The organism is Chryseobacterium sp. CS2K3 (assembly GCF_059515185.1).
The window spans coordinates 173014-230684 of sequence record NZ_JCAKRW010000004.1; the positions used below are offsets into that span (position 1 = coordinate 173014).

The 57671-nt window shown below is 35.4% G+C and carries 53 protein-coding genes and 1 pseudogene (2 of these 54 only partly in view); 25 read left to right on the forward strand and 29 right to left on the reverse strand.

Annotated features, from left to right (window positions below; all coding sequences use genetic code 11):
- Positions 1-565, forward strand: the 3' portion of a protein-coding gene (locus tag AC5YGG_RS08195; protein WP_496144039.1) for a PH domain-containing protein. Its footprint begins 281 nt before the window's first position; 565 of the gene's 846 nt are visible here — the last part of the coding sequence; its start codon lies beyond the left edge, outside the window; its stop codon occupies positions 563-565.
- A gap of 175 nt (positions 566-740) precedes the next feature.
- Here the strand turns inward: AC5YGG_RS08195 and AC5YGG_RS08200 are convergent, their stop codons facing one another.
- The 3 genes from AC5YGG_RS08200 to AC5YGG_RS08210 all read right to left on the reverse strand — a co-directional run bounded on the left by AC5YGG_RS08200 (position 741) and on the right by AC5YGG_RS08210 (position 3082).
- Entirely contained in the window at positions 741-977 is a 237-nt protein-coding gene (locus AC5YGG_RS08200; protein ID WP_496144040.1) for a YtxH domain-containing protein, read from the reverse strand.
- A gap of 97 nt (positions 978-1074) precedes the next feature.
- Entirely contained in the window at positions 1075-1917 is an 843-nt protein-coding gene (locus AC5YGG_RS08205; protein WP_496144041.1) for an isoaspartyl peptidase/L-asparaginase, read from the reverse strand.
- A 274-nt stretch (positions 1918-2191) separates the two neighbouring features.
- Positions 2192-3082, reverse strand: coding sequence for a cyanophycinase (locus tag AC5YGG_RS08210; RefSeq protein ID WP_065394191.1), 891 nt, complete (start codon positions 3080-3082; stop codon positions 2192-2194).
- 197 nt (positions 3083-3279) lie between these two features.
- Here AC5YGG_RS08210 and cphA point away from each other — a divergent pair, with 197 nt between their 5' ends.
- Positions 3280-5910 (forward strand): cyanophycin synthetase, encoded by a 2631-nt coding sequence (gene cphA, locus AC5YGG_RS08215; RefSeq protein WP_496144042.1) that lies wholly within the window; start codon positions 3280-3282, stop codon positions 5908-5910.
- Between the two features lie 68 nt (positions 5911-5978).
- Here cphA and AC5YGG_RS08220 read toward each other — a convergent pair whose 3' ends face one another.
- The 9 genes from AC5YGG_RS08220 to AC5YGG_RS08260 all read right to left on the reverse strand — a co-directional run bounded on the left by AC5YGG_RS08220 (position 5979) and on the right by AC5YGG_RS08260 (position 15861).
- A complete protein-coding gene (locus tag AC5YGG_RS08220; RefSeq protein ID WP_496144043.1) occupies positions 5979-6470 on the reverse strand; it encodes a MepB family protein in 492 nt (163 codons plus the stop codon).
- 110 nt (positions 6471-6580) lie between these two features.
- A complete protein-coding gene (locus AC5YGG_RS08225; RefSeq protein WP_496144044.1) occupies positions 6581-7765 on the reverse strand; it encodes a hypothetical protein in 1185 nt (394 codons plus the stop codon).
- Positions 7766-7970: 205 nt separating this feature from the next.
- On the reverse strand, positions 7971-8804 hold the full coding sequence (locus AC5YGG_RS08230; RefSeq protein WP_496144045.1) for a type 1 glutamine amidotransferase: 834 nt from the start codon (positions 8802-8804) through the stop codon (positions 7971-7973).
- A 31-nt stretch (positions 8805-8835) separates the two neighbouring features.
- Positions 8836-9954 (reverse strand): carboxylate-amine ligase, encoded by a 1119-nt coding sequence (locus AC5YGG_RS08235; RefSeq protein WP_496144046.1) that lies wholly within the window; start codon positions 9952-9954, stop codon positions 8836-8838.
- Positions 9955-9983: 29 nt separating this feature from the next.
- Complete coding sequence (locus AC5YGG_RS08240) at positions 9984-10937, reverse strand: ATP-grasp domain-containing protein (protein WP_496144047.1); 954 nt, start codon at positions 10935-10937, stop codon at positions 9984-9986.
- 288 nt (positions 10938-11225) lie between these two features.
- The gene (locus AC5YGG_RS08245; protein WP_496144048.1) at positions 11226-11939 is read right to left on the reverse strand and encodes an alpha/beta hydrolase-fold protein; all 714 of its coding nucleotides are present in this window, start codon (positions 11937-11939) and stop codon (positions 11226-11228) included.
- Positions 11940-11962: 23 nt separating this feature from the next.
- Positions 11963-13177, reverse strand: coding sequence for an ATP-grasp domain-containing protein (locus tag AC5YGG_RS08250; RefSeq protein WP_496144049.1), 1215 nt, complete (start codon positions 13175-13177; stop codon positions 11963-11965).
- A 141-nt stretch (positions 13178-13318) separates the two neighbouring features.
- Entirely contained in the window at positions 13319-14734 is a 1416-nt protein-coding gene (locus AC5YGG_RS08255) for a leucyl aminopeptidase family protein (protein ID WP_496144050.1), read from the reverse strand.
- Between the two features lie 5 nt (positions 14735-14739).
- On the reverse strand, positions 14740-15861 hold the full coding sequence (locus AC5YGG_RS08260) for an alpha/beta hydrolase-fold protein (protein ID WP_496144270.1): 1122 nt from the start codon (positions 15859-15861) through the stop codon (positions 14740-14742).
- Between the two features lie 201 nt (positions 15862-16062).
- Here AC5YGG_RS08260 and glgB point away from each other — a divergent pair, with 201 nt between their 5' ends.
- The 7 genes from glgB to apaG all read left to right on the forward strand — a co-directional run bounded on the left by glgB (position 16063) and on the right by apaG (position 26949).
- Complete coding sequence (glgB, locus tag AC5YGG_RS08265) at positions 16063-18003, forward strand: 1,4-alpha-glucan branching protein GlgB (protein WP_496144051.1); 1941 nt, start codon at positions 16063-16065, stop codon at positions 18001-18003.
- Between the two features lie 3 nt (positions 18004-18006).
- Complete coding sequence (locus tag AC5YGG_RS08270) at positions 18007-19413, forward strand: glycogen synthase (RefSeq protein ID WP_496144052.1); 1407 nt, start codon at positions 18007-18009, stop codon at positions 19411-19413.
- A gap of 123 nt (positions 19414-19536) precedes the next feature.
- Positions 19537-20805, forward strand: coding sequence for a glucose-1-phosphate adenylyltransferase (locus AC5YGG_RS08275; RefSeq protein WP_496144053.1), 1269 nt, complete (start codon positions 19537-19539; stop codon positions 20803-20805).
- A gap of 427 nt (positions 20806-21232) precedes the next feature.
- Entirely contained in the window at positions 21233-22273 is a 1041-nt protein-coding gene (locus AC5YGG_RS08280) for an SRPBCC domain-containing protein (protein ID WP_496144054.1), read from the forward strand.
- Positions 22274-22372: 99 nt separating this feature from the next.
- Positions 22373-25186 (forward strand): 2-oxoglutarate dehydrogenase E1 component, encoded by a 2814-nt coding sequence (locus AC5YGG_RS08285; protein ID WP_496144055.1) that lies wholly within the window; start codon positions 22373-22375, stop codon positions 25184-25186.
- 39 nt (positions 25187-25225) lie between these two features.
- Complete coding sequence (gene odhB / locus AC5YGG_RS08290; protein ID WP_496144056.1) at positions 25226-26479, forward strand: 2-oxoglutarate dehydrogenase complex dihydrolipoyllysine-residue succinyltransferase; 1254 nt, start codon at positions 25226-25228, stop codon at positions 26477-26479.
- An 80-nt stretch (positions 26480-26559) separates the two neighbouring features.
- The gene (apaG, locus tag AC5YGG_RS08295; RefSeq protein WP_496144057.1) at positions 26560-26949 is read left to right on the forward strand and encodes a Co2+/Mg2+ efflux facilitator ApaG/CorD; all 390 of its coding nucleotides are present in this window, start codon (positions 26560-26562) and stop codon (positions 26947-26949) included.
- A gap of 2 nt (positions 26950-26951) precedes the next feature.
- Here apaG and AC5YGG_RS08300 read toward each other — a convergent pair whose 3' ends face one another.
- The 4 genes from AC5YGG_RS08300 to AC5YGG_RS08315 all read right to left on the reverse strand — a co-directional run bounded on the left by AC5YGG_RS08300 (position 26952) and on the right by AC5YGG_RS08315 (position 30269).
- Entirely contained in the window at positions 26952-27686 is a 735-nt protein-coding gene (locus tag AC5YGG_RS08300; RefSeq protein ID WP_496144058.1) for a T9SS type A sorting domain-containing protein, read from the reverse strand.
- Between the two features lie 17 nt (positions 27687-27703).
- On the reverse strand, positions 27704-28261 hold the full coding sequence (locus AC5YGG_RS08305; protein ID WP_496144059.1) for a 3'-5' exonuclease: 558 nt from the start codon (positions 28259-28261) through the stop codon (positions 27704-27706).
- A 133-nt stretch (positions 28262-28394) separates the two neighbouring features.
- The gene (locus AC5YGG_RS08310) at positions 28395-29378 is read right to left on the reverse strand and encodes a glycosyltransferase family 2 protein (RefSeq protein WP_496144060.1); all 984 of its coding nucleotides are present in this window, start codon (positions 29376-29378) and stop codon (positions 28395-28397) included.
- 6 nt (positions 29379-29384) lie between these two features.
- Positions 29385-30269 (reverse strand): lysophospholipid acyltransferase family protein, encoded by an 885-nt coding sequence (locus AC5YGG_RS08315; protein WP_496144061.1) that lies wholly within the window; start codon positions 30267-30269, stop codon positions 29385-29387.
- Positions 30270-30349: 80 nt separating this feature from the next.
- Between AC5YGG_RS08315 and AC5YGG_RS08320 the strand changes: the two genes are divergently transcribed.
- Entirely contained in the window at positions 30350-30880 is a 531-nt protein-coding gene (locus tag AC5YGG_RS08320) for a thioredoxin family protein (protein WP_496144062.1), read from the forward strand.
- A 123-nt stretch (positions 30881-31003) separates the two neighbouring features.
- Here the strand turns inward: AC5YGG_RS08320 and AC5YGG_RS08325 are convergent, their stop codons facing one another.
- From AC5YGG_RS08325 to AC5YGG_RS08340, 4 genes are all read right to left on the reverse strand, one after another.
- Entirely contained in the window at positions 31004-32365 is a 1362-nt protein-coding gene (locus AC5YGG_RS08325; protein WP_496144063.1) for an aldehyde dehydrogenase, read from the reverse strand.
- Between the two features lie 208 nt (positions 32366-32573).
- A complete protein-coding gene (locus AC5YGG_RS08330) occupies positions 32574-34136 on the reverse strand; it encodes an MFS transporter (protein WP_496144064.1) in 1563 nt (520 codons plus the stop codon).
- Between the two features lie 261 nt (positions 34137-34397).
- Positions 34398-35444 (reverse strand): HlyD family secretion protein, encoded by a 1047-nt coding sequence (locus AC5YGG_RS08335; RefSeq protein WP_496144065.1) that lies wholly within the window; start codon positions 35442-35444, stop codon positions 34398-34400.
- Between the two features lie 5 nt (positions 35445-35449).
- Positions 35450-36706, reverse strand: a complete 1257-nt coding sequence (locus AC5YGG_RS08340; protein WP_496144066.1) for a TolC family protein — start codon at positions 36704-36706, stop codon at positions 35450-35452.
- 214 nt (positions 36707-36920) lie between these two features.
- On the opposite strand from AC5YGG_RS08340, the gene AC5YGG_RS08345 reads away from it, so the two are divergent.
- Complete coding sequence (locus tag AC5YGG_RS08345) at positions 36921-37724, forward strand: helix-turn-helix domain-containing protein (protein ID WP_496144067.1); 804 nt, start codon at positions 36921-36923, stop codon at positions 37722-37724.
- Between the two features lie 255 nt (positions 37725-37979).
- Here AC5YGG_RS08345 and rplI read toward each other — a convergent pair whose 3' ends face one another.
- The 3 genes from rplI to rpsF form a co-directional block, all read right to left on the reverse strand.
- Positions 37980-38483, reverse strand: coding sequence for a 50S ribosomal protein L9 (gene rplI, locus AC5YGG_RS08350; RefSeq protein ID WP_047095724.1), 504 nt, complete (start codon positions 38481-38483; stop codon positions 37980-37982).
- Between the two features lie 111 nt (positions 38484-38594).
- Positions 38595-38897, reverse strand: coding sequence for a 30S ribosomal protein S18 (gene rpsR, locus AC5YGG_RS08355; protein ID WP_034706728.1), 303 nt, complete (start codon positions 38895-38897; stop codon positions 38595-38597).
- A gap of 33 nt (positions 38898-38930) precedes the next feature.
- Complete coding sequence (rpsF, locus tag AC5YGG_RS08360; protein WP_045497373.1) at positions 38931-39272, reverse strand: 30S ribosomal protein S6; 342 nt, start codon at positions 39270-39272, stop codon at positions 38931-38933.
- A 154-nt stretch (positions 39273-39426) separates the two neighbouring features.
- Here rpsF and AC5YGG_RS08365 point away from each other — a divergent pair, with 154 nt between their 5' ends.
- On the forward strand, positions 39427-40029 hold the full coding sequence (locus AC5YGG_RS08365) for a hypothetical protein (protein ID WP_496144068.1): 603 nt from the start codon (positions 39427-39429) through the stop codon (positions 40027-40029).
- 29 nt (positions 40030-40058) lie between these two features.
- Here the strand turns inward: AC5YGG_RS08365 and AC5YGG_RS08370 are convergent, their stop codons facing one another.
- The 4 genes from AC5YGG_RS08370 to AC5YGG_RS08385 form a co-directional block, all read right to left on the reverse strand.
- Positions 40059-41408, reverse strand: coding sequence for a chloride channel protein (locus AC5YGG_RS08370; RefSeq protein ID WP_496144069.1), 1350 nt, complete (start codon positions 41406-41408; stop codon positions 40059-40061).
- Between the two features lie 44 nt (positions 41409-41452).
- On the reverse strand, positions 41453-42079 hold the full coding sequence (locus AC5YGG_RS08375) for a hypothetical protein (protein WP_496144070.1): 627 nt from the start codon (positions 42077-42079) through the stop codon (positions 41453-41455).
- A gap of 131 nt (positions 42080-42210) precedes the next feature.
- Positions 42211-43518, reverse strand: a complete 1308-nt coding sequence (locus AC5YGG_RS08380; protein WP_496144071.1) for a dihydrolipoamide acetyltransferase family protein — start codon at positions 43516-43518, stop codon at positions 42211-42213.
- A gap of 63 nt (positions 43519-43581) precedes the next feature.
- Positions 43582-44409 carry an SAM hydrolase/SAM-dependent halogenase family protein gene (locus AC5YGG_RS08385; RefSeq protein WP_496144072.1) on the reverse strand — a complete coding sequence of 276 codons (828 nt, stop codon included), beginning with the start codon at positions 44407-44409 and terminating at the stop codon, positions 43582-43584.
- 133 nt (positions 44410-44542) lie between these two features.
- Here AC5YGG_RS08385 and AC5YGG_RS08390 point away from each other — a divergent pair, with 133 nt between their 5' ends.
- The 6 genes from AC5YGG_RS08390 (at position 44543) to AC5YGG_RS08415 (ending at position 49397) form a co-directional block, all read left to right on the forward strand.
- The gene (locus AC5YGG_RS08390) at positions 44543-45502 is read left to right on the forward strand and encodes a PhoH family protein (RefSeq protein ID WP_065394227.1); all 960 of its coding nucleotides are present in this window, start codon (positions 44543-44545) and stop codon (positions 45500-45502) included.
- A gap of 85 nt (positions 45503-45587) precedes the next feature.
- Positions 45588-46265: a porin family protein gene (locus AC5YGG_RS08395; protein WP_496144073.1), complete on the forward strand. Its 678-nt coding sequence runs from the start codon at positions 45588-45590 to the stop codon at positions 46263-46265.
- 143 nt (positions 46266-46408) lie between these two features.
- The gene (locus AC5YGG_RS08400; RefSeq protein WP_496144074.1) at positions 46409-46906 is read left to right on the forward strand and encodes a hypothetical protein; all 498 of its coding nucleotides are present in this window, start codon (positions 46409-46411) and stop codon (positions 46904-46906) included.
- Positions 46907-47338: 432 nt separating this feature from the next.
- Positions 47339-47995 carry an outer membrane beta-barrel protein gene (locus tag AC5YGG_RS08405; protein ID WP_496144075.1) on the forward strand — a complete coding sequence of 219 codons (657 nt, stop codon included), beginning with the start codon at positions 47339-47341 and terminating at the stop codon, positions 47993-47995.
- A 78-nt stretch (positions 47996-48073) separates the two neighbouring features.
- Positions 48074-48724 carry a porin family protein gene (locus tag AC5YGG_RS08410; RefSeq protein ID WP_496144076.1) on the forward strand — a complete coding sequence of 217 codons (651 nt, stop codon included), beginning with the start codon at positions 48074-48076 and terminating at the stop codon, positions 48722-48724.
- 16 nt (positions 48725-48740) lie between these two features.
- On the forward strand, positions 48741-49397 hold the full coding sequence (locus tag AC5YGG_RS08415) for an OmpW family outer membrane protein (RefSeq protein WP_496144077.1): 657 nt from the start codon (positions 48741-48743) through the stop codon (positions 49395-49397).
- An 80-nt stretch (positions 49398-49477) separates the two neighbouring features.
- Here the strand turns inward: AC5YGG_RS08415 and ffh are convergent, their stop codons facing one another.
- Both ffh and AC5YGG_RS08425 read right to left on the reverse strand, forming a co-directional pair.
- A complete protein-coding gene (gene ffh / locus AC5YGG_RS08420; protein ID WP_123856077.1) occupies positions 49478-50839 on the reverse strand; it encodes a signal recognition particle protein in 1362 nt (453 codons plus the stop codon).
- Positions 50840-51236: 397 nt separating this feature from the next.
- Positions 51237-51827 (reverse strand): DUF6624 domain-containing protein, encoded by a 591-nt coding sequence (locus AC5YGG_RS08425; RefSeq protein WP_496144078.1) that lies wholly within the window; start codon positions 51825-51827, stop codon positions 51237-51239.
- Positions 51828-51910: 83 nt separating this feature from the next.
- On the opposite strand from AC5YGG_RS08425, the pseudogene AC5YGG_RS08430 reads away from it, so the two are divergent.
- From AC5YGG_RS08430 to atpG, 7 genes and pseudogenes are all read left to right on the forward strand, one after another.
- A pseudogene (locus tag AC5YGG_RS08430) lies at positions 51911-52198 on the forward strand (transposase family protein); the annotation flags it as partial.
- Between the two features lie 628 nt (positions 52199-52826).
- Positions 52827-53954 carry a F0F1 ATP synthase subunit A gene (gene atpB, locus AC5YGG_RS08435; RefSeq protein WP_496144079.1) on the forward strand — a complete coding sequence of 376 codons (1128 nt, stop codon included), beginning with the start codon at positions 52827-52829 and terminating at the stop codon, positions 53952-53954.
- A gap of 51 nt (positions 53955-54005) precedes the next feature.
- Positions 54006-54224 (forward strand): ATP synthase F0 subunit C, encoded by a 219-nt coding sequence (locus AC5YGG_RS08440; RefSeq protein ID WP_034681712.1) that lies wholly within the window; start codon positions 54006-54008, stop codon positions 54222-54224.
- 101 nt (positions 54225-54325) lie between these two features.
- Entirely contained in the window at positions 54326-54820 is a 495-nt protein-coding gene (locus AC5YGG_RS08445) for a F0F1 ATP synthase subunit B (RefSeq protein WP_045497327.1), read from the forward strand.
- Between the two features lie 2 nt (positions 54821-54822).
- Positions 54823-55362 (forward strand): ATP synthase F1 subunit delta, encoded by a 540-nt coding sequence (gene atpH, locus AC5YGG_RS08450; protein ID WP_065394237.1) that lies wholly within the window; start codon positions 54823-54825, stop codon positions 55360-55362.
- 16 nt (positions 55363-55378) lie between these two features.
- Positions 55379-56956, forward strand: a complete 1578-nt coding sequence (gene atpA, locus AC5YGG_RS08455; RefSeq protein WP_496144080.1) for a F0F1 ATP synthase subunit alpha — start codon at positions 55379-55381, stop codon at positions 56954-56956.
- A 76-nt stretch (positions 56957-57032) separates the two neighbouring features.
- A protein-coding gene (gene atpG / locus AC5YGG_RS08460; RefSeq protein WP_496144081.1) for an ATP synthase F1 subunit gamma crosses the window boundary here: on the forward strand, positions 57033-57671 show its 5' portion. Its footprint extends 225 nt past the window's final position; the window shows 639 of its 864 coding nt (coding positions 1-639); it begins with the start codon at positions 57033-57035; the stop codon falls past the right edge of the window.

Below are 57671 nucleotides of genomic sequence, written 5' to 3' on the forward strand. Positions count from 1 at the left end.
TTATAAACGAAGAAAAAGAAAGATAAAAAACGAGCTGGAAAAGCTGAATGCCAATCTTTCTGTATTTACCAGAGGCGAAATCAAAGAACTTCCCAATCTTATTCCGGAAGATGAAAATATAATCGCCATTACAGACGCTCAGTTTAAAAATACGTTAGATGCCGGCGTTTTAATAGCAACTGATAAAAGAATGCTTTCCGTATCAAAATCAATGTTCGGATCTGCAAAAATTAATGATTTTGCTAATGGTACCATTAAGTCAGTAAGCTTCGTAGCAGATCCACGATCTCCTATCATTAAGCTTCATCTGGAAGAAAGAGTAGTAGAGTTTGAATGCTATATGGACAAAGAAGATGCAGAAAAATTCTATGATATTATTAGGCAGATTTATAATGCTCCTCAGGTACAAAAACCTCAGTCCCAGAAAACAAATCCGGTCAATACAATACCTTCCGGCGAAGTCTTTGCTCAGCTTGAGAAACTAGGAAAACTAAGGGAAAACGGAATCCTCACAGATGCAGAATTTGCAGAACAAAAAAGAAAGCTTCTTGAGCAGCTTGATTAAAAACCCGTAACCCTGAAAGTATCTTTAGATTTATTGGAAAACTTTCAGCTTTCGCTCGCTATTGTAGAACCTTGATCTTTTTAAAAAAATCAAATAAGAAAATACAAAAAACAAAAAGTCATCGTAATAAAACGATGACTTTTCTATATATGAATGTTAAAAAAACTAATCTTATTTAGCTTAAAGAATCTTCAGCTTTTGTTTTTGCTTCATCAACTTTATTCTGAACTTGGGAAGCAACATCATTAGCTTTACTTTTAATATCATTTCCCCATTTGTTAAGATTGTCTTTTGCTGTGTTAATTTTATCCTTCACAGCCTGTTGGTCCTCAGGAGATGAGTTTTTATATTTCCAATATGCTAAAGCACCTAAACCTAGTAACGCTAATACGCCTTTTGTTTTGTTTCCCATGATTTCTATTTTTATGAATTAATATTAAAATTTGTTATTAGTAATCATGTAAAATACGTGCCAAAAAATTGTGTAGAATTATAAAAAAATGTTAAAATTAAGAAAAGACTTCAAAAATTTCTCCATCAAAACTAGCGAAGACCATAGTAGGATAAGAGTCCTGGTGATATACATTTCCATCCTTATCAATAGCAATAGCGCCTGCGAATCCATCAATGGTTTTAAGCTCGTCAAAAGTCTTATTGAAAGCAACTTCCAGACTCATGCCGTCTGTAACTCTGGTAACTATTTTTGCCGCAGTAGCATTGCTTACAATATCTTCGCCTACACCCGTACAGCTTACTGCACAGAATTCATTCGCATAGTTTCCGGCAACTGTGGCAGAATCCGAAATTCTTCCCGGAATTTCAAAACCTTTACCTCCTGTAGAGGTAGCAACAGCTAATTTTCCATCCTTATCAATGGCAACACAGCCTACCGTTCCTTTTCCGCCATTATTCAGTTTCGCTTCGTATTCCTTTCTTCTTTGAGGAATTTCTGTCGAAAAATTCTCAAATCCGTGTTCTGTAGCATACCTTTTTGCTCCGTTTCCACCTAAAACTCTATCATCTTCACTCATTAAATCCTTAGCTACAAAAATGGGATTCTTCACCTCCTGAATATTAATGACTCCACTCAGCTTTTGAGTTTCTCCATTCATAATTGCAGCACTCATACGGATTACACCATCACTTTGAATCTGTGAGCCGATCCCTGCATTATATAAAGGATCGTCTTCCAACAAAGAAACAGCATAAGCAACTGTATCGAAGGCAGAATGAGTTTGAAGGTAAAGAAATGCTCTTTCAGCAATTTGCTTTAAAGAATCTTGTTTTGCTGTTTTTACTTCGTGGCTTTGATCGCTTTCTGAGAAAAAGCCTCCATGGATGATGATTTTCATAGAATAAGAGTTGATGAATAATTTTTACGAAGGTAATTTATAAATAAAAGATAAAAGATAAAAGATAAAAGATAAAAGATAAAAGATAAAAGATATTGTTGCTAAACAACTATAGACATAATCATTTCTATTCGTATATCAATATCAATAGGAGCGGACTTTAGTCCGCTTAATAAATGAAATATTCAAATTCCACCGGCTTTAGCCAAAACTTATCTTATCAAAACACAAAAAACGGAACCGAAGCCCCGTTTGTATACTTGTATATGTTATTCTATTTATCCTGTGGAATAGGGTTAAATTGAGAATTTTCAATAGTTAACGTTTTTGTGGTAAGATCATAATGATCATTCATAGACATTACATGTACCGTTAAGTTATCTATAGAAATTGGCTCTCCAAGATTGATATTCGTAAGATTGGTATCCTTAATGAATCTTCCGTCTACAAGAATGACAAGCCCTGAACCTACCGCAGTCATCACATCATTATGGATGAAAAGACCGGTATCTTCCCCAAGCCCGATTCCTAATGTTCTCGGATTATTGACTACAGCCTGGAAAAGACGTCCAATTCTACCTCTTTGTACGAAATGTGTATCAATGATAACGTTATCTATTAATCCTAATCCTTGAGTCGTTTTAATTTCTCCTTTTAATAAGGCTTCAGAGCTGCTTCCCTGATAAATCATATTTTCAGATGCCGCTGCTGCACCCGCTGATGTTCCGGAATAGATGAAATCCTGTTCCTGATATTTTAATAAAATAGTATCATGAAATCGTGTCCCCCCAAGAATAGAAGTCAATCTCAGCTGATCTCCACCAGTGAACATCATTACATCTGCAGCATTGGCTCTTGCTACCATAGCATCAGAATTGGCTTCCTCACGATTATGGATATCAAGAATATTGACGTTTCTAGCTCCCAGAAATTCAAAAGCTTTTTTATATTCAGTACCTACTATCTGAGGAATCTGAGAAGCGGTAGTTACGATTTCAATCACAGAATTTTCCTTGTGTTTTGATTCATTGATGATCTTTCGTAAGATCCCACGCTCAAAAAAGTTAAGGTTTTTTTCAATATTCTGATCATAATCGGTTTCCGCAAAACTTCCTTTATTCACAGCTCCTCCGATAACGATTAATTTTCCTACAGGTTTAGTCATGGTACAAAATTAAAAAATAATTAACATGTTTGGCGAAATTCATGCCATCTTTAGGTGATTTTTAATCTTTTAGGAATGTTAATTAAAATTAATCCTATTTTAACAAATCTTTAAATCTGCTATAGTTTTGTTTTGGGTTTTGTACTATATTTGGTTGTAAAATAAGTTATTATTAACTGTTAAAATGCCAATAGACTATGAAAATCGAAAAGATTCAGGCACTACGTGGTCCTAATATCTGGAGTATCAGACGAAAAAAGCTGATCCAGATGAGATTAGACCTTGAGGAAATGGAAAATTATCCCACTAATAAAATTGATGGATTCAGGGAAAGAATAGAGAATTTGATTCCGTCACTGATCACTCACAGATGTTCAGAAGGAGTGGAAGGCGGGTTTTTCCATAGAGTGGAGACGGGTACCTGGATGGGACATGTCATTGAGCATATCGCATTGGAAATACAAACCCTTGCGGGAATGGATGTGGGCTTCGGCAGAACCCGTGAAACCAAAACTCCCGGAGTTTATAATGTAGTATTCAATTATCTTGAAGAAAATGTAGGAATCTATGCTGCAGAAGAAGCTGTAAAGATTGCAGAAGCATTAATTGAAGGAAAAGATTATGATCTGGATGCATGTATTCAGAAATTGAAAGAGATCCGCGAACGGGTAAGGCTTGGTCCGTCTACAGGAAGTATTGTGGAAGAAGCTGTTTCCAGAAAAATTCCGTGGATAAGATTGGGAACGAATTCACTTGTGCAGCTTGGATATGGAGTAAACCAACAGCGTTTTCAGGCTACTATTACAGGGAAAACAAGTTCTATAGCCGTGGATATCGCATGCAATAAAGAACTCACAAAAAGAATGCTTCATGATGCTGCGATTCCGGTTCCTATCGGTGATCTGATTGTGGATGAAGAAGGGCTGAACAGTGTTATAAAAAAAATCGGATATCCTATTGTTTTAAAGCCACTGGATGGAAATCACGGTAAGGGATCCTCCATTAATGTTAATGATTGGGATTCTGCCAAAATAGGACTGGAGCATGCACAGAAGTATTCAAGGAAAGTTATTGTTGAAAAATATATTACCGGATATGATTTTAGAGTATTAGTAATTGATAATAAAATGGTGGCTGCAGCAAGAAGAGTTCCCGCTCATATAATAGGTGACGGAGAACTCAATATTCAGGAGCTTATTGATAAAGAAAATAAAGACCCAAGAAGAGGATACGGTCATGAAAATGTGCTTACCGAGATTGATGTAGATAAAGACACTATGGAACTTTTGGATAAGCTTCAGTATACTCTTGAAACCATTCCTCAGAAAGGAGAAGTGGTTTATCTGAAGTCGACGGCAAATCTTTCAACCGGAGGAACGTCTATTGATGTAACCGATATGGTACATCCTGAAAATATCACAATGGCAGAAAGAATTTCCAAGATCATTGGACTGGACGTGTGCGGTATTGATATTATGGCTGAAAATCTTACACAACCCTTAAAAGAAAGTGGCGGGGCTATTATAGAAGTAAATGCTGCTCCCGGGTTCCGTATGCACCTTGCTCCAAGTGAGGGGCTACCAAGGAATGTGGCTGCACCGGTAGTAGATATGCTTTATCCCCAAGGAAAACCTTTTACCATTCCTATTATTGCAGTAACGGGTACAAATGGTAAAACCACCACCACAAGATTAATTTCACATATTGTAAAAAGTAATGGCTATAGAGTTGGTTTCACTACTTCAGACGGTATATATATCCAAAATACCATGCTGTCAAAAGGAGATACTACAGGACCGCTTTCAGCAGAGTTTATTTTAAAAGATCCTACGGTAGAGTTTGCAGTTCTTGAAACAGCAAGAGGGGGAATTTTACGTTCAGGATTAGGATTTTCACAATGTGATATTGGAGTATTAACCAATATTGAAGAAGATCATTTAGGAATGAATGATATTCACAGCTTAAAAGATCTTACTAAAGTAAAAAGAGTAGTGCTGGACAGCGTAAAGAAAACCGGCTGGAGCGTACTGAATGCAGATAATGAATATTCCATGAAGATTATATCTGATCTGGATTGCAATGTTGCGATCTTTAGTATGGATGAGAACAATCCGCATATCGTAAAATTTGCGAAGGAAGGGAGAATTACCTGTGTGTATGAAGAAGGTTTTGTAACCATTAAAAAAGGTGACTGGAAGATCAGAATCGGTAAAGCAAAAGATTTCCCGATTACCATGGAAGGAAAAGCCAGATTTATGATAGAGAATGTACTGGCAGCAAGCCTTGCAAGTTATCTTCATGGATTTGGAATTGAAGATATTTCAAATTCATTACGAACTTTTATTCCAAGTGCACAGCTTACTCCGGGAAGGCTGAATGTCTTTAAATTCAAAAACTTTAAAGTACTGATTGATTTTGCACACAACCCTTCAGGCTATGAAGCTATTGAAGATTATCTTAAAAATGTAGAATCCACAAAGAAAATAGGAATTATTTCCGGGGTAGGAGACAGACGTGATAACGACATCAGGGAATGTGGAAAAATCGCAGGAAGAATGTTTGATCATATCATTATCCGAAATGAAAAGCACCTTCGTGGGAGAACTGAAGAAGAAATCAACGGATTGATTATTGACGGAATGCAGGCTTCAGGGAAAGATGTAAGCTATGAGATCATTCCTAAGGAAATCGAAGCTTTGAAACATGCCATAGGAATGGCAGAAGAAGGAACGTTTATTACTGCATTAAGCGATGTAATTTCCAATGCAATTGATCTTGTTCAGGAATATCAGACAAGAGAATTACTGGAAGATGACAAAAGCATCTAAAAAATCATAAAGAAAGTGGCTGTACCGATGTTTGCAGCCATTTTTTTATACAGAATATTCTGATTGTTTTATATTTTTAATAATGTTTTGGCTCTTTGAAATATCTTATCCTGTTCTTCGGAGAATTCCAGGAAATACTGGATCTGCCAATCCTGAGTTTTCTGCGCCTGTTTACTTTCTGCTTTATCCCATGAAGGATATACTCTTATTCCTCGTTTTCCTGTCTTTTTTCCGTCTGACAGAATTCCTTTTTCTAATAAAATTTCCTTGGGGAAAATAAAAACACCTGAAAAAGTTTCCTTAAAAGAAGCGATGAGGTAAAAGTCAATATGATCATTGATGTCAAAAGGAGCTGTTTCTCCAGTTGTATTCCTTTTCCAGATAGTTACGAATTGTCCGGTTTTGGTGGGTGTTATTTTTGAAACCCTAAACTTTATATTGCAATTATTGACGTTGAAATTAAAGCCCGAGTATTCTCTGCATTCTTTATCTTCTTCAATATTTGAACATTTTAATCCAAGAGGTTGGAAAAGCTGTTCTTCGATGGTTTTTAAATTCAATATTTTTATGTTTAAAATGTAGTGTTTAAAATTGGTTGGCAAACCTCATCTGTTTAGATAAGCTAATTTTTACGGGGTGGTTTAATCAGGTACAACCTTCAATTCCCCATTTATCCTTCTCCAAAAAAAGCATTAGAGCTTCCAATCCAGATGGCATCTTTTTTATTGAAGTCAACATTTACCATAGCTGCTTTTGTCATTCTTCCCAGGTTTTCCAATAGAATAGGGCGATCATCATTTTCTTTCCATACATATAGCAAACGAATTTCTGCCTTCGCAAATTCTCCGTTGATATCTTCAAAAAGAGGTTCGTAGTTTACTTTTCTTTGTAAAATATAATTTTCCTTATCTTTAATTGCGTCTGTGATTTCCTTTGTCGGATTCAAATTGACACCGCTTCCAGCAAATGAGAACAGAGGCTTCAATACGAAGTTTTCAAGATTTTCACGCTCCAGAAATTCATGCAGGAAGTAACTCTTTGGAACAAATTGATGCTGTAACAATGGTAAAAGAAATTTTGAAATTTTAAAGAACCAATTGGGATGAGTAACCCATTTTACATCCACTTCTTCCCGGAAATCAAATTCCGTAACAAGATCAGGAATTCGGTCCAATTCATCGAAGATCACACGATTGTAAATTCTTTTAATTTCTGTCTGCTTACCATTATTTTCATAAAAAAGCTTTTTACCTTCTTTCTTTATTTTGGAAAGGCAAACTGTTTTTATACCTAATAATTTCTCTGTTAAAGCAAAATCAATCGCTGTTTTCTGTTTTTCAGGGAAAATTTCAAGAAGGATAACATGTTCTGGGTTTTCATCCCCTACAATCACATCTTTTAAATGCTTTTTAAAAACTTCATGTGGCATTGTGTTTCGGATATCCGAAAGAAAAGGATAAACTTCACAGAAAGTATCTTCATACGCTTTCTGAAAGGTGTACAGTGAAGGAAAAGCCTGTAATTCTATCAATTGCGGCTCTATTTCTCCATTCTCACTTTTACATACTCCAAAATCGATAGTGAAAAAATGAGGCTGATCTGTATCATTCGGAACTTTGCAATTGTCAGGAACAGCTTTTTGAAGAAGTTCAGCAGGAAGCGCTTTAATCTGGCTGATGATACTTTCACTTGCATTCAGTAATTTACTTTCAAATTCTTTGGTCAGAAAAATAGGACTCTCTGAAACTCTGAAAGCAGGTTCCATACCACTTTTTTGTGCTAAAATATCCTTAAGCTGCTTGTATTTTTTATCTGAAAACTCCTGGTTAAATTGTTTCCTGTATTTTGGGATCATAGTTTTTCTTTTGTGATGGTAGAAAATCGAACAGCAATGCCCGATGTTTTATAAGATGGAAGCTAGAAGCTGGAAGAGAGAAGTTTTGAAAGTCGAAATTTAAAATAAGTTCAATTTTACTTAATACCTAATTAAAATCAAAAGTTGACCAGAAGTTTAATCACTGTTAGTAACCTGTAGCCTCCCTCTTTCAGCTTCCCACTTTTTAAGCCAAAAACTCAGCTTCCTTCAGAATGTTTTTTTTTGCAAACTGAAGAAATCTCGGAAGAATTTGATTTCTGGTCAGGATGATTTTATCTTCATCATCAATTCTGTCCATCGTTTCAAGATATTTCTCCATTCCGAAATTCTGGATCATCGCTTCTTTGTTTTTGTCGTCTTTCAGGTTTTCAATTAATGCTTCCGGACTTGCTTCCGGGTGAAACTGTGTTCCGAAGATTTCGTCCGAAAAACGAACTGCCATTACGGCTCTTTCCAGATTGATATGAGGACGGAATTTTTCAATTGCCATAATCGTCATTCCCAGTTCTTCAAAACGGTCATGATCCGGCTCAATAAACTGATAAGCACGAGAATCTACTGCATAAAAAGGATCCTGAAGGTTTTTAAATAAGAATTCACTTTTCCCTTCTTCTGTTTTGTGAACGGGCATTACGCCAAAGGAATAGGATTTTCTTTTGCAGATGTTTCCTAATTTCCAATGAATACTAGCCAGTTGGAAAGAATGACAGATCAGGAAAAGATATTTTTTATTATCGTTATATTTATTATGCTTAAAAACAGTATCTAAAAAGTTTGCAAACCTATTTTCCCACTCGAAACCTTCTCTGTGTGGAGTACCCGGTCCGCCTGAAGAAATAAAAATATCAAAATCTCCTATTTTGGGCATTTCATCTTTAAACCTCACATCAAATGTCTTGATGATTACATTGTCTTCAGAGTTCTGCTGAAATGCTTCAGAAATTTCTTTAATGTTTCTAAAGCCTTGATTGACATGATTGTTGTTCATGTCCAGCAGAGCAATTCGAATATCTTTCATTACATCATATTTTTTGTAAAGTTACAAAATATTACGAAGCAGGTTCGCCATGGGTTATCCCATACTCTGTTTCGGAGATCATATAATCTACTACTTTTGTGAGGTCACCAGTTTCTTTAAAGATTCTGAGCTGTCGGTCAGCACCGGTTCCGTTTTCAAGGATTTTCCATGCATATTCAACTTCTTTTCTGCAACCAAGATCATCTACAACGTCATCGATAAACTCCAAAAGTTCTTTTAATAAATGTGGATATGGTACAGATTCTTCTTTTCCGAAATCGATCAGATGAGCCTCAATACCGCTTTTGGACGCACGCCATTTGTTCTCATTCAATAGTAGTCTTCTGTAGCTCCTGAAACTCAAATTTTGTTGGTGAAGTTTATAGATTTTAGCCACTAAACTCTGCATGATTGCGGCAAGACAAACAGTTTCATCAATTCTTAAAGGCATATCACAAATCCTGAACTCAATGGTAGGGTAGAAAGGATGAACACGAAGATCCCACCATATTTTCTTGGCATTGTCAATAGTTCCTGTTTTTACGAGAAGATCCACATAACTGTCAAATTCTGCTAATGAGTTAAAATAACTCGGAATGCCGGTTCTCGGGAATTTCACAAAAATTTCCTGTCTGTAAGATTTAAAGCCTGTATATCTTCCAATCCAAAATGGAGAATTGGTGGAAAGGGCATAAACATGGGGTAAAAAATAACGCATTACATTCTGGATCCTTACGCCTTCTTCACGATTAGGAATTCCAATATGTACATGAAGTCCGAAAATAAGATTTTCGCGTGCTACATCTCCCATATCGTCCACGATTTTTACATACCTTTCTCCTTGAGTGATATTATTATCAGACCAATGTGAGAAAGGATGCGTTCCGCCTCCGGAGACACGCAATCCTTGTTCGTGAGCGATATTGATCAGATGTCTTCTTAAACTGGTTAGTTCAGCTCTTGCCTCCTGAATGTTCTGACAGATTCCGGTTTCCATTTCGATCATGGATTCGTGCATTTCATGTTTTAAGTTTTCACTCAAAACGGCTTTTCCGCCTTCAATGATCTTGGATACATGAGAAATAAGATCTCTGCTTTGAACATCAATGATCTGATATTCTTCTTCGATTCCAATAGTAAACTGATGCATTGTGTTGTGTTTTTTAATTATTTTTCATGTTATTTTATGGAATCCTTCACAAAGGTACCCCAAGTGATATTGGGTTTTCCCGGAACATATTGCTTTGCTTTTTCTACGGCTAATTTTGCTGCATGTTCTACAATCCATGCGAAATTTTCTTCACCTACGGAATTTCTGTCTGCATCGGGAGCCGGATTACAGAAGTCGATGGCATAAGGAATACCGTCTCTTACGGCAAATTCCACGGTATTGAAATCGTATCCCAGCGCTTCATTCATTGTAATGGTGTAATCATGAATGGTTTGCAATAATTTTTCAAGCTCTTCGCCTTCGGTCTGATGCGTGGTTGCATATCTTAGATGAGGCGCATTTCTAGGTTCATAAGGCATGATGTGAACATATTTTCTGCCAAGACAATACACTCTGTAATAATCATCAAAAATAATCTCTTCCTGAACCATCATTACTAATTGTTCGGTTTCTCCCAGCTTATTCCAGAGATCATCCGGATTTTCTATTCTGTAAACGTTTTTCCATCCTCCGCCATCATGAGGTTTCATATAAGCAGGAAATCCTACATAGTTGAATATATATTCCCAGTCGTGCGGAAATTTCAGGTTTCTGAATGAAGTCTCTGATGTATTGGCAGGTCTTTCATGTGATGGAAGTAAAACGGTCTTAGGCAATGGGATTCCAAGTTTGCTCATCAATGCATTATTGAAAAACTTTTCATCAGCACTCCACCAGAACGGATTATTGATGACGTAAGTACCGTTAAGTGCTGCATTTTTCAGATATGCTCTGTAAAAGGGAACATCTTGTGAAATTCTGTCAATGATTACGGCATAACCATAGTCGGCACCCTGTTCAAGTTTGTCAATGGTAACAGGTTCTGCAACGATATCTCCACCTCCCAGTTCATTTACTTTATCAATAAATGCCCACGGAAACGTGTCCTCCATACCGAATAGAATTCCTACTTTTTTTGTCATAACTTTTGTTTTTTAATGGTGTATATTTTTTCTATTTTATCTTTTTTGTGATGAAAAATGAATTTCAGCCCAGAATTTAAATTATTTCGCTTCTTTAACCAACCCCTCAAATCTTTGATTTGCCACCCCTCCAAAAGAGGAGAATATCAAGTCTTCAATGGTGGCGGTAAAATTGAAAATCTTTGATTTTCAAAAAAACTTAAATGCACTTCTCAAACAGTTAGCAGTTGCTTAAAATAACTAAGTGTTAAAAACTTTTGTGCATTTTGTGGTTAAACTCTATCCGATTTAAGAGAAATAAGCTCCGATAAAGGTCGGAAAAACCATTCTCCACAACGGCCAGTCATGCCCGATCCATTTTCTTTCATCATACCAGAACTCAATTCCTTTTATTCTTAATATTTCAGCCATTTCAATATTTTTATCCTTACAGATATCCTGATCAGAAGTACTTAATACAATATGCATATGCTTATATTTCCATGCTTCATCATTTCTTACAAACTCTCTTGGACAATTGAAGTAAACAAGATCATCTGAATAACCATCCATAAAATTCCTTATACTGAATGCTCCGGAGAGACAAAACAGATGCGAGACAATATCAGGAAATCTGAACGCAAAATTAGCAGCGTGATATCCTCCGAAACTAGATCCTGCAACGGCTACACGATGTGTTTTGTGAAGCTTCTGGATATAAGGAACAAATTCATTGATCAGAAATTGTATATATCTTTCATAGTTTTTTATCCTTTGCTGTGGAGAGATCTTTTCATCATAAAAACTCCAGCTGTCAATGGTCTGGATATTATAGAGCCTTACTTTTCCTTGTTCTACAAACCAGTTGATGCTTCCGTTAAGGTGGAAATCATGATTTTGGGTATATTGTCCCTGAGAAGTCGGAAACATAATGATTGGATGTCCGTCATGTCCGGTAACTTCTACCTTAAGGCTTGTTCCCAATATATTGGAATAGTATTCGGTATGTTCTATGTGAGGCATTGACTTATTTCTTTAAAGTTATCTTAGCTACTCAGTTTATTGCTTTTAGGAGGGAGAATATTCAACATTTCGGCATTGATCTTTTCTGCAGTATGGTCTAATCTTTCCTCAATAATTTTTGAATCATCGGATTTATAAACAATTCCGACGTGATAATCTATCGGAAGAAACCTTACAACTTCTTCACATTCAAAGTCACTGTAATTCGGTTCTTTATCTTTAATTAAAGCAATAATTAACCCTGAATAATAGCCTGTAGGTGGTGTAATATAATAGTTTTTATTACGTAGAAGCGCATCTTCAATTTTTGCCCATTCTCTCCATATATTAATGCTGCTAGAAGCTTCCACCAAATCTGGAATATGTGCGCCGCCTACTCGAGAAGACGTTTCAAGGAAATACCATTTTCCGTCCTCTTTTCCTTTTATGAATTCTGTATGTGTAGCTCCGTTGAGAAGTCCAAAACTGGAAAGTACTTTAGCATTGATCTCTTCAAGCGCTTTGAACTCTTCAGAATATCGTCCCAGTGTTTTAGATCTGAAGACACCGCCTTCATGAGAAACCTGCATAGGAGGAGCCAGATATTTTGAAGAAGAAGTAAATACAATCTCTTTATTGAATGTAAGGCTGTCTACATGGTAAACATCTCCCGGTTTAAAGCTTTCCAACAAGAAAAGATGACGTTCTTCACCTAGTTCATTCAAAGCCTCGTGAAGCTGTTCCTTGGTTAAAATCTTTTTGATCCCTGAGGCAGAAGCTTCTGAGCGTGGTTTCAAAACCCATGGAGCAGGAACTTTATCTACAAATTCATTCACGGTATCATCATTAAACACAGCGGTAAATTCCGGAACATTAATCCCGGAATCTTTGGCTTTTTGCCGCATGGCAAGTTTATCTCTGAAATAGCGATGGGTAGTTTGTCCCATTCCCGGAATACGGAAAGTCTCACGGATTAGGGCAGCCTTTTCTACATCATAATCGTCGAGGGCTACTACTGCGTCTACTTTTCTGGTTTTCATCAGGTGTGAAAATCCCTGAATCAAATGTTCCAGATTCCAGACTGATGGTTTCAGTTCGGGCATATAAAACACCTCATCAATGGCATGCCATGGCCAGTTTTTTTCTTTAAGATTCTCTGATGTTACTAAGATGATTTTATTACCGAGCGTCTTCATTTCGTCCATGAAATCATAGCCCTTGTAATAGCACGAAATACATACTATAATTTTCTCCTCCATATAATGTTTTTTAGTTTTTAATGATTTTTCAAAAATAAAAGCATTTCTTTATTGTTTGATTAATACTAAAAAACAAAATATGATGCGCTTTTGAAAAATGTATAATCAAGTATACAGAGAATTTTTGTAATAAACTAATTTTTAGTGATAATTTTCGATTAAATCAACCAATAACTGAACTCCATAACCAGTGCCGGCTTTTTCCTTAGCATATCCTACACTTCCAAAGGCTACTCCTGCTATATCTAGATGTGCCCATTTAGGGTGATTTTCAATGAATTGCTCAAGAAATTTAGCAGCAATGATACAGTCTCCAACAGGCTTTAAAGACATGTTTTTCAGATCTGCTACATCAGATTGTATATCATCTTTCCAGATATCCCATAAAGGGAGGTTCCATAGCCTTTGATTGGTTTTATCTCCGGTCTTAATTAAAAGATTTTTCAAATCTTCATCGTTCGAAAACATTGCAGCACAAGTATCTCCAAACATTCTCACCGAACTTCCCGTTAAAGTGGCAAGATCAATCAGGAAATCTGTTTTGTAGTTTTTGGCAAGATAGGAAAGTCCGTCCGCAAGGATCAGTCTTCCTTCTGCATCAGTATCAAGAACTTCAATGGTTTTTCCGTTATAAGCAGTAATTACATCACTTGGGAGCAGTGCTTTTTCAGAAATGGCATTGTCAGTAATTGGAAGAATGGCAACAATATTAACAGGGAGTTTCATTTCTGCAGCATAGATTAATGTTCCCAGCACAGCAGTTGCACCACCCATATCGGATTTCATATAATGAAGATTTGTGAAATCTTTCAGGGAAATTCCTCCGGTATCAAAAAGAACGCATTTTCCTACTAATCCGAATGTTTTGGCATTTTTGACCGTAGTTTTATATTCCAAAATTGTAAATGCAGCGTCATGGGCACTCGCCTGATTAACGGCAAGATAAGCTCCAAGTCCTAGTTCTTCACATTTTTTCCTGTTAAAAGCCGTATACTTTAATTCGTATTTTTTGGCAACATTTTTAAGATACGAGCTGAAGATTTCTGCTTTTTTAAGGTTTGCAGGTTTATTCATCCAGTCCTGACAGGCAATCTGTCCATTACTCAATGCTTCGGCTTTCTGTTCAATGACATCCAGTTTTTTCTGACTTAAATTTTCAAAATGAAGTTCAAATTTTGTATTCCAGAAAGGATGATTTTTTTCAAAAGGATAATTGTAAGTTCCTATTAAAAGCCCTTTTACAAACTCTTCAAATTGTTTTTCATTAAGGAAATCGGCAAGCATTAAAGTTGGAACTGCCTGTAGTTTTTCCTTCTGGGCTTGTGAAAATTTCAATGCAACCTGCTGAATCTCAAAATTCTGTAAAGTAGCTTTTCCTAATCCAATAAAATAGGTAATACCTTCTTCATGAGCATTGATAAATACCTCATGCTTTTTTCCGGTAAAGAATGTAGGGATATTTTTATTGAAGTTTTTACTTGCTTTTGTCCATTCTTCTTCTGTGAATACATGGAAAATCTGAGTATAATTTTTATTTTTTTTATTAATTAATTTCATAACGTCTAGTTCTTAATGCTTTTTTGTTGCGGTTTTACTTCTACAGGGTTTTCCGTATTGTCATAGAACAGCCATTCAATAGCTCTCGGGAATTCCTGCGACCAGTAAAACTCACTATGCGTTCCTTCCGGATTAATGCTGGTTCTGAATTCAAAATCGAAAAGGTTCTTTTTCTCCCATCTTTTCAGATATTCTTCAAAAATATGAATTCTTTTGACCATTTTGGAGCCTTCCTGTCCGCCACCGTATAAATATATTTTTGTCTTAAAAGGTATTCTGAAATTCATCATCGGAAAATTATTGTTCGGTTCTACCCAAAGAGAAGGTGAAAATATCAATAATTTCGAATACACCTCAGGATAGAGGAAGCCGCTGTAAATACTGATTAATGCGCCAAGAGAACTTCCGCCGATTCCTGTATTGTCGCGGTCTTTTTTGGTGCGGTAATTCGCGTCTACATAAGGTTTTAAAGTGTCTGTGATAAAACGGATGTATTTTTTTCCTTCTGAACCGTTTGCAACGTTATCATTATCAAAAATGTATTCCTTGATTCGATCTTCACTTCCATGTTCTATAGCGATAATGATGATATCACCACGTCCGTATTCTGCAAGAAGAGAAAGTTTCTTATCAATTTCCCAGTTTCCGAAACCACTTCCTTCATTAAACAAATTCTGAGCGTCCTGAAGATACAGAACAGGATAATATTTATCAGAAATATGGTAATCATAAGGAAGTACTGCCCAGATTTTACGGTAGCGGTCAAGCTGCGGAATGTAAAATTTTTCGGAAATCACTTCAGCGGTGGGAAAAAACTCTTCTTTAAAAGGTCCCCAGTTTAATCTCCATTTTTCTACCTTATCAGAGGTTTTTTCTATAGATTTATCTGCTTTTCTGTTGGGTGTTATATTTCCATGCTTATCCAGTTCAACGTTTTCCCAGCCACCTTTTGTGAACTTATACTCAATATCATCCGGAAGTGCCTGGATATCTATTTCTATAAAATAATTTTCAGGATCTGTCTGCTGAAGCTGGTAATTATAATCTTTTGGGTTCCAGTTATTGAAATTTCCGGTGATAAATACTGGTCTGTCATCTTTTTCTTCAGTATAAAGTTCAAACCTCATCATGGGTGTTTAATATAAAATTGTTTGTTAAATTTATAAAAAAGTTTGTTTTGGAATCCTAAAAAAGTGAATTTAAAAATGATATATTTGATAAGCAGACAAAAGAAGGAGACTGGCTTGATAATTATTTGATGAATAGTTAACCGCTATTGTCAGTATTTTTCGTAGTTTCAGGGAAAAAATAAATACAAACGGATCTTGATGAATTCTGTTAAAACCTATACGCTTTTTACCGATCACGATGTCTATCTTTTTAAGGAAGGTAGGCACTATAAGCTGTATGGTAAATTTGGTTCACATTCTGTTGAAAAAGATGGCGTAAAAGGAGTTTATTTTTCAGTCTGGGCACCTAATGCAAAAAAAGTTTCTGTTATAGGAAATTTCAATAATTGGAATCATAAAGATCATATTTTATTCCCAAGATGGGATGGTTCAGGAATCTGGGAAGGTTTTATTGATGAGCTAGCCTGGGGAACCTTATATAAATATGCTGTTGAAACGGCAAGAGGTGAAATTTTAGAAAAAAGTGATCCTTATGCATTAAGCTGGGAACAGAATATTCAGGCTGCATCATTAGTTTCTACCACTTGGTATGAATGGAATGATAAGGAATGGATGGAAAGCCGATGGAAGAAAAATAGTCTGCAAGCTCCTATATCTGTTTACGAGCTTCATTTAGCTTCATGGATAAGAGATGAAAATGATCCTAAACGTTTTTTGAATTATCGGGATATCGCAAAGAAACTTGTTCCTTATATCAAAGAAATGGGTTTTACGCATGTAGAGCTGATGCCTGTAATGGAATATCCGTATGATCCAAGCTGGGGCTATCAGATCACAGGATTTTATGCCGCAACTTCACGGTTCGGATCCCCACAGGATTTAATGTATCTGATTGATGAACTTCATAAAAATAATATAGGCGTTATTCTGGATTGGGTACCTTCCCATTTTCCGGGAGATGCTAATGGGCTGTATCGTTTTGATGGATCTCACTTATACGAACATGAAGATCCGAAGAAAGGCTTTCATCCTGACTGGAAGTCCTATATTTTCAACTATGGGAGAAATGAGGTTAAATCTTTTCTGATTTCCAATGCAATGTTTTGGCTGGATCGTTATCATGCAGACGGATTGCGCGTAGATGCAGTTACCTCAATGCTTCATCTGGATTATTCAAGAAACGAAGGCGATTGGGAACCTAATATATATGGTGGAAATGTAAATCTCGAAGCTAAAGCCTTTCTACAGGAGTTCAATACTGCTGTTTATAAAGAATTTGGAGACAGCATCATGACCATTGCCGAAGAAAGTTCAGATTTTCCTATGCTTACCAAACCTGTGCATGATGGCGGAGTAGGTTTTGGAATGAAATGGATGATGGGGTGGATGCATGATACGCTCGATTATTTTAAAGAAGATTTCGAAAACAGGAAATATCACCATCATAAACTTACGTTTGCGTCCATGTATATGTATAATGAAAATTATATGATGCCTTTGTCACATGATGAAGTGGTACATGGAAAAGCAAGCCTTATTTACAAAATGAAAGGGGATGAATGGCAGAAATTTGCTAATCTCCGTACCTTATATGTTTATATGTATACCCATCCGGGGGCAAAGCTGCTTTTTATGGGTGATGAATTCGGGCAGACGGGTGAATGGAACTTTACCCAAAGCTTAGACTGGGACTTATTAAAATATCCTGTTCATAAAGGATTGCAGAATTTGGTAAAGAAGCTCAATCATTTATATACAACAGAGTCTGCTTTTTACGAAAATCAGTTTGAAAAAAATGGTTTTGAATGGATAGAGGCAGATGATCTTGAAAATTCAGTTTATGTTTATCTTAGGAAAGGAAAAAGAAAAGATGATGTCTTGATGACAGTATTAAATCTTGCTCCCAAAGTCCTGGATTATAAAATAAAAATTCCTGGCGGAACCCATTGGGAAGTCATTTTTAACTCTGATCATGAAGAATACAACGGAAGCGGAGTAGAAGCAGAGATCATAGGAGAAAAGTATGAAGGAGATCACGAAAAGTTCATGACTATAAAACTTCCTCCATTGGCAGGAATTATTTTGAGACAGAAAAAAGATAAAAAGTATAAATTACACAGAATCAAATACAAAAGATAAAAAATGGTTATTTATCACTTAAGTACAGAATGTTATCCGATTGCTAAGGTAGGAGGTCTAGCCGATGTGGTGGGAGCTTTACCCAAGTATCAGAATAAAATAAAACAAGTCAATGCTAAGGTTGTAATGCCCTGGTACAACAAACCTTTTGTTTATGACCATGAATTTGAGCTGGTGTTTGACGGATTCATTCACCAAGGACCCAATATGTTGCAGGTTCAGGTGATAAAAGAAAAATCTGACGTATTAGGATTTGAGCTTTATATGGTGAAAATTCCCGGACTGCTGGATAGAGACAACCCATACGGATATCAGGATGAAAGCTTTCAGTTTCTTGCCTTTCAACAAGGCGTATTGCATTGGATGTGTGCAATGGAAATAAAACCGGATGTATTACATTGCCATGATTACCATACAGGATTAGTCCCTTTTATGGTTGAAAACTGTCCTGAATTTCAGTTTTTAAAAGGAGTGAAAACAGTCGGAACCATTCATAATGGAGAGTATCAGGGAATGATGAGCTGGAACATGGCGAATTATATGCCTTCTTTTGACTCTTATAAATGGGGATTGATGGATTGGAACGGAATGATAAATCCATTGGCAAGCATGATCAAATGTGCTGATGCCTTTACGACAGTCTCCGAAGGATATCTGGAAGAACTGTTTATAAGCTTCCGCGGATTGGAAAGTCTTGTTCGTCAGGAATTCGGGAAAGCCTATGGAATTATCAACGGAATTGATACAGAAGTCTGGAACCCTGCAACCGATCCGATGCTTGATTTTAATTTTAATCATGAAAATGCTGTAGCTCAAAAGAAAAAGAACAAGGAAAAACTGTGTAAAGAATATGGTTTAAAGCCCAACCTTCCATTATTTGCCTTTATTGGTAGATTTGCTACAGAAAAAGGTGCAGATCTTCTTCCTGATGTTGTCTGGAAAAGCATTAAACAAAGCTATGGTGCTTTAAATATTATGATATTAGGCTCAGGAAATACCTATATTGAAAATAAATTAAAGGAATACGATTATACCTATACCAATTTTGCCCTTGATCTGGGATATAAAGAACATCTTTCACATAAGATCTATGCATCTGCCGATTTTCTGCTGATGCCCTCAAGAGTAGAACCATGCGGACTGAATCAGATGTATTCCATGAGATACGGAACCATTCCGGTAGTGAGATATACAGGCGGATTAAGAGATACCGTAGAAGATATTTCAACAGGAGGAGCCGGATTGAACTTTACCTATGCAGGAGTGGATGATATCGTACATGCGATGAATAGAGCCCTCGGAATCTATAATCAGAAGAAAATTATGGAAGATCTTATTCATGCCAATATGAATTTTGATTTTTCATGGGAGAAATCTGCAGAAAAATATATAGCTTTATATAGAAACTGAACCATCAGTAATTAATAATGTATAACCGCAGTGATTAATTTGAAGTCGAAATAAAAAAAATCAGACTTTATAAACACCAAAAAGATAACCGTTACACTAATAAAATAAAAACGCAAGATATTTATGAACCGAAATGTAATCTCTATTGTACTGGGAGGAGGCAGAGGCACAAGATTATTCCCATTAACGTATACAAGATCAAAACCAGCCGTACCCATCGCAGGGAAATACAGGCTTGTGGATATTCCTATTTCAAACTGCCTGAACTCAGGATTGAATAAAATTCTGGTGTTAACTCAGTTTAATTCCGCTTCCTTAAATTCACATATCAAAAATTCTTATCATTTTGATATCTTTAGTCAAGGATTTGTAGATATTCTTGCCGCTGAGCAGAACGTCGAAAACGATAGCTGGTATCAGGGAACAGCGGATGCCGTACGTCAATCAATGAAACATCTTGAAAAATATAATTATGATTATATCTTAATTCTTTCCGGAGATCAGCTCTATCAGATGGATTTCAGAGAAATGTTGGATTTTCACATTGAAAACGGAGGCGATTTGACCATTGCTACTATTCCTGTAAATGCTAAAGATGCCACAGGTTTTGGGATATTAAAATCTGATGATGACGGAAACATTACCTCTTTCTATGAAAAACCTGGCTATGATATGCTGGATGGCTTACAATCCGAAGTTTCAGACGAAAATAAACATAAAGGAAAAGAATTTTTGGCTTCTATGGGGATTTATATTTTCACAAAGACTATCCTGAAAAAAATGTTTGATGAAGGAGCCGGTGATGATTTCGGAAAAGATATTATTCCAAACTCTATCGGAAAATACAAAACGCTAAGCTATCAGTATGAAGGATACTGGACGGATATCGGAACAATAGAATCATTCTACGAAGCTAATCTGGATCTTTGTCTGGATCTTCCACAGTTCAATCTTTTCTCCTCTTCACCTATTTATACAAGAGCGAGAATGCTTCCGCCATCAAAAATTAACGGTTCATACGTAAGTAAGGCAGTTTTTGGAGACGGATGTATCATCATGGCAGACAAAATTGAAAATTCGGTGATTGGAAACAGAACAAGGATTGACAAAGGAAGTACGATTGTTAATTCATATGTAATGGGTGCCGACTTCTATCAGAATACTACAGAAATTGTAAGGAATGACAGAAAAGGACGCCCGAATATGGGAATTGGCAAATACTGCTATATTGAAAAAGCTATCCTGGACAAAAACTGTTATATCGGAGACAACGTAAAGATCATCGGTGGAAAACATATTCCGGATGGTGATTATGGTACCCATTCCGTACAGGATGGAATTGTTGTCGTGAAAAAAGGCGCTATTCTTCCTCCGGGAACTCATATTGGGTGATAAATTAAGGAAGAGGGAAGCTGGAAGTTATTGCAGTCGAAGTGATGGATATGGTTTTTCTTTATTGAAAAATTTGTGAAAATTGAGCTGGAAGAGGGAAGCTGGAGGCTGGAAGTTATTGCAGTCAAAGTGATGGATATAGTTGTTCTTTATTGAAAGATTTGTGAAAAATTGGGCTGGAAGAGGGAAGCTGGAGGCTGGAGGCTGGAAGTTATTGCAGTCGAAGTGATAAATATGGTTTTTCCCTTATTAAAAGCTTGTAAATAATAATTTTTAATAGAAGGAAGGTTAGTAATCATTGGAATAACAGTAACTTCCAGCTTCCCTCATCCCGCTTCCAATCTTTAAATAGGTTAATTATTGTTAAACATAAAACAAGAGTGAGCAGCATATTGTTCACTTTTTTTATTTGTATTACTTTTGTGCGATGCGTATTTTTAAAATATTAACTGTAATTATTGTTCTTTTAGGAGGAGCCTATGCTGCTTCCATGTATTATTTCGTGGATGAAAGCAAGAATTTTACTGTAGAAAAAGAGATTGATTATCCCGTAGATAAAGTCTTTGCACAGTTTAATAACCTTCAGAACTTTACAAGGTGGAACAACTTTTTTACCAGCTCACCTACGATAGATATAGATTATTATACGCCATATGAAGGGCAGGGAAGTGCCATAAGCTATGTAGATCCTAAAAATGATACAGATGGAGAAATGTTCATCCGATACGAGAATCTGAACAAGACCCTGAAATATCAGCTTTTTGAAGATGAAAACGAAAATCCGACCTTAGTAGACGTTAAATTCAAGGCAATTTCTGCCGAAAAGACCAAAATTACATGGTATGTGCATACTCCGAAACTTTCTGTTTGGAGAAGGGTGGAAAATTTCTGGACGGAAGATCGTTTTGCTGAAAATATCAATAAAAGTATGGTCAATCTTAAAAATTCATTAGGAAATAAGGTTGAAAAAGATAATCAGATGGCTGCGATTAAATATGACAGTTTAATGGTAGAAAATGAAGAAGACAAATTGCTGCTTGGGATCAATGTAAGTACTTCCAATAAGAAGGATGCCCTTTACAAAAATATAGTGATGAACTATAACAAAGTTTACAATTTTGTAACGATGGATCTTGGAAAAAGAGATGATGAATTCGGGTATCCTATTCTGATGACTGATGCCGACAATTACAAAGATAAAGAGGTTTCTTACTTCCTTGGAATTCCACTTTCCAAGAAAATTGGAGTATCGGATAATAATTTCAATTTTAGATCCGTAAATCCTTCACAAAACTACGTGATGTACTACAAAGGAAGCTACGAAGGACGAATTAAGGCAATTCAGCAGCTTATTCTGAAAGCCAAAAAAGACGAGATGCGCTTCGGTGATATCCGTCAGACCTTCATAGAGCGTCCAATGGAAGGACAAGAGGTGAACATGAAGCTCTCATTATCAGTGTATAAGTAATTTTTTTTAACGGTTTCAGACTGTTCTAACTCGGTTTTTTTTATTAAATTTGAAGATTAATTCTACAAATAAATTTTAATAAATAGATAAACTGTAATAATGGACAGATTTTCATTCCTAAACGCAGCTCATTCTCAGTTAATTGAGGATTTATACCAACAGTACTTAAAATTCCCGGATTCTTTAGAACCATCATGGAAAGCCTTCTTCCAAGGCTTCGATTTCGCTTTAGAGAACTACGGAGATGACGATAACATCCAGTTTATTCAGACTTCGGTCAACGCTGCTCCGGCAGTACAACAGATTTCTCAGGCAGTATCAAGCGGAGAAGTTCCTGAACACATCAAGAAAGAATTTAAAGTAGTAAACCTTATCGAGGCTTACAGAACAAGAGGGCACCTGTTTACAAAAACAAACCCGGTTAGAGAAAGAAGACACTATACCCCTACTTTAGATATCGAAAACTTCGGTTTATCTACAGCAGATTTAAATACAAAATTCAACTGTGCTGTTGAAACAGGAATGAAAGAGCCTGCTACTTTGGCAGACTTGATCAAGCACCTTGAAAATATCTACTGTGATTCTATCGGGGTAGAATATACATACATCAACAACGTTGAAGAAAAAGATTTTATCAAAAAATGGCTTCAGGTAAATGAAAACCATCCAAGCCTTTCTGCAAACGAAAAAACAGAAATTTTATTAAAATTAAATCAAGCCGTTGCTTTTGAGAACTATCTTCACACAAAATTTGTAGGTCAGAAAAGATTCTCATTAGAAGGTGGTGAAACATTAATCCCTGCTTTAGACCAATTGATCTCAAGATCTTCTCAATTAGGAGTAGATGAAGTAGTATTGGGTATGGCACACAGAGGAAGATTAAATGTATTGTCAAACATCTTCGGGAAATCTTACAAGCAGATTTTCTCAGAATTCGAAGGAAAAGAATTCGAAGAAGATGTATTCTCAGGTGACGTTAAATATCACTTAGGATCATCTAAAAAGATCAAAACAGCTTCAGGAGAAGAAGTTTGTATCAACCTTACCCCAAACCCATCTCACCTTGAAACAGTGGCAGCTCTAGTAGAAGGAATCTGCCGTGCGAAAGTAGACGATAAATATAAAGATTATTCTAAAGTATTGCCAATCATCATCCACGGTGACGGTGCTATTGCAGGACAAGGTATTGCTTACGAAGTAGCTCAGATGATGACCCTTGAAGGATACAGAACAGGAGGTACTGTTCATATCGTTGTAAACAACCAGGTATCTTTCACCACCAACTTTCTGGATGCGAGATCTTCAACATATTGTACAGACATTGCAAAAGTTACAGAATCTCCTGTAATGCACGTAAATGCTGATGATGCTGAAGCAGTAGTTCATGCCATTCACTTTGCTGCAGACTATAGAGCTAAATTCGGGAAAGATGTTTATATCGATCTATTAGGATATAGAAAATATGGTCACAACGAAGGGGATGAGCCAAGATTTACACAGCCTAACCTTTATAAGGCAATTTCTAAGCACCCGAACCCAAGAGAAATTTATAAAGATAAATTAATCAACGACAGCGTAATTTCTAACGATATTATCAAGAAAATGGAAGTTGATTTCAAAGCCCTTTTAGATAAAGACTTTGATGCTTCTAAAGAAATTGAGAAAAACGTAATGGATCTGTTCATGGCTGATGATTGGGTAAACTATCCAATCGGAAAAAGAGGAGCAGTTCAGTTACCTGTTGATACAAAATATGACTTAGCTAAATTGAAAGAGTTGGCGCTTAAAATGTCAACACTTCCGGCTGATAAAAAGTTCATCAACAAGATTACTAGACTTTTCGAAAACAGAATCAAGGCTATTGAAGGAAATTCATTAGACTGGGCATTAGGAGAGTGGTTGGCTTATGCTACATTGCTTGTGGAAGGTCACAATGTAAGAATCTCCGGGGAAGATGTAGAAAGAGGTACATTCTCTCACAGACACGCTGTTGTAAAAACAGAAGATACAGAAGAAGAATACATTCCATTAAGACATGTTTCAGAAAGCAGATTTGATGTATTCAACTCTCACCTTTCAGAATACGGTGTTCTAGGTTTCGATTATGGATATGCAATGGCTTCTCCAAATACATTAACCATCTGGGAAGCTCAGTTCGGAGACTTCGTGAACGGTGCTCAGATCATAGTTGACCAGTACCTTGCTGCTGCAGAAGAAAAATGGAAAATTCAGGACGGTTTGGTAATGTTATTGCCTCATGGTTCAGAAGGTCAGGGTGCAGAACACTCTTCAGCAAGATTGGAGAGATTCTTAACACTTTGTGCTAATGAAAACATGGTGGTAGCAAATATTACTTCTCCTGCTAACTACTTCCACTTGTTAAGAAGACAGTTGAAATGGGCATTCAGAAAACCATTGGTAGTAATGAGCCCTAAATCTTTATTGAGACACCCTAAAGTAGTTTCTCCACTTGAAGATTTCGCTACAGGTTCATTCCAGCCGATCTTAGACGACCCAACTGCAGATCCTAAAAAAGTAGAAAAATTAGTTCTTTGTTCAGGTAAACTGTACTTCGAATTATTAGCGAAGAAAGAAGAATTAAACTGTGAAAATATTGCATTAGTAAGATTTGAACAGCTATATCCACTTCAAACGGATGCTATTGAAGCCATCTTCAACAAATACGAAAACAGAAAACAATTAGTGTGGGCTCAGGAAGAACCTGAAAACATGGGAGCTTGGTCTTATATCTTAAGAAACTTCAGAGATACAGGAATCCAGGTAGTTTCTCCGGTACCAAGCGGTGCTCCGGCTCCAGGTAGCCACAAAATGTTTGAGAAAAACCAAAATGCAGTGATCAACAGAGTTTTCGATAGAGACGATGCCCCTGCAAAAAGACCAGTTACAGCTTAATTTAAATAATAATCAATTAAAAAATAAAAAATACTCGATATGTCAGTTTTAGAAATGAAAGTTCCTTCACCGGGCGAATCAATTACAGAAGTTGAAATTGCAACTTGGCTTGTAAAAGATGGTGATTATGTAGAAAAAGATCAACCTATCGCTGAAGTAGACTCAGACAAAGCAACTCTTGAATTGCCGGCAGAACAAAGTGGTATTATCACTTTAAAAGCAGAAGAAGGTGATGTAGTACAAGTAGGTCAGGTAGTTTGTTTAATTGATATGGATGCTGCAAGACCAGAAGGTGCTGCACCAGCTGCTGAAGCTCCAAAACAAGAAGAAGCTCCGAAAGCGGCTGAACCAGCTAAACAAGAAGCTCCAAAACCAGCTGCACCAGTTGCTGCACCTCAAACTTATGCTACAGGAGCTCCATCTCCTGCTGCTAAGAAAATCCTTGACGAAAAAGGAATGAATGCTGCTCAGGTTTCAGGAACAGGAAGAGACGGAAGAATCACTAAAACTGATGCTGAATTAGCAGCAGTTCCTGCATTAGGAGGAAGCCCTCTTACGGCTACAGGTTCTAGATCTACTACTACAACTAAACTTTCAGTTTTAAGAAGAAAAATCGCTCAAAGACTAGTGTCTGTGAAGAATGAAACAGCGATGTTAACAACGTTCAACGAAGTTGACATGTCTGAAATCTTCAGATTAAGAAAACTATATAAAGAAGAATTCGCTCAAAAGCACGGAGTTGGACTTGGTTTCATGTCTTTCTTTACAAAAGCAGTTACAAGAGCATTACAAATGTATCCTGATGTAAATGCATCTATCGACGGAGACTTCAAAGTAAACTACGATTTCTGTGATATTTCCATCGCAGTTTCAGGTCCTAAAGGATTAATGGTTCCTGTATTGAGAAATGCAGAAAACATGTCTTTCAGCGCTGTTGAAGCAAACATCAAAGATCTTGCTACAAAAGTAAGAGACGGTAAAATTACAGTTGACGAAATGACTGGTGGTACGTTCACTATTACAAACGGTGGTACTTTCGGATCTATGTTATCTACACCAATCATCAACCCGCCACAATCTGCAATCCTTGGTATGCACAACATCATCCAGAGACCAGTAGCTGTTGACGGACAGGTAGTAATCAGACCAATGATGTATGTAGCAATGTCTTATGACCACAGAATTATCGACGGTAAAGAATCTGTAGGATTCCTTGTAGCGGTAAAAGAAGGTATCGACAATCCTGTTGAAGTATTAATGGGTGGAGACGAAAGAAAAGGTCTTGGATTGTAGTTTTAATAAAATTATAATATAAATATATAATCTCGCCTTAAAAAAGGCGAGATTTTTGTATCTATTAAGAAAATACTATAATGATGTTTTCAAAAATGACTTCCAATATCAAAGTTTCAGTAATCCCTGAATATGATAGTAAGAATAGTTATCCATCCGAAAACCGTTATGTCTTCAAGTACAATATAACCATAGAAAATGACGGAAGCTTTCCTATAAAAGTACTGAAAAGAAAATGGCTCATCTTTGATGTAGGATTTGGATACACAGAAATTATTGGAGATGGAATTATCGGCTTGACTCCTGAGATAGGAACCAGCGAAAATTTTGCGTATTTCTCCAATGTGATGCTCCGTTCCGGTGTAGGAAATATGAGCGGAAAATACCTGGTTAAAAACCTTGAAACACAGGAGACTTTTGAGATTGATATCCCAAAATTTAATTTATTATCTGAAGTTTTGAGTAATTAAAATTATTCTTTAATAAATTGATGTCTACTAATACCACTTTGAGATTTTACTTCCATAAAGTAGCTCCCTCTTAGCAGGTTAGAGACATTAATTTCAAGATCAGAAGAAAGGTTTTGAAGTATTAATTTCCCTTCCATATCATACACTTTTACCCATTCCACATGATCTGTCGTTTTTAGATAAACGAAGCCTTCTTTTACAGGATTCGGGTAAATACTTATTGTTTTATCCGATAGTCGAGATTGGGGCTCTTTTGTACCTAAAACTCCAGATTGATAAAAAGCCTGATGTCCTAAGCTATTGGTTATAATGAGATTTCTCATCCCGCCATTATCCAAGATTTGATAGTTGTAGATATTGGAACCCATACTGAAATAATCATTGTATTTCGTGTGGAAAGCTATATTTTCCGGCATAGTACAATTGGTTGGAGCTCCAGTTCCATGAGACCAGAAATTAAAACTATTAGCTGTTATTTCGTTGTTATAGATTAATGCCCATATTGTAGTACCACAAATAGGACTGCTCATACTGGTTGTTGAAGCCGGAGGTGGAGGAGTGTTAGGAGTAGCTGAAAAAGTTAAAATAGGGCTTCCCATTTCACTGTTCTGAGGGAGAGGATAAGTAATATTATTTATTACAATTTTCTTTAGATTCCAGTCTGCACCGTGAAGTGCTGTTTGTGCATAGACAATAGTACCGGCAATTGCGGTAATGCATGATAAGAGTTTTTTCATGGTTTTTTGTTTTAAAGTTATAGTTTTTTTATATGATTTTTTAATGCTGAATCATTTATTTCATCATTTCTGGTAATAAATAGCTTTTCAAAGGCCAATAAAGATATTTTTGCACAAACCTCTGCATCAGCCCCGGCTCTGTGATGGGTAAAATCAATTTTATGATAGTCAGCCAATGGTTTTAATCCATATTTTGGCAAATAATTCCATGATTTTTTGGCAAGCTGAATACTGCACAGGTAATTAATACTGGGTGTAAACATTCCATAATGTTGAAGACACCCTCGCAAAACAGATGCATCAAAACCTGCATTATGAGCAATCATTAAACTCCCATACATCATATCCTGAGCTTCATACCAAATTTCATCAAACGTAGGAGCATCTTTTACATCTTGCGGCTGAATTCCATGTACTGCAATATTAAACTTATTAAAATAAGGAAAACTTGGTGGTTTGATCAGCCAGGTTTTAGTTTCTACAATTTTAGAATCTTGTACTATACAGATTCCCATCTCACATGCTGAACTTTTTTCGTGAGTTGCCGTTTCAAAATCTATAGCGCAGAAATCCATTGTATTAAATTATAAATTATTGTGAGTTTTCCGGTGGTTGTTTCGTTTTAAAATGTTTCAATTAAGTTCAAAAGTAACTATTATTTATAACTCCCTATAACCTGTTACTTCGTATCTTATTCCTATAATCTATTTACTTTTTTCCTCCCAAAAAGTGCTTGAAAATTAGCCATTTTGATTGGTAGAAGTCGTTTTTCTGATGTTTTTGACGAAGTTTCCATGTTCCCGGAAGTTGTCCGTAGAAACCAAAATGAGCTCTTACAATTGCCCAAAGATGAGGGAAACCATGTTTCAGTCCAAAATAAATTCCTGCTACGCCATCCAGACATAATCTGAAAAAAATAAGCCCTATTAATTTAGGAAAAGGAAGGTTTTTAAGCATCATTGACAGGTTGTTTCGGATATTCAGATAGGTTTTCTGTGCATTCTGTTTATTCAAAGTTCCGCCACCTACATGAAATACCTTAGATTTGCTTGTATAGAAAATCTTTTTACCAGTATTAATCAGTCTCCAGCAAAGATCAATTTCTTCCTGATGAGCGAAAAATCTTGCATCAAAACCGTTCTGTTCCCAAAAATCTTTTGAACGAATAAAAAAGCAGCATCCGGAAGCCCAGAAAATTTCTGCCTCATCATCATACTGTCCGTTATCTTCTTCCAAATCATCAAATACACGTCCTCGACAGTAGGGATATCCAAGATTATCTATCATACCGCCTGCAGCACCCGCAAATTCAAAAGAATTTCTATTGTTATAAGATAAAATTTTAGGTTGAATAGCAGAAATAGAAGTAGTATTTTTTTCAAACAGTTCAAGAACAGGATCTATCCAGTTTTCGGTCACTTCTACATCAGAATTAAGAAGACAGTAATATTCATTCTTAATTTCTTTTAATCCTTCATTATAACCGCCTGCAAAACCATAATTTTCATTGTTTTTAATAACTTTTACGGTAGGAAAGTGAGTATTCAGGAATTCTATAGAATCATCCGTAGAAAGATTGTCAATGACATAAATATCTGCATTTTGAGAAAATTGAACTACACCGGGAAGGAATTTTTCAAGCCAATTTCTTCCGTTCCAGTTTAAGATGGCAACCGCCAGTTTTTTCTGCATGTAAATCTATTTTTTTTCAGAATCAAAATTTTTGATAGAGTCCTGATACTTCCATTTTCTATGTGACCACAGATAGTTGTCAGGATGTTTGTGTAAAGTATTTTCCAATAGCTTATGGAATTTTTTTACCACTTCATTTTCTGTGAATTTTTCCTGATCCGGATAGATTCTGTAGTAATTGACCTGATAATAACCACGCTTTACTTTTTTCATCTCACAATAAATAAAAGCAAGATCCATTCTCGTTGCCAATTTATCATATCCTATAAATGCAGGAGTTCGTTGATTCAGAAACTCCAAACCATAACTCACATGAGAAAAATGAGGGGTCTGATCTGCAACAAACATATAGATAGAATCACCATTATTAGGAGATTTAAATATATTTCTGATTACCTCATTAGCTTCAAGTGCTTCATTTCCGAATTTATTTCGGACTTTTTTCATCTGATTTTCCCAAAAATTACTGTTTACCTTTCTGTAAACCGGATGACAGTGCTTTTGCGGGACAATTTTTGCCAAAGCATTTATCCATTCCCAGTTAAAGACATGACCGGCAAGTAAAATTATATTTTTACCCTCCGCTTTCACCTCATGAAACAGATCCTGATTGATGTGCTGCATTCTCACTCTAGCCTCAGTTTCAGAAATACTGAATGATTTTATTGTTTCTACGAGATAATCGGAGAAATTACGATAGAATTTTTTTCGGATTTTTCTGATCTCATTTTCAGATTTATCCGGGAAGGAGTTTTTAAGATTTTGGGTAATCACCTTTTTTCTGTAACCTACCAGATAATAATTTAGGAAGAAAATAACATCCGAGAATACATACAATATTCTAAGCGGAAGTTTGGAGACGAAAAATAATATTTTAATTAAGAAGCTCATAAAACACGCAAATTTAGTGATAATAAAATTATGGTTCTATTTTTGCTGAGAGATAAGTATTATTTTTTTACTTTTATGTTATGAAAAAATTGACATTGATTGCTTTTCTGGGATTAAGCTCCCTTGCTTTTTCACAAGAAGTGACGAATTTACCGGCTCAACAAACAGAGCAGGATGCTAAGAAAAAAGCTGCAGAAGAGAAAGCTAAACTTCCTAAACCTTATAATCCAAAGGCTGATGCACAGGCTGATATTAAAAAATTAGTTGCCCAGGCTAAGAAAGAAGGGAAACAAATTCTTATTCAGGCTGGTGGAAACTGGTGTATCTGGTGTCTTCGTTTCAATAATTTTGTACAGGAAACTCCTGAATTGAAAGAAATTGTAGATAAAAAATATTTGTATTATCATTTAAATTATTCTCCTGATAATAAGAATGAAAAGACTTTTGCCCAGTATATCAATATTAAAGAACAGCAATTCTATCCTTTCTTTATTGTTTTAGATAAGAACGGAAAGAAAGTTCATGTACAGCAAAGTGAAGTGCTGGAAGAAGGTAAAGGATACAGCAAGGAAAAGGTTAAAAAATTCCTTGAAGACGGAAAACTTCTTTAAAAAGAATTTTATACCAGATAATCTAAAAAGAAAAGGTTGTTTCCGAGAGAAACAACCTTTTTCAATTTATTGGATTTATTTTTTTAATTATAGTTCAACTTGGGTCAATCGTGTTTAAAAAAATTATAATAGTTTTTTTATCCAGCTTAATTTCTTTTCAGAATAAGGCGGATATTTTATATTCGGTTCACCCCAGGTTGCTTTTTCAAGAATAGATTTTTGATGTGAAAAGGCTTCAAAACCGAATTTTCCATGGTAATTTCCAATTCCGGAAGTTCCTACACCTCCAAATGGAAGATTATCATTGCTTAAATGCATCACCGTATCGTTGATACATCCACCACCAAAAGAAAGCTTTTGGGTAAAATGTTCTTTTTCTTCAGAATTATTAGTAAAAAGGTAAGCGGCAAGTGGTTTTTCAAGTTCAAGAATAGCTTGCAAAGCACTGTGATAATTTTTAAAACTGATAACAGGAAGTAGAGGACCAAAAATTTCGTCCTGCATGATTTCATCCTCCCAATCAACATTATTAAAGATGGTAGGTTCTATAAATCGGTTTTCTTCATCAAAGTTTCCTCCGAAGTATATTTTATCATGATTAATAAGCTTTGTTAAGCGCTGGAAATTTCTTTGATTGATAATTTGAGGATACTGATCTGCCTCGGGGCTGTATTGAAATTCTTTAATATATTTTCTCAACATTTCCAGAAATTGTTCCTGAATGGATTCCTCAACTAATAAGTAATCCGGAGCAACACATGTTTGTCCGGCATTCAAAAATTTTCCCCAGACAATTCTTTTTGCAGCTATTTCAAGATTAGCATTTTGCGTTACAATGGCTGGTGATTTTCCGCCTAACTCAAGGACAACGGGTGTTAAATGTTCTGCGGCAGCTTTATAAATGATCTTTCCTACTTTGGTACTTCCGGTGAAGAATATTTTATCAAATTTTAGTTTTAAGAGGTCTGTCGTTTCATCAATTCCGCCTTCGTATACGTACAGGTATTCTGATGGAAAGTTTTCATTGATGATTTGAGACATTGCTTTCATTGTATTTTCAGCAATTTCACTGGGTTTCAAAATACAGCAGTTTCCGGCAGCAATGGCAGCAATGACGGGCGATAGGGATAATTGATAAGGATAATTCCATGCTCCTATCACCAAAGTACAACCTAACGGGTCAGAATGAATTTTACTGCTTCCCAGTTGATTTACCAGATTTGTACTTACTTTTTTAGGCTTTGCGAGAGCTTTTAAATTTTTCAGATAGTAATCGATATCTTTTATAATAAAGGAAATTTCTGTAGTATAAGTATCAAATTTTGATTTTCTAAAATCTTTATAGATCGCTTCATACAACATATTTTCCTTGGAAATAATAAGATTTCGTAGTTTTTCAAGATACATTTTTCTGAAGGCAAGACTTTTGGTTTGCTGTGTTTTAAAAAAATCTCTCTGACTCTGTAAAACTTTTTCAATTTCCATACGATAGCTTTTAAATCCGGGGATGATATTGTTATGAAAAGCAAGCAACAATAAACTAGCCAAAGTGAAGTGAGGCTGGTAGTTATTTTTGACGTTTGGGAAATGGACTTTATTTTTGGGTCGTTTTATAGAATAGTTATTAAAGTATACTGGAGTTATTCTTTCAGAGTTTCAGAAACTTCTTTTCTTCCAGCCTCCAGCTTCCTTCTTACATAATATTTCTAACTGCTATTCTAACCGGATGATAAAGGAGTAATAGGAGAGCTGTAATTAAAGCCAGCCAGAACAATCCTGTAAATATTTCCATGTTGGATAAAAGAATAGATTGCGCTGTTATTTTTGCTTTAAAAGCTCCTGCTGTCATAGAAAGTGATTCATTGACAGGTAATTTTGAAATCTGAGCTCCGAAAATCTGATTCCATTGACTATAGAACACAGGATTAGTGTCGGTAAGATTAAAACTTAAAGTATCAGCATGTTTTAAAGTTAAAAATAGCATTAAATTTTGCATTAAGGCATATCCAATGGCTGTTGTCCAGAAACGCGTTGTAGTTCCAATGGCTGTAGCATTGGAAACGTACTCTTCCGGCATTCCTGAAATAAGGAAGAAAACGAGCGGCGTAAATAATAATCCTTGGGCAACACCCTGTAAAAATAATGGCGGACATATCGTGGAAAGGGTAGTATCCGGATAAAATGTATAAGTAAACCATGCACAATCTATCGCCAATAACAGAAATCCTGTAAAGAAAACGATTCTGGAAGAAATTCCTTTTACCAGACAGATTCCTGATAAAAACACCCCCAAAAGGGTTCCGGCAACGTTCCAGTATTGAATATTCACAATATAATCCCATGGCCATTTCCAGACGGTAGCCATAATGCTGTAAACATTGTTTAATCCGGATCGGATGATGTAAAAGATGAAGAAGAGAAACATCCCAACAAGTACATTTTTTGAGCTGAAAACTTCATAATGAAATAAGGGTCTTTTAGAATTTCTCTGTTTTAGCATAAATAAGCCTCCTGAAAGTAAAAATATGAACAGACACATGATAATAGTATCGGATTCAAACCACATCAGTCTTTTTCCGTAAATGATAGCGTAACCACCAGCCTGCAAACAAACCCAAAGTAAAAACCAACTGGTAATATCCAATTGATATAAAGGTTTTTTTGGAAAAAATCTGTTTCTATTAAAAATAGCGATTCCAATGATGAGAACAAAGACATGAAAGTAAACCATCATTAAAACCATATGCTGAAAATCATAATTTTCGATACTTGATTTCAATAAGGAAGTTGTTATTGTTCCACCGGTAAGCATAATAGCATACATCAAAAGATAGGCGAAAACCTTGGCGTGTTTTGTTTTTAATTCAGCAATAATTAAAGGAAGAAAAATAGCACCCTCCAGTAATCCGAAGATTCCTTCTAAAAATCGAATGACCAAAATGACATGGTAATCATTGGTGACGGATAAGACATAAAGAATAATCACAGAAACGGAAGCCATCAGCAAAACATAGTATTTTACGCTGAAATACGCCATAAATCTCTGTAAAACTAAAAGGGTAACCACAAATGTCCCGTACATCAAAATCATTAGGTATTGGATGTCATCTGAGTCAACATCCATAAAAGAAGATGTGAAGGCACTATTGGAATGTAACAGCGACAACAACATCAGGTGGGGAAACAATGCCAGTACAAGAAGCGGCAGTTTCAGCCATTGTGGTACCCATTTATGATAAACTGTATTATGTTGCATAGTTTTTTGAGAAGCAAAAAGGTAAAGGCTAAGAAAGCTTTTTTGCAATCCAGCCGTTTGGTAATGTTTAAAAATGCGAAAAGACAAAAGGGCAAAGGTGTAAAAAAGAGTAAAAGGTAAAATGACAAATATGCTTAAAGAAAAAATTAGCAGATTTGCATTTTGCGATTTTGCCTTTTCGCAAAAAAATAATTTATTTGAAAATGAATGAATTTGAAAATGATATAAAACTGTATGTTTTCTATTCTCATACTCTCAAACTTAAATCTTCTTAGCGCTCACCAGAACATTCATACCGGAAAGCAGTTTTTCATTATCTTTATTTTGATCAAGAATAATTTTTACAGGAAATCTTTGTTCAATCTTTACAAAATTTCCGGTTGCGTTATCAGGTTTTACCAATGAAAACTGAGATCCTGATGCAGGAGAAACAGAAAGAATTTTTCCTTTGAATTCAATGTCAGGGTAAGCGTCTGCGGTAATGATAACTTCCTGCTTGGAATCGATTTGTCCAAGTTGGGTTTCTTTATAATTGGCAATGATCCATTTTTCTTTGCTTACGATTTGTACCAAAGCCTGTCCTTCTTTAATCAATTGTCCTTCCTGAATGGTTTTTTTACCAACCCAGCCGTCATATGGAGCTGTAATCACGGTATAAGAAAGAAATAACTTGGCATTGTTCAGGTTAGCAGAACTTTGCTGAATCTGGCTTTTTGCAGGGGCTACTCTGGTTTGTTGTTCGTTAGCTCCGGCTTTTACAGAGTTTTTCTGTTGCTCCAATGCTAATAGATTTGCTTTTGACTGTTCATAAGAAGCCTTTACATTTTCAAAATCCTGTTCTGTTGCAGCATCTTCAGCCAATAGATTTTTATATCTTTTATAGTCTTGTTCCGTTCTCCAGATGTCAATTTTTGCAGAAGCAATTTTTGCATCAATGATTTTGGAATCGCTTTCTTTGGTATTTACACTGCTTTGGATTGTTGTAATATTCTCAGTGTTGGCATGAAGATTCGCTTCTGCCATATGTACCTGGTTTACAAACTCTCTGTTGTCAATGATGATTAAAGTATCTCCTTTGCGTACAAATTGGTTTTCATTAAACTTTATAGCTTTGATAAACCCTGAAACCTTGCTGGATACCGGTGTAATATATTGTTCGATCTGTGCATCGTTGGTTGTAACATTTTTCCTCGAAAAAAGATAAAAACTTACCATTCCTGTGACTCCGCTGATGATAAGAATCCAGGCAAGTAAAGTAATTGTCTTGTTGATTCTTTTTTCCTTTTGTGTCAGTTGTTTCTGTGCCATAGTTTTTATAAGTTTCCAATCGTGTATTGGAGTTGATAATATTTTAGTTGACGATTAATTTTTACGGAGATAAGATTAGATTCAGCTTCCAGATACGTGTTGTCCGCATCAATAAGTTCAGTGATAAGGCTTAACTTATTGGCATATTTTGTTCTTACAATACGATAGTTTTCTTTTGCCTGGTCAATAGCTTCTTCAGCAATTTTTACCTTTTGTTCGGTTTCTTCAAACTTCTTGTAAGCTTCATACACATTATGTCTGATCTTTTCATCATTCTCTTCAATTTGCAGTTTTGCCAGGTTGATATTTTCTTTGGCTTCCTGCATTTTGTATTTGTTTTTATACAGGTTTTCGATAGGATAGCTCAGGTTTACACCAATCATCCCCAAACGATAGGCATAAGGTTCAGGAGGGAAAAACATCATATTCGGATACTTTAAAAAATATTCTCCGCCCGCAGTTACTTTAGGTAAATAATTTGCTCTGGTGATTTTCTGATCCAGCTCTTTTAATGATAGATTTTTATGGGTCATCCCTACAGATTCATTCTGGTTTAAAGCCGTTTCTGTAAGCTGATCAATATAAGGAATAGCCTCTTTATCCGAGATAAGATCCTCTGTGTCCACATGCATTTCCTGAGGTTCCGGAAGTGAAAGAATTGTTTTCAGTTTGTGTTCAGCAATTTGTATATCGTTATCCAGCTCTGTCCAGCTCATTTTGTGGTTGGAAAGCTGTAAAGACGTTCTTAAAACCTCATTCACGGTCACTACACCATTTGCTTTCAAAGCTTTTACCTGTTTGATATTGATGGAATCCTCCTTCATTTTATCACTGATAAGACTTTGCTGTTCTTTCAGGTGATGAATTTGCAGAAAAGCAGTAATGATCTCCATTTTAAGCTGTCTTTCATCAAGATGAGTTCTTAAAGTAGAAATTTCAGTGTCAATAGCAGCTTTTTTCTCTGTATTTTTTATTTTTCCTCCCATATAAACCGGAATGGAAGCCGATAAAGTAAAATCATACATTCCATTGATAACATCGTACTTTGTAGGCTTATTGAATACGCCGTTTTGATACTGAAAAAGGTTGGTAACCTGGTTGTAGCTGGTATGAAATTCAATATCCGGCAGTTTTTCCATTTTCAGGTCTTTTTCCTTTGTGACGGACATTTCCTGTTTTAAATGGCTGATCTGGATATTTTTGTTGTTTTTTAAACCAATCTCTATAGCCTGCTGTAAACCAAGATGTTGGTAATCTATCATCTGTGAGTGTAAAAGGTTGCTCAATAATAAGCACAACGCGATGCACTGATATCGGCATGCGTTAAATATCATATTCATAAATTAATTAAAGGATTTTTGCTAAAATGATTTTGATACTGCAAATTTACGACGACAGACTGTGGACACGATTTGTGAAAACAGAAAAAGATTTGTTCATTTACGCCATATTCAAAAAACTTAGTATCTTTATTTCATGAATAACAGTCATTTTAAAGCAGTAGAAGACGAAGATGCTGAATTTTATGTTTATCATGTCCTTACAGGAAATATTACAACAGAGATTCATTATCACAGTTCTGCACAGCTAGTCTATGCAGAAGGAGGTATTGTGCATGTTTTTACTGATTTAAAACACTGGTATCTTCCGGCAAGATGTTTTATGTGGATTCCCGCAGGAACTCCTCATTATTTGTTTTCTACCAGTCCAAAAGTTGATTTATATAATTTCTACATGAAAAAAGAAGATGATGAAAGTGGCTTTTTTGATGAAATTAATATTTATTCAGTGAATGAGCTTCTTCGGGAAATGATTTTATACACCAAAGACTGGAATGGGAAAATCACAAAAAATGATGGATCAAAATATTATTTTCTTAAAGCTTTAAAGGGTGTTTTACCCGAAAAAAGAGATAAAAATCTTGCATTTCCCGTTCAGCACCCATTCCCGAAAGATGAAACCTTACTAAAGATTGCAAGATATATCCATGCTAATCTTGAGAAGCCTCTTACCATCGAATCTACGGCAAAAGAATTCGGAATGAGTACAAGAACCCTTTCAAGAAAATTTAAAGAGACTTTAGGGATGAATTACGTCCGTTTTCTCAGGGCTTTAAGAATTACCCGTTCTTTGGAGCTTATGTTGGAAGATAAATATAATATGTATGAGATTGCAATGATGGTAGGATACAATAGTCTGTCTTCTTTCAGTAATATCTTTAAAAAAGTTATTGGAGTAGCTCCTACTGAATATCAGCAGAAATTAAGAGGAGATAGGTAGTTTGAGAGTTTGAGAGCAGGAGCGTTGTGTAAAGTGTTTACAAGATACACGCTATGGGATAGCTGTTTCTAATTATATAAAGCAAAATCCAATCTTCTACTTGCATAAAATTTCATTAGTACGTCCTATATTTCCCTTTTCTGAAGGGGTGGATTTTTGCAACGCAAAAAGACGGGGTAGTAAGTATAATGATACAAAAAAACCACCTCAAATAAATGAAGTGGTCTTGTATGGTGAGAAATTCTCAGTCGCTTATTAAGCTTCTTCAGATTTAGCTTCTTCCTTCTTAGCAGCAGGAGCAGCTACAACTGGAGCATCAGAAACGATGTCGAATTCGTAGTTGTATTCAACATTTCTGTGAAGTCTGATAAGAGCAGCAAATTTACCAGTTCTCTTGATAGTGTTACCAGGAATTTTGATATATTTTTTCTCTACAGAAACTCCAGCTTTTTCTAAAGCAGCAGATAGATCAGCATTGTTGATAGATCCGAATAATTTATCACCAGCACCTACTTTTGCAGGAATAGTGATAGAAGTTTTCTTCAATTGCTCAACTACAGCGTTAGCAGCAGCGATTAATTTAGCTTCTTCTTCTTTTCTAGCTTCTAATGTAGCTTCTAAAGCAGCTTTGTTTTTAGGTGTAGCTAAAAGAGCAATTCCTTGAGGAATTAAGAAGTTTCTAGCATAACCTGGCTTTACGTTTACTGTATCAAACTCAAGTCCTAAGTTTTCTACGTCTTTTTTTAGGATAATTTCCATTGTTGTTGTCCTTTTTTAGATCTTAGATTATAGTCTAAAATCAAGTTAGAATTAATGATTTATTCAGCAACAAAAGAAGAGGGAGACCTCTTCTTTTATTTATTTTTTGTCTTATTTCAATAAGTCAGCTACGTAAGGTAGTAAAGAAAGGTGTCTTGCTCTTTTGATAGCAGCAGAAACTTTTCTTTGGTATTTTAAAGAAGTTCCAGTGTATCTTCTTGGTAAGATTTTACCTTGCTCGTTTACAAATTGTAATAAGAAATCAGCATCTTTGTAATCAACGTGCTTAATTCCGTATTTTTTGAATCTACAATATTTCTTTTCAGATTTTGTATTGATATCAAGCGGAGTAAGGAATTTTACTTCTGATTCTCCTCCAGCTGAGGCTTGTTTAGCCATTTCATCTATTGCCATGTCTTGTCTTTTTTAAAAAATAGGGTTAATTAATTAAGCTTTAGCTGATTTTACTTTAGCTCTTCTAGTTACAGCATACTCAACAGCGTGCTTGTCAAGTTTAGTAGTAAGGTAACGGATTACTCTCTCGTCACGCTTGAATGCTAATTCTAAGTCAGCTACTACAGAACCTTCTCCTTTAAATTCGATTAAAGTATAGAACCCGTTCTTTTTCAATTGGATTGGGTAAGCTAATTTTTTTAATCCCCAGTTTTCTTTAGCAACGATTTCGCAGTTCTTTTCTTTGATAAGATCTACATACTTGTTCACTGCTTCCTCTACCTGTGACTCAGATAGAACGGGAGTTAAAATGAAAACAGTTTCGTAATTGTTCATAATGTTAAATGAATTTGTTAATTATTTCGAGGTGCAAAATTAGAGATTATATTTTTAATATGCAAGAGTATTTGTGAAATAGCCGCGTATTTATGGCGGGTGCTTGAGGGTTGATGTCGTTTTTTGTAGCTTTGTGGATGAAAATTATTATTTCATGAAGTCTAAAATTTATACATTACCCTTATTCCTAGTGGGTGTTTTATCTTATTCTCAGGATAAAATTGTAAAGAAAAACGGAAACTCTTTTGACGCTAAAATTGTAGAAGTAAACGCATCTGGTATTACTTACAAAGAACTGGATTATCTGGATGGTCCTACTCATTCTCTCAATAAATCTGAAATATATCAAATTAATTACAGCAATGGTAAGACAGAGATCTTAGGAAAATATAAAACTGCTGATGACGCTAAAAATTTTATTCTAACCAGAATCAACGAATATGGAATTGATCGTGATAGAAATGATCTGTCATTGCATGCTGATTTTGAGGGAGAAAATATTAAAATCAATTCCCTGAATGCAAAAGGACGTATTGTTCATGAAGGTGACCTGTGGGATATAAGTAAAGTGGTGGCTTTTCATGAAGTATCAAAAAGAAAAGATAATATCGCTTATTTAAATATTGTAACCTATAAGAATACAAAATCTAAAAGAGAGCTGAGTAAATTAGTGATTAAATTGACCGATTATGAAGTTGCCGCTAATGTTTTGGAAGCTTTTAAAGATTTAAATATAATGCTGAAAAAAGACCTGTAAATCAGGTCTTTTTTATGATGTTTATATCGTTATTCTTTTCGGAGTTCCGTTAAAAAATTCACTTTCAATACATCATACAATGAGTGTCTGCTCACTAAAATAGAGGCAATAGAAGAAACCATGCCGGCAAGCATCAGATGAAAAATCAGTGAATGCCTGTCGGTCATTTCCAATACAATGATCGCTGAAGTGAAGGGGGCACGGGTAATTCCGGTAAGAAAAGCTACCATTCCACCTAAAACAACAACGTTGGTCTCATTGGGAGTTAAATGAATCATTCCCGAGATCACAGAACCAATACTTGCTCCGGCGGTTAAAGCTGGAGCAAAAATACCACCGGCACCACCAGAAGTGAAAGATAGGGCAGGACCCAGCATCCTTAAAATTGGAACATACCAGTCTTCATGTTTATCCTTTGTGAAAAGAACACGTTCCATAATCTCTTTTCCGGAACCCAGAATTTCACGGTTAATAAAATAAGCGATGGATGCAATAATCAGCGCAGATATAACAAGGAATACTACATTTGCTCTATCTGTTTTTAAAGTTTTCTTTTTCCACCCGTTAATTTTAAGCATAATAACGGAGAGTTGGCTGGCAAGAATGCCCGCTGTTGCAGCTACAAGGATGATAGGAAACATTACCATTAAAGAAACATCATTCGTTTTGGGATAACCAAGGTATAAATAAGACCCAGCCAATGTCTGAGCGGTTAAACCTGCAATAATAACAGCTGTAAATAAAGCTGTTTTAAAGTAATTAATATGTGTTTTGGATAATTCTTCTACAGCAAATACAATTCCTCCCAAAGGTGTGTTAAAAGCAGCTGCAAGACCTGCTGCAGCACCTGTCATAATCATGTTCTTTTTGGAAATTTTGGGCCACCATTCAGGAAGATATTCATTTACTTTTCTGAAAACAGAACCTGCGATTTGAATGGTAGGACCCTCACGACCTACGGCACCGCCTCCAATAACCAGTACAACGGAAGAAATGATTTTAAAAATGATAATTTTAAGACTTAACAGGTTTTTGATCTTCCTATGCTCCTTCGGATTAGCTAGCTCTACAGCTGCCATCACTTGAGGGATACCACTTCCTTTAGCATTGGGTGCAAATTCTTTTACCAGCCACCATGAAAGGACAAAACCTATAGGAGCAATAATGAAAATCATCCACGCATGCCAATCAAAAATGAAATTCATAAGGTTTTCACCCCAGGCAAATATTTGGGCATATAATACAGCAAAAAAACCAGTAATCACAGATCCGATCCAAAAAGGAATTGCCTGAAGAAGATTATACTTCAGCTGCTCATTTCGGATGTTGTCGAAAGAGTTTTTAATGGACTTACGGATGATAACAAGAATTTTCAGCATTTGTTGGGTTTTGAGGAATTTAAATTAAGGCAAAAATCTGAGATTTAAATTTCCTGCAAAAACGTTGAGATCATTAAAGCGTTCTCTACACTTATGGCTTTTGGAATAGCTAAACCAACAATATTATTTTTGATTTCAAGCTTAAAATCATTATCAGTAATAGACTTTATAGCCTCTTTTCGATGAGGATTTAAAAATGCCATGGTCGTATAGGGATCACTTCCCAACACATAAAAATCTTTAAAATCTTTGCTTTCTTTAAAATTAATATTGAAGCGGCTGAATATACCTGCAATTTTATCTGCCAGTTTTTTCTTATTAATGGAAATAAAACCGAAATCTTCATTCATTTTCTTCAGCCCCCAAACTTCTAATGTGTCAGATTCATCAGTCTTACGAGTTCCCTTAGCTGTTGTTCCTATTGTATTTACAAAGAAAAGATGAAAGCTATTGGTATTCGTATTGTCTGTAATATGATAACAAAGTTTTGGCTCTTGTAAAAAATTGATGTCAGTGGATTTAAACTGAGGATAGGGAGAATCCTCAATCTCTACAACAGATACTGTGAATTTTTCAGATAACCGATCATGAATTTCAAAGATTATTTTTTCATCTTCTTTGGAGAAATTAAACAGTTTAGTAACATATATTTTTCTGAAGTCAAGATCCATTTGTAATTGTTTGTTTTAAAGATAAAATTTTTCAGACAACAATCCAACAAAAAAACCTTCGATCTGATCGAAGGTTTTTATTTATCATGTAATCAACAATAAGTCAATTACTCATTACTGATTATTTATACTTATATTTCTGTATTCAGATCCCAGCTTTCAAGGTAGTCGTGAACATGTTTAAGCATCATTCCGCCTAAAGATCCGTCTACTACTCTGTGGTCGTAAGAATGAGACATGAACATTAAGTTTCTGATTGCAATTACATCACCATCTGCCGTTTCAAGAACTGCTGGTTTCTTAACGATAGCTCCAATTGCTAAGATAGCAACCTGAGGCTGAGGAATGATTGGTGTTCCCATAAGGTTGCCAAAACTTCCAACGTTAGATATGGTATAAGTTGCTCCCTGCGTATCTTCAGGTCTTAATTTTTTGTTTCTTGCTCTGTAAGCTAAGTCGTTGATTGCTTTTGCAAGACCTGAAAGTGATAATTGATCTGCATTTTTGATAACAGGAACGATAAGGTTTCCGTCTGGAAGAGCAGTTGCCATACCGATGTTGATATTTTTCTTTTTGATGATGTTTTCACCATTTACAGAAACATTGATCATTGGGAAATCCTGAATCGCTTTTACAACAGCTTTCACGAAGATTGGCATAAACGTTAGTTTCTCACCTTCACGTTTTTCGAAGATTGCTTTGTTCTTATTTCTCCATTTTACCACATTGGTAACATCTGTTTCAATGAAAGAAGTTACATGAGGCGCAATTTGTTTTGCTTTCACCATGTTTTCAGCGATGATTTTTCTCATTCTGTCCATTGGAATGATCTCATCACCTGCACTTACCGGGATGGTAGCTGCCGGAGCAGACGTTGCCGGTTGTGGAGTAGCAGCTGTCTGTACAGGAGCAGCCTGTGGAGCAGGTTGATTTCCTCTGTTAGCAACAAATCCTAATATATCTTCTTTAGTAATTCTTCCTTCTAAACCGCTTCCTTTGATAGACTTCAGCTCAGCTTCAGAAATATTTTCCTGTTGTGCAATTGATTTTACAAGTGGAGATAAGTAAAGATCTCCGGAGAATTCTACATTTGAAGCAGCTGCAGTTTGTAATGGCTGTTCAATTGTTTTTAATGTTTCAGTATCCGGAGTAGCAGCCGGCATTTCAGTTGTTGTTTCTTCTGATGCAGTGCCTTCTCCTTCAATTTCTAAAATAGCAATGGGCTCGCCTACTTTTGCAACTTCATCTTTTTGCTTTAAAATTTTCACAATTTTCCCCGAAACTGGTGTCGGAACGTCTGAATCTACTTTATCTGTTGCAATTTCTACTACAGAGTCATCCTCTTTTACGTTATCACCTTCATTGAATAACCAAGTGATAATTGTCGCTTCCATAACACCTTCTCCCATGGAAGGAAGCAATAATTTGTATTCTGCCATTTTTGATTTTTAGATTTTGACAAATATATAAAAAAAATCGGTTTTTTTATGAAATATATAATTTTACGTGAATTCAATGTAAATATTTTCGCCTACATTCAATCCAAACAGGCTTTTAGCTCCGTTTTTCTTGCTGCCTTTATAGATCGTAAGCTCCAATAGCTGGCTATCATTGAAGATTGCTGCTGACTGTCCATGAAATTCTGTCTCTCTTTCCCAATCCGAAACAAGCTCTGTATGGCTGGAAAATATTCTTGAAAGACTCAGGTTCCTGAATTTTATAGTAAAACCTTTATATCCTTTGCTAATATTTTCAAAGAAATCTTTATTGATATTTGAGATTATATTTCCGAAATTATCAATATAAGTAACTTCGCCAATGATCATTCCTTCAGATTCGTTATAGACGGCTCTTGGGAACATCAGTTGTTTTACAGACTCTATTTTTCTTCCGATTACTTCAGGAAGCCCTCCGTTGGCAAGATGTACAGCGGCAGGTACAAAGATATCTGTAGAAGTGAAGTTGATGATATCATCAAAACGGTTGTTCAGAGTAAGCTCATAAATCGCTTCAGGTTTAATATCAAAAAATATTAAGCTCAAAAGACCATTGTCTGCAGCTATAAAGTAGGAATCATCGGCTTTGTAGATGATATTTTTTCTTGATTTATTGTAAAAACTATCCACAGAAAGAATGTGAATACTGCCTTTTGGAAAATATTTATAAGCGTTTCTTACGATGTAAGATGTTTGTATAAGATTGAAAGCCTGGATATCGTGGGTTATATCAATAATATTAACCTCAGGATTTAGAGACAGAATTTTACCTTTCACAGCGGCAACTCTGTAATCTAAATTTCCGAAATCCGAAGTAAGGGTAATAATTGACATGAGCAATTTATAGAATAGTGTAGTCTTGCAAAGTTATTTAAAATAAAAAGAAAGCCCGAAAGATTGTTGAAAAGAATTTGATATAAATTTGAAAAAAAGCTTTAATTTTAAAATCTAAAAATAAAAATACTGCATGTTTGAATTAACATATGATTTGGAAGATATCGATGCGAAAATCTTCTATGGAGTTAATAACCAATATTTCAACTTATTAAAATCAAGCTTCCCAACTATTAAAATTACCGGAAGAGATCATTATATTTTTGCGATGGGAAACCAGGAAGCTTTAGACATACTGAAGCAAAAACTGGATGATATTGTTAAGTTTATCTCGAAAAACAACTCAATTGGGCTTAAAGACGTTGAAAATATCCTGAATATTAAAGACGAAAACGAAAAGCAGCTGATCTTTGACCAGGATATCATTGTAAAAGGGGTAAACGGAAAAGTTATCAAAGCAAAAACAACCAATCTTAAAAAACTGGTAAAGGAGACGGAGAAAAAAGATATGGTTTTTGCCATTGGTCCTGCCGGAACCGGAAAGACATATACAAGTGTTGCTTTGGCGGCAAGAGCCTTGAGAGATAAGGAGGTGAAAAGAATTATTCTTACAAGACCGGCTGTTGAAGCGGGGGAGAGCCTTGGATTCTTACCGGGAGACCTTAAGGAAAAGCTGGATCCGTATTTACAGCCTTTATATGATGCGCTTCGTGATATGATTCCTCATGAAAAGCTTGAAGGTTTTATGGAAAAGAAAGTTATTGAAGTTGCTCCGTTAGCATTTATGAGAGGACGTACCCTTGATGATGCTTTTGTAATCCTTGATGAAGCACAAAATACCACTCATGCTCAGATGAAAATGTTCCTGACGAGAATGGGTATGAATGCTAAATTTATCATTACCGGTGACCCGAGTCAGATCGACCTTCCTAAGAATCAGCAGTCCGGATTGAAGGAAGCGATGAGGATTTTAAAAGGAGTAAATGAAATTGGATTTGTACATCTTACAGAAGAAGATGTTGTAAGACACCCGGTTGTGAAGAAGATCATCCTTGCTTATAACGACGAAGATAAAAGACTGAGAAACGAATAATTTGCAGCTGAAATTTTTATTAAAGTTTGTTAAATTGAAAAAAATAATTAGTTTTGCAATCCTTAAAATGTAAAACTAATTAACAATGAAAAAACTTTTACTTACTGCAGCAATCGCTGTAATGGGAATTTCTGTAAATGCTCAAGAATTCAAATTTGGTCCTAAAGCTGGTTACTCTTTATCAATGCTTAAAGCAAGTGGTGAAGGTCATGATTATAATTTTGATGCAAAATCAACTTTCTATGCCGGGGCAATGGCTGAATATAAATTCAATGATAAGTTTGCTGTACAAGGAGAGGTATTGTATTCTCAAATTGGAGGAAAGCAAGAGGAAGCGGTTTCTTATAATATGATGGGGGCTAATGTTACAGGTACTGAAAAATCAGACTGGAAATTAGGAACTGTTCAGATTCCAGTGAGTGCTAAATATTATGCTACAGAAAATTTAGCGTTTGGAGTAGGTCTTAATGTAGGAATTATTACTTCAGCTAAGATAAAAATGACAGCCGAATTATCAGGAACAGCTATGGGAGAACCTTTCTCTGATTCAAGTACTGAAACTACAGATGTAAAAGATCACATGAATAAATTGAATTTGGCTCCGTTTGTAGGTGCTGAATATACTCTTGAAAATGGATTATTCTTTGATGCAAGATATAACTTAGGAATTTCCAATCTGGCTAAAAAAGAAGACGGAGAGAATGGAACTTTAAAAAATAGCTTCATCCAGGTAGGTGTTGGTTTCAAATTCGGAGGAAACTAATCTGAAATTCAGAAAGAAAATTATCATAAGAAAACAGGGCAGATATGTCCTGTTTTTTTATTGCTATAGAATGTGATACATAGAATTATACTCTGTCATGAAAATAATTAGTATTTTTGGAGCGTAAAATTTAAACTTAAAAAATGAAAAAGTTATTATTAGTAGGTGCTTTTGCACTTCTAGGAGGTGCTGCACAGGCACAGGAAGGTTTAAAACTAGGTGGACATATCGGTGTTCCTGTAGCTGATGCAGGTGACGCATCATCATTTACATTAGGAATAGATGGAGCTTATATGTGGAATATTGCTAAAGGTTTTGATCTTGGGGTAGCAACAGGATATTCTCATTTCTTTGGAAAAGATCATTTTGATGATTTTGGATTTATCCCTGTAGCAGTTTCAGGTAAATATAAATTCAAGGGTGCACCTATCTTTGTAGGATTAGATTTAGGATACGGAATTTCTACTAAAGACAATGTGGATGGTGGTTTCTATGCACAGCCTAAATTCGGATACCAAATGTCTAAAGGAGAATTGTATATCGGATATCAATCTATAAGCAACAGACGTGATCATGGTTGGTACAAAGACAGCTGGAATGTAGGAGCTGTTAATTTAGGATATAACTTCTATATTAAATAAGAATTCTGCTTACTATAAATATATAAAACTCTGGCTTAAATGCCGGAGTTTTTACTTTTATAACTGATATTCCTATTATTATCTCCTTTTGAGATAGGAAAAACAACTTGTAATTATAAACATTTGTTTAAATTTTAAGACTTAATATATTAAATGTTAATGTTTTAAAAATACTTTTTATATGAATATAAGCAAAAAGGGAAGAATTTTGATAAAATCAACAAATATAAAAGAGTAAACATATTCAACTCTGATTGATAAATTGAAATCTATTTATTCATAATTTTGTGAAAAAACTAAAAGACTCTCTTTAATATGAATTATTATTGTAAATGATTAAATTTTAACAATGATATTAATCACATTAACAAATTTTAATATTACTGCGGACGATGGTAAATTTGCCCTCAGAAAGTATTAAAAATTTTTAAAATGAAAAAAGTATTATTAGCGGGTGCTGTTGCACTTTTTGGTTTATCAAACGCTCAAATTGCTAAAGGAACTACATATTTATCAGGATCAGTTGGTTACTCTCAAGAAGAAACTAACAACGGAAATTCTAAAGATGAGAATTTCAATGTATTGCCTACAGTTGGATACTTTGTAAACACTAACTTAGCAATTGGTTTAGGAGTTGGATACAAGACATCAAAATCGACTGAAACGTCTACTTTAACATTGCCAGGTTCAACTACTGTTAGCGAAGATATCACTAAAAAACCAGCTTTTGTTGTTGCTCCATTTGTAAGAAAATATTGGACTTTATCTGAGAAATTATATATCTTCGGTCAATTAGCTGTACCAATGGAATTTGGTAAAACTAAAATCGAAAATAATGATGTAACTACTGCAGGAAACTCTACAATTACTAACTCTACTTCTACTGAAGCTAAATATACTCAGATTGGTGTTACTGTTAAGCCAGGTTTAGATTATTTCTTAAATAAAAACTGGTCTATCGAAGCTACTATCGGTGAGTTTGGTTACAACAACTATAAGCCAAAAGATGGTGATGCTACAAACAACTACAACTTTGGATTAAAGTTATCTTCAGTAACTTTCGGAGTTAAATATGTATTTGCAAAATAATAAACAAAACATATAGCAAAAAGCCCTGAGATCTCTCGGGGCTTTTTTGTATTTTTGGAAACTTTTTTAATAATAATCATGAAAAAAATCTTACTAGCATCTGCTATTGTTCTATTTGCAGGGCTTAATGCACAAACAAAATTCGGCGTAAAGGCTGGATATTCTCTATCAACATTGAATACTAATGACGATAATTTTGAAATCGGAGGTATCAAAGCCAGTATGGAATCAAAATCTGGTTTCTATATTGGAGGATTGGTTGAACATAAAATCAATAATAAATTTGCATTACAAGGAGAGTTAGAGTACGCTAATCTTGGAGGTAAAGCTGTTGTGAAAGCTTATGGTGTTACAGTAACGGAAAAATTAAACTTTAACAGAATCGTGATTCCTGTGTCTGCGAGATACTACGCTACTCCGGAATTAGGACTTTATGCAGGTCCATATGTAAGCTTTAGAACGAATACAAAAGTGAAAATGGAGGTGAGTGGAGCGCCATCAAACCCAGAAGCTCTACATGAAGGAGAAAAGTACCTTGAAAAAACTTTTGATGATAATCTTAAGTCTACGGAGTTCGGTTTGTTCCTTGGTGCTGATTATAACGTTTATAAAGGCTTTTTTGTAGACGCACGTTACAGCTTTGGACTTACTAATATGATTAAAAATCCTGTAGATGGAGAAAAACTAAAGATGAATTTCCTTCAAATTGGAGTAGGATATAAATTTTAATAAAATTCATATAATAATGAAAAAACTATTATTGACAGGCACAATAGCACTTTTCGGACTTTCTAATGCTCAAATGACTAAAGGTGACTGGGTAATCAGTGGAAACACAGGAATGGGTTTTAACAACAGTACAACCACAGAAAAAGTAGAAGGTAAGTCTACTGAGAGTCCAAAAGTAAATACATTTTCAATTACGCCTTCTGTAGGATATTTCGTCATTGATAAATTAGCCGTTGGTATCGATTTGGGATATGTAAATACTACTACGAAATACGATGGGGCTAAATTTACAAATTCCAGATTTTCTGTAATGCCTACAGCAACTTATTATTTTACTAATTCCAGTAAGCTGGTGCCATTTTTGGGAGCAGGGATAGGTTACGCATCAAATAAAGAAAAGACTTCTTTTAGTGGGATGAGAAATGGAACTTTTGACCCACTTCTTGTACAGGATACAGAGATAACTAAAGGTGGTTTAGCGTGGAAAGTAAGAGGAGGAGTAACTTATATGGTAACTCAGTCTTTAGGAATTAATTTAGGCGTTTCTTATGATCAGTTTTCAAGTAAAGAAACTATTATGAATAAAGAATTTAAGACAAACATTAATACTTTCGGTGTGAACGTTGGTTTTTCTTATTTTATTAAAGGTAATGGGCAGAAATCTGATAAATAGTTAGATTACTTAAATAAAAAACAAAAAAAATCCGGCTCAATTCTGAGTCGGATTTCATATTTATAGCTGATGTTTTTGAATTATTTTCCAAACATTCCGCCCATTCCAGGCATATTTGGCATTTTGCTCATCATCTGCATCATTTGCTTTCCTTGAGGTCCCTGCATCATCTTCATCATTTTACCCATTTGATCGAATTGTTTCATCAATTGGTTTACATCTTCAATCTTTCTTCCTGCTCCTCTTGCAATCCTGTTCTTTCTCTGAGTATTGATAATAGAAGGTTTTCTTCTTTCTTCAGGCGTCATAGAGTAGATAATTGCTTCAATGTGCTTAAATGCATCGTCGCTGATCTCCACGTCTTTAATTGCTTTTCCAACCCCGGGAATCATCCCCATCAAGTCCTTCATGTTACCCATCTTCTTGATCTGGTTGATTTGCTTAAGGAAATCATCAAAACCGAATTCGTTTTTAGCGATTTTCTTATGAAGTTTTTTAGCTTCTTCCTCATCAAACTGCTCCTGAGCTCTTTCTACTAAGGAAACAACGTCTCCCATTCCTAAGATTCTGTCCGCCATCCTTTCCGGGTAGAAAAGGTCTAAAGCTTCCATTTTTTCTCCTGTAGAGATGAATTTGATTGGTTTTTCAACAACAGAACGGATCGTTAAAGCAGCACCCCCTCTTGTATCACCATCTAATTTAGTAAGAACAACCCCGTCAAAATTTAATGCATCGTTGAATGCTTTAGCAGTATTCACGGCATCCTGACCTGTCATGGAATCCACTACAAAAAGTGTTTCCTGTGGCTTGATGAAATAATGTACGGATTTGATCTCGTTCATCATCTGCTCATCAATCGCTAGACGACCTGCTGTATCCACAATTACTACATCGTGATTGTTTGCTTTGGCAAAATTAATCGCGTTTTCAGCAATCGTAGACGGATTGGTAGCACCTTCTTCAGTATAAACCGGAACGTTAATCTGTCCTCCCAATACTTTCAGCTGATCAATTGCCGCAGGACGATAAACGTCACAAGCTACCAATAAAGGTTTTTTATTTCTTTTTGTTTGTAAATAATTAGCAAGTTTTCCTGAGAAAGTAGTCTTACCAGAACCCTGAAGACCGGCAATAAGGATTACAGATGGTTTTCCGGAAAGATTGATGCCTTCCTGAGAACCTCCCATTAGGTCTACAAGCTCATCATGAACGATTTTTGTCATCAACTGCCCTGGTGTAAGGGAAGTAAGAACGTTTTCGCCTAACGCTTTATCCTGAACTCTTTTAGTAAGATCCTTTGCAACTTTATAGTTAACGTCGGCATCTACCAATGCTCTACGGATTTCCTTTACGGTTTCCGCTACATTGATTTCGGTAATTTTTCCACGTCCGGAAATATTATGTAATGCCTTATCTAATTTATCCTGTAAACTATTAAACATATTTATTGTAAATTATAGGTTTGCAAAAATAAGGAATTTTTAAGAAACCTGAGTATGATCGACTTAATATTATAAGGATTTGATTAAAGTTGGAAGCAGGAAGCGGGGAGAAGGGAGGTTGTATGAGTCAATAAAATGAAATGTGTTTGTTTTAAGTACTGCTATTATATAGTTTCTAAAGTATTTTTATAATCGTTGGAAGCAGGAAGCGGGGAGAGAAAATTTTTTAAGTTCGATAAAAATAAATAAGACTATCTACCCATTGTGTATTATTAGTGCAAAGAAATAAGTCGTTCATTCAATTGAAAATCAGTAAATTGTTTTTGCTACAAAACTTTACAATGAACAATTTAATTGCAAATTACGAAAGAATTTTACGTGATTATATGTTGTGTTGTTAATTCGGATTGAACTGAAGATTGAAATTCTTTAAATAATCCTCTATTGGTTCCATTCCCATTTCTTTTCTTCTTTCGTTCACAGTTTCAGGATTTTCTAATTTATACAATTTACCATTTTCTATTTGTGAACCATATATTTGAGGTTTTCCTTCGTCCATTAGAATCCTATCTTTCATCAATGCGTATTGTTGTTTAGATAAGTCTCCATTTTTAACCGCTTTCTCTATTTGTGGAAAATACTTTTTTCTGATTTCTTGAGTACTATGTTGCAATCCCAACCAGATTGCATCCATTTGTTTTTGATCCACCTCCTTTAATGTTGGCATACCACACTTTTCAATAATGCTAATCACTAATTCTTTATTCCTATGGTCTTCTTTAGCGTATTTGATGAGTTCATTTGATTTTCTAATCCTTTGGTCACTTTCTAAAACTTCGCTCAAGATTTGACGTTTTTTGCTGCAATCGACTTCAATAATATCTATTGAACCTACATAGACAAATTTATCCTTATTCATATAAAGGAATATTGATATCATTAAAACAAGAGCGGCTAATATGCTAAATAATATTTTTTTTATTTTCATTTCTATTTTTGTGTCATATTCGAAATAGATTGACCATTTTTGGTTAAAAATTAATCGTAAAAATAGGAATTATTTTTAAGTGTCGGAATAAAATATGTAAGATGAACAGTATTGTTATCTAAACAGAGGTTTTTGCGCATCACAGCAAATGTCTTTTTATGGCTACAAACTTCATGCGGTTTGTTCTGTGAACGCTAAGTCCGGCATCTATTCATAATATTCACTTTTTGAAGGACATTAAAGAGCAGTTGTCTGATTGTATCTTGCTTGTTAATAAAGAGCATCTCTCATCAGAGGCACAGGTAGATTTGTTTAATTATGCTAATATTACCTTTGGAACTCCGAAAAGAATCAACCAAAAAGACTACAGAGATTACAGCTCTTACAATTGTTCAATTTATTAATAAAAACTATCTAAACAAAAAAATCAACAATCTAAAATCAAGTATATTTTAAAATGTACAACGAGTAAGACTATTTATTAATAATATATGTTTAAGATTAAGCACTCCAGACTATTTTAAATAAAAAACAAGTTGAATTGCGGTTTTGTAGAATAGTAACTTCCATCATCCAGCTCCCAGCTTCCATCCTTATAATATAGAAGAATCCTTTTGTTTCAAAAATTATAATCCTATTTTTGCAGCATGAATTTTCTTGACAGTTTTATTATTGTGGCATTGGCTGTTGTTTTTAATACAGCAGTGTATATAATATTTAAAAAGTTTCTTTACAAAAGACAGGATGCAGCCCTTAAGTTTCTCACTGTGAATATCCCTAAAGATATTATCTGGCTGCTTATTTCACTTCTTATTATAGATAAAACGAAAGAAAATTTTCTGTTTTTGCTTGCATGCTTTATTATAGCATCATTCCTTATATATTTACCTATAATAAAACTCATTAATAAATCTTGATTTTTTTGATGATAAAAATCAATTTTTAGTATTGGTAAAGTTTAATAAAATCGATATATTTGCACACGATTAAAAAAGAGATATGAACAGAAAAATTTCTTCGTTATTTTTCGCGTTTTTGTTTGTGTTTATTAGCAGTTTAGCTGCTGCACAGCACGAAACTGAAGGGGAAAAAGTAGCTGAAAAAGTAGAGCATAAAGAAGCGAAAGATGGCTTCAATGCGACTAAAGTGATCATGGAGCACATCGGTGATTCTAATGAATGGCATTTATGGACTTCAAAAGATGACAGTGGTGAAGAGCATCACGTTTCTATCCCTTTGCCTGTTATTATTAAGGATAACCAAGGGTGGCACACTTTCCTTTCAAGCAGTATTGCTCACGGACATGAACACGATGGATATACTTTAGAAGAAGGACAGGTAGTTTCTACTAAAGGTGTTGAAAAAGCTACATTGTTCTCAATCATCAGTGGAAAACAAAAATCAAACGAAGTGTTTTTTGATCTTTCAATTACAAAAAACGCAGCTTCAATGTTATTGTCAGTAATTTTTATGGCGGTAGTGTTCATAGGAATGGCAAGAAACTATAAAACTTCACAACTTCCAAAAGGACTTGGGAAAGTTTTAGAACCGGTAATTGTGTTTATCAGAGACGAGGTGGCTATTCCAAACATCGGGTCTGTTAAGTATAAAAGATATATGCCTTATTTATTAACTGCATTTTTCTTTATCTGGGTTAACAACCTTTTTGGATTAATTCCTTTCTTCCCTTTTGGGGCTAACCTTACAGGTAATATCGCTATCACAGCAGTATTAGCTATTATTACCTTATTAATTACATTATTCAGTGCGAATAAAGATTACTGGAAACACATCTTTATGCCGCCGGTTCCAATCTTATTGTACCCAATCATGGTTCCAATCGAGATTATCGGAATCTTTACAAAGCCTTTCGCTTTAATGATGCGACTTTTCGCTAACATCACTGCGGGACACATTATGATCTTGGCGATCATTTCATTGATCTTCATTTTCAAATCTCCACTATTAGGATTTGCATCTGTACCATTAGCATTATTCGTTTCAGTATTGGAATTATTAGTTGCTGCACTTCAGGCGTATATCTTTACTGTATTATCTGCCTTATTTATTGGTATCGCAGTTGCAGAACACGAACATGAGCACGGTCACGAAGAACACGCTCACTAATTAAAAGAAAGAATTTAAAAATAATTTTTTAACTAATATAATTTATTTATTATGGATTTATCAACAGGAACAGGTTTAGTTTACGTAGGTATCGGTTTAGCAGTACTAGGTGTAGGTCTAGGTATCGGTAAAATCGGTGGTCATGCAATGGACGCTATCGCTAGACAGCCAGAACAAGCTGGTAAGATTCAAGGAGCAATGCTTATTGCTGCAGGTCTTATTGAAGGTGCTGGTCTTATCGCGATCATCTTTGGTGCTTTCATCAAGTAATCTATCCTCAAAAAACATTCTTAGCAGTAAAGCGGTTGGCTGCTGCTAAGAATTTTAAAAAACAATCCATAAAATAACATTTAAAAAAAGAATTTACAGATATGGGAATTATTGAACCTGGAATTGGACTTTTGTTTTGGATGACCCTTACTTTTGTTATCCTATTATTTCTTCTAGCTAAATTCGCTTGGAAACCAATCGTAAATGCAGTTAATGAAAGAGAAACTTCTATCGTTGATGCATTGAACCAAGCTAAATTGGCTAAAAAAGAGATGGAAGATCTTAAAGCAGACAACGAAAGAATCATTCGTGAAGCTAAAATCGAAAGAGACGCTATCCTTAAAGAAGCTAGAGAAATTAAAGACAGAATCGTAGGTGAAGCTAAAGATGTTGCTAAAGCTGAAGGAGATAAACTTATCGAAGCTGCTAAGCAAACAATCAACGCTGAGAAAAATGCTGCAATGGCAGACATCAAAACTCAAATCGGTGCTTTATCTGTAAACATTGCAGAATCTATCTTGAAACAAAAGTTAGATAACACGGAAGCTCAAAACGAATTAGTTCAAAATTATATCAACAAATCTAACCTTAACTAAGAATGCTTACATCTAAAGTAGCGAAAAGATACGCACAGGGTTTACTTGATTTCACGAATGAATCAGGTCAGACAGCTGCCGTATTTTCTGAAATGAAAGATGTAGTGAAGATTATGATTGAATCTAAGGATTTGAACAAATTCTTCCTTACCCCTTACATTGATGCAAAAAAGAAAATAGAGGTGGCAAACGAAATTTTCAAAGGTTTATCAGCATCTTCCCAGAATTTGATCAGATTGGTAATTAAGCACGGACGTGAAAACCAACTAAAAAATATCGCTCAGGAATTTATCAACAAAGTTGAAGATATCAACGGAGTACAAAGAGTTACTTTAACTACAGCAACTCAGCTTTCCAAAGAGAATATTGATCAAATCCTAAGATCTACCAACTTGGTAAATGCAAACTCAAACTTCGATTTGAAAGTAAACATCAACCAGGATATTTTAGGTGGATACATCCTAAGAGTAGGAGACCAGCAGGTAGACGCGTCTGTGAAGACAAAATTGAACCAAGTTAAAAAAGATTTCCAATTAAATTAAGAAAAACAACCATACAATGGCAGAAATAAATCCGGCAGAAGTATCTGCGATCTTAAAACAGCAATTGGCCAACTTCGATACTCAATCAAACGTTGAGGAAGTAGGTACAGTTTTAACCATCGGTGATGGTATTGCTCGTGTATACGGGTTAGAAAACGTACAATACGGAGAGTTGGTGAAATTTTCTAGTGATGTAGAAGGTATTGTACTTAACCTTGAAGAAGACAACGTAGGTGTTGCTTTATTAGGTGAAAGTAAATTAGTAAAAGAAGGGGATACAGTAAGAAGAACAAACAGAATCTCTTCTATCAAAGTAGGAGAAGGTATGTTAGGAAGAGTAGTAGATACTCTTGGTAACCCTATCGATGGTAAAGGTCCTATCACAGGAGATTTATACGAAATGCCGTTAGAAAGAAAAGCTCCCGGAGTTATCTTCAGACAACCGGTAACTGAGCCTTTACAGTCTGGTATCGTTGCAATTGATGCGATGATCCCTGTAGGAAGAGGACAGAGAGAGCTTATCATTGGTGACAGACAAACAGGTAAAACTACTGTTGCAATCGATACGATCATCAACCAAAAAGAATTCTTTGATGCTGGTCAGCCAGTATATTGTATATATGTTGCTATCGGTCAGAAAGCTTCTACTGTAGCACAAATCGTTAAAACTCTTTCTGATAAAGGAGCTTTAGCTTATACTGTAATTGTTGCGGCTAACGCATCAGATCCAGTTCCAATGCAGGTATATTCTGCAATGGCAGGAGCTTCTATTGGTGAGTTCTTCAGAGACACTGGTAGACCAGCGCTTATCGTTTATGATGATTTATCTAAACAAGCTGTTGCTTACCGTGAGCTTTCTCTACTATTGAGAAGACCACCGGGTCGTGAAGCTTACCCTGGAGACGTTTTCTATCTTCACTCAAGACTATTGGAAAGAGCTGCAAAAGTAATTGCTGACGATAACATCGCTAGACAAATGAATGACTTACCAGAGTCTCTTAAGCCAATCGTGAAAGGTGGTGGTTCATTAACTGCTCTTCCAATCATCGAAACTCAGGCAGGTGACGTTTCTGCGTATATCCCAACTAACGTAATCTCTATTACAGACGGACAGATCTTCTTGGAGTCTGATCTATTCAACTCAGGGGTTCGTCCTGCGATCAACGTAGGTATCTCTGTATCGAGAGTAGGAGGTAACGCTCAGATCAAATCAATGAAAAAAGTTTCTGGTACTCTTAAATTAGACCAGGCTCAATATAAAGAACTAGAAGCGTTTGCTAAATTTGGTTCTGACCTTGATGCTTCTACTTTAGCAGTAATCTCTAAAGGAGAAAGAAACGTAGAAATCCTTAAGCAGCCGGTAAATGCACCACTTCCTGTAGAAAGTCAGGTAGCAATTGTATACGCTGGAACAGAAAACTTAATGAGAAACGTTCCATTGAACAAGATTAAAGAATTCCAACACGAATATATCGAGTTCCTAAGATCTAAGCACCCTGATACTATGGCTGCTATCAAAGCTGGAAAAATCGATAACGATATTACAGGTGTTCTTAAGCAGGCAGCTAACGATTTAGCTTCTAAATACAACTAAAAAAATTCAATGTTTAAGGTTTAAAATGTAAGTTTTAAGCCTTAAACTTTAGACCTTAAACTTTGAACCCAAATTAATGGCAAACTTAAAAGAAATACGAGGCAGAATTACGTCAATTTCATCTACGATGCAGATTACACGTGCTATGAAGATGGTTTCCGCTGCGAAACTTAAAAAAGCACAGGACGCAATCGTAATGTTAAGACCTTATTCTGAAAAACTACAGGAGCTTATCCAGAATGTAAATTCTAGCTCTGATCCTGATCAGATTTCTGTATATGCTCAGAAAAGAGAGGTTAAAAGAATACTTTTCATCGCTGTTACTTCAAACAGAGGTCTTGCGGGAGCTTTTAACTCTTCAATCGTAAAAGAGCTTAACCAGCAGTTTCAGAACAATTCTCAATATGAGATTGAAGTTCTTCCTGTAGGTAAAAAAGTATATGATGCTGTAAGAAGAAACCGTTCAGTATATACTAATGGAAGTTCTGTTTATGATAATTTAAACTTTGATTCTGTTGCTCATATTACTGAAGGAGTAATGACTAGCTTCAAAGAAGGTAAATTTGACGAAGTTTATGTTATCTATAACAAATTCGTTAATGCTGCTACTCAAGAAGTAACTACAGAACAACTTCTTCCAATCTCAATGCCTGAAACTACAGAACCACAGGTGGAAACAGATTATATCTTTGAACCTAACAGAGCAGAGATCTTG

Coding starts and splice junctions, on each gene's coding strand:
- AC5YGG_RS08345 (WP_496144067.1), top strand. CDS start 36,921: ATGAATAACAGTCATTTTAAAGCAGTAGAAGACGAAGATGCTGAATTT.
- AC5YGG_RS08305 (WP_496144059.1), bottom strand. CDS start 28,261: ATGGATTTCTGCGCTATAGATTTTGAAACGGCAACTCACGAAAAAAGT.
- apaG (WP_496144057.1), top strand. CDS start 26,560: ATGATGTTTTCAAAAATGACTTCCAATATCAAAGTTTCAGTAATCCCT.
- AC5YGG_RS08380 (WP_496144071.1), bottom strand. CDS start 43,518: ATGGCAGAATACAAATTATTGCTTCCTTCCATGGGAGAAGGTGTTATG.
- odhB (WP_496144056.1), top strand. CDS start 25,226: ATGTCAGTTTTAGAAATGAAAGTTCCTTCACCGGGCGAATCAATTACA.
- atpH (WP_065394237.1), top strand. CDS start 54,823: ATGCTTACATCTAAAGTAGCGAAAAGATACGCACAGGGTTTACTTGAT.
- AC5YGG_RS08260 (WP_496144270.1), bottom strand. CDS start 15,861: ATGAGGTTTGAACTTTATACTGAAGAAAAAGATGACAGACCAGTATTT.
- rpsR (WP_034706728.1), bottom strand. CDS start 38,897: ATGGCAATAGATGAAATGGCTAAACAAGCCTCAGCTGGAGGAGAATCA.
- AC5YGG_RS08315 (WP_496144061.1), bottom strand. CDS start 30,269: ATGAGCTTCTTAATTAAAATATTATTTTTCGTCTCCAAACTTCCGCTT.
- AC5YGG_RS08210 (WP_065394191.1), bottom strand. CDS start 3,082: ATGACTAAACCTGTAGGAAAATTAATCGTTATCGGAGGAGCTGTGAAT.
- AC5YGG_RS08200 (WP_496144040.1), bottom strand. CDS start 977: ATGGGAAACAAAACAAAAGGCGTATTAGCGTTACTAGGTTTAGGTGCT.
- AC5YGG_RS08365 (WP_496144068.1), top strand. CDS start 39,427: ATGAAGTCTAAAATTTATACATTACCCTTATTCCTAGTGGGTGTTTTA.
- AC5YGG_RS08370 (WP_496144069.1), bottom strand. CDS start 41,408: ATGCTGAAAATTCTTGTTATCATCCGTAAGTCCATTAAAAACTCTTTC.
- AC5YGG_RS08445 (WP_045497327.1), top strand. CDS start 54,326: ATGGGAATTATTGAACCTGGAATTGGACTTTTGTTTTGGATGACCCTT.
- ffh (WP_123856077.1), bottom strand. CDS start 50,839: ATGTTTAATAGTTTACAGGATAAATTAGATAAGGCATTACATAATATT.
- AC5YGG_RS08395 (WP_496144073.1), top strand. CDS start 45,588: ATGAAAAAACTTTTACTTACTGCAGCAATCGCTGTAATGGGAATTTCT.
- AC5YGG_RS08415 (WP_496144077.1), top strand. CDS start 48,741: ATGAAAAAACTATTATTGACAGGCACAATAGCACTTTTCGGACTTTCT.
- AC5YGG_RS08335 (WP_496144065.1), bottom strand. CDS start 35,444: ATGGCACAGAAACAACTGACACAAAAGGAAAAAAGAATCAACAAGACA.
- AC5YGG_RS08285 (WP_496144055.1), top strand. CDS start 22,373: ATGGACAGATTTTCATTCCTAAACGCAGCTCATTCTCAGTTAATTGAG.
- AC5YGG_RS08325 (WP_496144063.1), bottom strand. CDS start 32,365: ATGGAAATTGAAAAAGTTTTACAGAGTCAGAGAGATTTTTTTAAAACA.
- AC5YGG_RS08385 (WP_496144072.1), bottom strand. CDS start 44,409: ATGTCAATTATTACCCTTACTTCGGATTTCGGAAATTTAGATTACAGA.
- AC5YGG_RS08320 (WP_496144062.1), top strand. CDS start 30,350: ATGAAAAAATTGACATTGATTGCTTTTCTGGGATTAAGCTCCCTTGCT.
- rpsF (WP_045497373.1), bottom strand. CDS start 39,272: ATGAACAATTACGAAACTGTTTTCATTTTAACTCCCGTTCTATCTGAG.
- glgB (WP_496144051.1), top strand. CDS start 16,063: ATGAATTCTGTTAAAACCTATACGCTTTTTACCGATCACGATGTCTAT.
- AC5YGG_RS08440 (WP_034681712.1), top strand. CDS start 54,006: ATGGATTTATCAACAGGAACAGGTTTAGTTTACGTAGGTATCGGTTTA.
- AC5YGG_RS08330 (WP_496144064.1), bottom strand. CDS start 34,136: ATGCAACATAATACAGTTTATCATAAATGGGTACCACAATGGCTGAAA.
- AC5YGG_RS08410 (WP_496144076.1), top strand. CDS start 48,074: ATGAAAAAAATCTTACTAGCATCTGCTATTGTTCTATTTGCAGGGCTT.
- AC5YGG_RS08235 (WP_496144046.1), bottom strand. CDS start 9,954: ATGCATCAGTTTACTATTGGAATCGAAGAAGAATATCAGATCATTGAT.
- AC5YGG_RS08310 (WP_496144060.1), bottom strand. CDS start 29,378: ATGCAGAAAAAACTGGCGGTTGCCATCTTAAACTGGAACGGAAGAAAT.
- AC5YGG_RS08400 (WP_496144074.1), top strand. CDS start 46,409: ATGAAAAAGTTATTATTAGTAGGTGCTTTTGCACTTCTAGGAGGTGCT.
- cphA (WP_496144042.1), top strand. CDS start 3,280: ATGAAAATCGAAAAGATTCAGGCACTACGTGGTCCTAATATCTGGAGT.
- rplI (WP_047095724.1), bottom strand. CDS start 38,483: ATGGAAATTATCCTAAAAAAAGACGTAGAAAACTTAGGACTTGAGTTT.
- AC5YGG_RS08225 (WP_496144044.1), bottom strand. CDS start 7,765: ATGATCCCAAAATACAGGAAACAATTTAACCAGGAGTTTTCAGATAAA.
- AC5YGG_RS08390 (WP_065394227.1), top strand. CDS start 44,543: ATGTTTGAATTAACATATGATTTGGAAGATATCGATGCGAAAATCTTC.
- AC5YGG_RS08425 (WP_496144078.1), bottom strand. CDS start 51,827: ATGAAAATAAAAAAAATATTATTTAGCATATTAGCCGCTCTTGTTTTA.
- AC5YGG_RS08255 (WP_496144050.1), bottom strand. CDS start 14,734: ATGAAATTAATTAATAAAAAAAATAAAAATTATACTCAGATTTTCCAT.
- AC5YGG_RS08375 (WP_496144070.1), bottom strand. CDS start 42,079: ATGGATCTTGACTTCAGAAAAATATATGTTACTAAACTGTTTAATTTC.
- AC5YGG_RS08250 (WP_496144049.1), bottom strand. CDS start 13,177: ATGGAGGAGAAAATTATAGTATGTATTTCGTGCTATTACAAGGGCTAT.
- AC5YGG_RS08245 (WP_496144048.1), bottom strand. CDS start 11,939: ATGCCTCACATAGAACATACCGAATACTATTCCAATATATTGGGAACA.
- AC5YGG_RS08240 (WP_496144047.1), bottom strand. CDS start 10,937: ATGACAAAAAAAGTAGGAATTCTATTCGGTATGGAGGACACGTTTCCG.
- AC5YGG_RS08275 (WP_496144053.1), top strand. CDS start 19,537: ATGAACCGAAATGTAATCTCTATTGTACTGGGAGGAGGCAGAGGCACA.
- AC5YGG_RS08340 (WP_496144066.1), bottom strand. CDS start 36,706: ATGATAGATTACCAACATCTTGGTTTACAGCAGGCTATAGAGATTGGT.
- atpB (WP_496144079.1), top strand. CDS start 52,827: ATGAACAGAAAAATTTCTTCGTTATTTTTCGCGTTTTTGTTTGTGTTT.
- AC5YGG_RS08405 (WP_496144075.1), top strand. CDS start 47,339: ATGAAAAAAGTATTATTAGCGGGTGCTGTTGCACTTTTTGGTTTATCA.
- atpA (WP_496144080.1), top strand. CDS start 55,379: ATGGCAGAAATAAATCCGGCAGAAGTATCTGCGATCTTAAAACAGCAA.
- AC5YGG_RS08270 (WP_496144052.1), top strand. CDS start 18,007: ATGGTTATTTATCACTTAAGTACAGAATGTTATCCGATTGCTAAGGTA.
- AC5YGG_RS08280 (WP_496144054.1), top strand. CDS start 21,233: ATGCGTATTTTTAAAATATTAACTGTAATTATTGTTCTTTTAGGAGGA.
- AC5YGG_RS08205 (WP_496144041.1), bottom strand. CDS start 1,917: ATGAAAATCATCATCCATGGAGGCTTTTTCTCAGAAAGCGATCAAAGC.
- AC5YGG_RS08230 (WP_496144045.1), bottom strand. CDS start 8,804: ATGAAAGATATTCGAATTGCTCTGCTGGACATGAACAACAATCATGTC.
- AC5YGG_RS08300 (WP_496144058.1), bottom strand. CDS start 27,686: ATGAAAAAACTCTTATCATGCATTACCGCAATTGCCGGTACTATTGTC.